Below are 57,671 nucleotides of genomic sequence, written 5' to 3' on the forward strand. Positions count from 1 at the left end.
CAAAGATCTATGCACGTTATTTACTTTCACTCAATTTATTGGATGAGTTAGGTTTTGATACTGCTGATCTTCAGCAAAGTTCACCAGCAAAATCGCATCTTGCGTATTATCTAAAAATACTGGAAACCTTTGGAGTAGATCCTCTTTCACAAAACAGCATTGAACCTGAAGCTCTAGAGCTACAAAATTTTATTCGTGGGCACTATGATAGTTACATAGCATTATTGCTTATTTTGTCAATTACTGAAAAACAAGTTATCGTCTTTAGCGAAGCGTTGCATCTAAATTTGAAAAAATTTGGTGATATTTTTGATCAAGGTTATTACGCGTGTCATGGTTTAGCCAATGATGAGGATAATTTAGCCAATGATGATAATCATGCCAATGATCTCTGGATGCTTTGCATTCAGGCTATTAGCCCTGAAAGTGAAACTATTTTACGTGAAACCACACAAAATTATTTATCACTCTGGCAGGATTTCTGGACAAAAATGTATCAGATAACCTTAAACTCGATATAGATATAAATCGGGAAAGGGGTTTTATTAAGGAATTTTTTCAGCACATATAGAGCTATGCCAAGTTAAATCTGGCCCCCATGTTCGAAAGCCCTTGGTATCAATATGGATTTGTCCAGTACTGTATACGCCTAAACCCATATTATATTTTTGTCCTTCGGTTTGCCAAAATTTACATAATTTAAGCTTACTGTTGGTTATTTCAAGAGCCTCATTCGTATCAGGATTTTCTGAGCCTATCCGAAAATCAATTGCTGCATTTTGCATATGACTGGACGTTTTTGCTCCATTCACGCAGCTATTTAAAACTGGTGAGCGATAACTTGAGGTTAATTCAAAATTTTGCAAGACGTCACTTTTGATTAAAGTCGATAATAAGTTGAGCGTAGGAACAATATTTGCCCAAACGCTTTGTTCTGGCACGTCATATTGCTCATAATTGCAGTCTTGCCAGCCACGCGCTGAACGTAAGAATTCAAAATCAGGAACAACCAATTGTACGCCTTGCTGTTGTAAAAAGTTTTTATAGTTTTTGACTCTTTCAGCATTGTGTGGGTGTGCAATCCAGACAAAATAAGAAACGGGCGTTCTTTTATGAGTTTTTTGAGCTTCTGCTGGAATAGGCAATGGTTTTTTAGGAGATGAAAGTTGTGGAGACTGCTGGGTACAAGCTGTCAATCCAAGTATTAAAACACTAAGCCAAGATAGATATTTAGCAAGAATCATGGATACATCTTAAATTTTAATTAATGTTATAATATAACATTAATTGATTTGATGAAAGGTATAAAAATGATATTCATCATGCGAGCAATTTATAAAGATATCAGGGTAGTACATTGCACTTCCCTGATTAACAATTAGTTTAATTCAAGTACAATTTTACCAATATGATCACTTTGCTCCATCAATGCATGGGCTTTAGCAACATCTTCAAATGCAAATTGTTTATGGATGATAGGCAAACTTTTACCTTGTTCTAATAAAGGCCAGACATTTTGTTTTAACGATTGAGTAATTTCAGCTTTTTCCTGATCAGTTCGGGCGCGCATGGTTGAACCTGTAACCTTTGCGCGTTTTAAAATAAGTTGTTGTAAATCAAATTCTTTTGCTATACGACCGCCCATAAACCCAAGAATAACTAAACGTCCATCTCGTTTTAGTAAATTCATATTTTGAGTAAAGTATTTTGCACCAACAATATCTAAAATGACATCGACACCTTTTTGATTGGTTTTTTCTCGAATAACGCTTTCAAAATCATCTTTTTTATAATTGATTGCGGTGGTCATGCCTTGGAGTTGGTTGACTTTATCATCATTACCAACCGTACAAAAAGTTGGAATGCCCAATGCGTGACAGAGCGATAAAGCTGTCGTTCCTATACCGCTTGCTCCGCCATGAATCAATGCAGTTTCACCTGTTTTTAGCTGACCAATGTCAAATAAATTTGCCCAAACCGTATAATATGTTTCAGGTATAGCTGCTGCCTGAACAAAGTTCAGATTTTCTGGGATAGCAAGTGTTTGGCTTGCAGGGACTACACAGTATTCTGCATACCCACCACCATTGGTGAGGGCACAAACTCTATCGCCAATTTTAAAATTCTGAACATCCTTACCGATTGCTACGACAATACCCGCAACTTCAAGTCCCGGAATAGGGGTAACACCTTTGGGCATAGGATATAAACCTTTACGTTGCAATACGTCAGGTCTATTAATGCCAGCAGCTTTAACCTGAATTAAGATTTCTCTGGATTCGGGTTGAGGAATTTCTGCTTCAGCAATTTTTAAAACCTCTGGTTCGCCTGATTCTGTAATTTCAATATGTCGCATGCGATTAGGCAATGTGGTCATGAAGATTCCTTTACGGTTTAAAAATTGATAAATATTGAATCGTTATAGATTAAGTATATGATTTAAATGCGTTAAGTAGAGATAAAAAATAATCTAGAGCCTTTAAAATAATATATTAAGGTGTCTATGCGAATGATAAGAGAAGTTTTTGTTATTGAATTATTGCTGTTCCTGTTTTATTGCAGATCATTTTATTGAGAAAATGGATTTAAAGAAGAAGAGAAAAAGCTTTTAAATGATAATAATTATCATTACAATTAATTATTGAATAATTTAATGATCAATCACAATTAAAGATAGAGCAGGTAAAAATGAATAATATTAAAGTGTTATTTTTAAGTTATATGTTGCTACAAATGGCATTTATGATGATTCTTCCTGTGATTGGGCCTGTAATCAGAACGCAAGGTTTACAAGAGTGGCATGCGGGTTTGATTGTTAGCCTTTCAGGTTTTTTCTGGATGTTAAGTGCAAAATTTTGGGGGCAGCGGAGTGATGAAATAGGCCGTAAGAAAGTTTTATTGCCGCTCACATTGGGATTTTTTATCTTTTATATGATTTGGGCTGTTTTTATTGGTTACACACTTCAACATCCTCTTAGTATTTTGACCATGTTACTGGTTATGTTGATTTTACGCTGTATTATTGCTTCGTTTTTCTCAGGTATTAATCCAGTGATGGTAGGCTATATTGCAGATCATTATGAGCCAGCAGAACGTGCTTCAAAGATTGCTATGTTGGGTGCAGCAGCAGGTATTGCTATTTTTCTTGGACCTTTTATCGGTGGACTACTTTCTAGTTTTGACTTAAGTTTCGCTTTTTATTTTGCCGCTATCCTCCCTTTATTTGCCCTTATGTTGACTCATTTTAAAGTGCAAGAAAGTGACAAACTTATTTCAAATGTTACTGAAAAAACCAGCTTAAAGATGAGCGATTCGCGAATATGGTTTGAAGTGTTGGTGATGTTTTTAACTATGAACTGTATTTTTACCTTCAATATGTGTATCGGTTTCTTTAGCAAAGACCACTTACATCTGGCAACGCAGCAACAAAGTGCAGCTGTTGCAGGCATGACCTTGAGCGCGGTTGGTTTGACTTTAATTATTGTACAAGTGCTGATTTCTAAATTAAAACCCAATCGACATTTATTTTTATTGGGCATAGGGATGCTATGCATGGCATTGGGCACAATTATGTTCACCCTTACCCATGGATTATTCTTCTTTATTCTCAGTGCTGTGATTATGGGTGTTGGTGGCGGTTTAATTATGCCTATGGTCAATACGATCACTTCGCTAGCGGTCGACGCGCATGAACAGGGAGCTGCATCAGGCTTAATTTCTGCTGCCCAAGGAATGTCGATGCTGGTTTCACCCTTCATTGCAACTCTGCTTTATCACTATAAAAATGAACTACCTTACTGGATTGCAGCAGTTTTACTCTTGTTGTCGCTCATTTTTATCCCTAAACGTATCAATATTCAAACTAAATGGATTGCATCAAATCAATAGAAATCTCTGATTGTTTTCAATAAAAACAAAAGAATTTATCGGATTCTTAGTTTTTATTGAAAAAATTAAGCTGTTTTTAATAATAATGAGAATCATTTTTAAAAATAATATACAATTCCTTACAAGAAGATTGATCCTTTTTCTCTGATTCAAACGTCTTAGTTAATACAAATGCAATTTTCATCCTATTAAGCATGCTTTAAAGGGGAAGCGGGATGAAAATTATTTGATCAATATTGATACCGATTTAAGTGAATGTAATGATAGAACAACCGTTAAATGTTGAAAAAAAATCTCGAACTCTCCCAAAAAATACGAAATGGTTTGTGCTACTCCTTGTGGTTATATTGGCGATCGCATTGGCAGTTTATTGGTGGAAATCCAGTCAGGTTCCTGTACAAGAATACAGTCAATGGAGCAAGCCAGTTCCAGTCAGAGTGATACCTGTACAGCAGACTGACATGCAGCTAGAAATTAAAGCCATAGGCACAGTTGTCCCAACACATTTGGTTAAAGTTCAAAGTCAGGTGTCAGGTGTTCTACAAAAGATCTATTTTAAGGATGGGCAATATGTAACCAAGGGTCAGCTTTTAGCGCAAATTGATCCAGCGCCATTTCAAGTTGCTTTAGCGCAAGCACAAGGCACACAACAGCAAAATCTTGCTCAATTACGTAATGCTGAAAGTGAACTTACGCGTTATCAATTACTATTTAAACAAGATTCTATCGCCAGACAACAAGTTGAACAACAACAAGCCTTGGTCAATCAGCTTAAAGGTCAGATTCAGGCGAATCAGGCGCAAGTTGATGCAGCAAAATTGCAACTCGCCTATACCAGAATTTATGCACCAATTGAGGGGCGAGTGGGCTTTAAACAAAAGGATGCGGGAAACTTAATTCAAGCCAATGAAGAAGCAGGATTGGTGAGTATTACGCAGGTACATCCGATTTATGTACAATTTTCAGTTGCGGAAAATTATTTGGATACTTTACGCGCAAGTATACAAAAAAACCAACACGTTCAAGTAACTGCTTGGGATCGCTCGGAAAAACAACAACTTGCTATTGGTCATGTAGAAGCACTTGATAATCAAATTGATACAAATACAGGCACTTTAAAAATCAAAGCTGTGTTTGAAAATCGTAATGATGCCTTATTCCCAAATCAGTTTGTCAATGTGCGCTTAAATGCGCAGACCATTCAAAATGCAGTCAATATTCCAACAGATGCGATTCAAAACGGTGCTAAAGGTACATATGTCTATATTATTAATCAGGATAATAAAGCTGAAATCCGTATGCTTAAATTAGGCATTACTTCTAATGGACAGACGGAAATTTTAGACGGATTAAAAGGCAATGAACGGGTGGTTTTAGAGGGTATAGATCGTCTTTCTGAAGGAAAAGAAGCTCAAATTGTTCAAGATGGAATGATTTCATCCAAAACAGCAAAAACAGGACGTGGTTAAGTCCAATGAATATTTCCCGTTTCTTTATTCTGCGACCTGTTGCCACCACTTTATTGATGCTGGCCCTTTTGTTTAGCGGCTTGCTTATTTGGCGTTTTTTACCTGTTTCGGCATTACCGCAAGTCGATTATCCTATTATTCAGGTCTATACCTTTCAACCAGGTGCTAATCCAGATACGGTTCAAAGAACGATTACAGCACCACTCGAACGTGAAATGGGCAAAATTGCTGGACTCAAGCAGATGTCCTCAAACAGTTCTGTCGGTGCGTCTGTCATTACTTTACAGTTTGAATTGAGTGCTGAGTTAGGTGTAGTTGAACAAGAAGTTCAGTCGGCATTAAGTACGGCAAGTAGTAAATTGCCCAATGATCTACCGACGCCACCTGTCTACCGAAAAGTAAACCCGGCCGATGTGCCTGTGATTACTTTAGCAATTAGTTCAGACACACTGCCTCTAACTACTGTTTATGACATGGTAGATACCCGAATTGCACAGAAATTGTCGCAGTTGTCAGGGGTAGGCATGGTGAGTCTTGCAGGTGGGCAGCGTCCTGCTATACGTGTTCAAATGAACCCAACAGCATTGGCAGCTTATAAAATGAGTGCTGAAGATGTTCGTTCAGCGATTAATTCTGCTAATGCTAACCAGCCTAAAGGCAGTTTTGATGGTCCATATCGAACTACGATGCTGGATGCAAATGACCAGATTCGATCGATTGCTGACTATGAAAATTTGATTTTGCGCTGGAATAATGGTGCTCCAATCCGCCTCAAAGATGTTGCTCAGATTCAGGAAGGAAGCGAAGACCGTTATATGGCAGCTTGGGCAGATAGCCAGTCTGCTATTTTAGTGAATGTACAACGCCAGCCTAATGCCAATGTGATTCAGGTTGCAGATCAAATCAAGAAAATTTTGCCTGAACTGCAAAAGAATCTACCTGAAAATGTGAAAATTCGAGTTTTGACTGATCGTACTGAAAGCATTCGTAGTTCAATTCGTGATGTGCAAAAAGAGCTGGTTTTTGCAGTGTGTCTCGTGGTGATGGTGACTTTCCTTTTCTTAAGGAATTTGTCAGCTACCATCATTCCAAGTATTGCGGTGCCACTCTCAATTATTGGTACTTTTGTATTGATGTATTTCCTGGGTTTTTCTGTAAACAACTTGACACTGATGGCGCTGACCATTGCTACTGGTTTTGTGGTCGATGATGCGATTGTAATGCTAGAAAATATTACAAGGCATCGGGAAGCAGGTGAGAATTTACTACAAGCAGCACTCAAAGGTTCTAAAGAAATTGGATTTACCCTTATTTCCTTAACCATCTCCTTAATTGCAGTATTGATTCCATTACTATTTATGGGAGATGTTGTTGGACGTTTATTTCATGAGTTTGCAGTCACTTTAGCCGCAGCGATTGCACTTTCTTTAGTGGTGTCTTTAACTCTGACGCCAATGATGTGTGCCTATTTGCTCAAAGAAAATAAACACATTCAAACGAATAGTCGCTGGAGTCTGGATCATATTATTAATCGCTATGCACGCGCTTTAGAATGGGTGTTTAAACATCAGCGCTTGATGCTTGCGGTTATGCTAAGTACGGTGATTTTGGCTGGAGTTTTGTATTGGGTTATTCCCAAAGGTTTTTTCCCTGTACAGGATAGCGGCGTGATTCAAGTGGTCACTGAAGCACCAGATGATATTTCTTTTCAGGCCATGAGTGAACGTCAGCAAAATTTAGCAGCACAGATTTTAAAAGATCCAGCAGTTGCAAGTTTGTCCTCATTTATTGGTATAGATGCCAATAATCCTAAATTGAGTAATGGACGTATTTTAATTAATTTAAAACCTCATGCTGAACGAGATTCAGCACAGCAGGTGATAGATCGCTTACGAAATCAACTTGTACAGGTACATGGGATTCATGGCTGGATGCAACCTGTTCAGGAACTTAGTATTGAAGATAAAATTAGTCGTACACAATATCAACTTAGTCTGAGCGCGGCGAAAACATTAGATCTGCAACAATGGACCCCCATGTTGGTGGAGGCTTTAAGACAGCAACCTGAATTTTCAGATGTGACCAGTGAAGATGGTGGGCAAGCCTTACAAGCATATATTGATATAGATCGAGATACAGCAGCACGTTTAGGACTTTCTGTTGAAGACATTAGTTTGGCATTGCAGAATTTATTTGCACAGCGTCAGATTGCTACTTTATATACGCAATCAAATCAATATCGAATTGTACTTGAACTTAATCCAACGCTCACTCAAGGTCTCGATGCTTTAAACCAGACATATATTCACAATGCCAACGGTGAAGCCATACAACTCAGTGCTATCGCAAGTATTGAACAGAAAAGAGTCGCCAGTGTTTTACAACAACAATCGCAATTTCCTGCAACTACCATTTCTTTTAATTTGGCTCAAGGCGTTTCACTAGGTGCAGCAATACAGGCCATTGATCGGGTGGAACGGGAGTTAAAATTGCCTGCTGAAATTAATCTTAATTTACAAGGCGCTGCTGCGGCTTTTGAAAATTCACTGCAACATACATTGTGGTTGGTGATTGCGGCTATTGTAACGATGTACATTGTACTGGGAATATTGTATGAGAGCTTTATTCACCCCATTACAATTTTGTCCACGCTGCCTTCTGCTGCTATTGGTGCATTATTAGCGCTCTTTATGGTGAATCAGCCCCTCGATATGATTGCGCTAATCGGGATTATTTTACTGATTGGTTTGGTCAAAAAAAATGGCATCATGATGGTGGATTTTGCATTGGCAGCACAACGTAATGAAGGTTTAACTCCTGAACAAGCGATTTATCAGGCTGCCTTAATGCGTTTTAGACCTATTCTGATGACCACGCTGGCAGCTCTTGTCGGTGCAATTCCTTTAATGCTGGCCTCTGGTTCAGGTGCTGAATTACGTCAACCGTTAGGAATAGTTATGGTTGGGGGGCTAATCCTGAGTCAAGTCCTCACTTTATTTACCACACCTGTCGTTTATCTATTCTTTGATCGATTACAACGACTGTATTCGCAGCAGAAAAAAACGATTGAACCGATTGATAAGTCGGGAGCAATCCATTGAATATTTTTGCTTTATTTGTTCATCGTCCGGTTGCGAGTGTACTACTGGCGATTGCGATTAGCTTATTGGGTATATTGGCATATTTTCGTTTACCTGTGGCAGCTTTGCCTCAAGCGGATATTCCAACCATCGTAGTACGTGCAAGTTTACCCGGGGCTAGCCCTGAAAGTATGTCTGCTACAGTCGCGACCCCCTTGGAGCGTGCCATGATGGGGGTGTCTGGAGTCAAAGCAATTAATTCATCGAGTAGTCAAAACTCGACACAGGTGATTCTGCATTTTGATCTGGATACAGATATTAATGAAGCTGCGCGAGAAGTGCAGGCAGCTATTAATGCAGCGATATCTCAGTTGCCATCAGGTATGCCTAGTCCTCCCGAATACTTCAAGATTAACCCGAGTCAAAGTCCAATTTTTTATCTTGCACTTAGTTCCAAGTATTTATCTGCAGGTAAACTTTATGAATTGGCAACTCACCAATTGCAACCCAATCTAGCCCAAGTCAGTGGTGTGGGAGAAGTTGAAATTGATGGTGCTTCATTGCCTGCGGTTCGTGTGGTGTTAAATCCAAATGCTTTGATGTCTCAAGGGATATCTTTGGAACAAGTGCGAGAGGCTGTTGAAAAAAGTAACGTTGTTCAGTCGCTAGGAGTAATTGAGAATAAAAAAAATCGCTGGCAAGTGGCACTTTCAAGCCATTTAAAGGATGCTCAAGATTTTGCAAATTTAATTATCCATCAAACACCGCAAGGTATCGTTAGACTTAAAGATGTCGCCGAAGTGGAGGATTCTGTTGAAAATCGGTATGTCAGCGGTTTTCATAATGGTGAGCCTGCGGTAATTATTAAAATTAGCCGACAACCTAATGCTAATACCATCGCAACGATTGAAAAAATTAAAGCAAGGCTACCCGAATTAAACGCTCTGATACCTGCGGATGCTCAGTTGACAACGGTTATGGACGGTTCAAAAATTATTCATGCAGGGTTAAAAGAAGCGCGTGATACGTTACTTTTTTCCATAATGTTAGTCGTAATCGTAGTCGCACTTATGTTGGGACGATTACAAAGTGCGATTGTGCCGACAATTGCTATGTTAGTTACGTTAATTGGTGCAACAAGCTTAGTTTATCTGGCGGGTTTTTCTCTTAATAATTTATCCATTATGGCAGTCATTGTGGCAATTGGACTCGTAGTAGATGATGCCATCGTGGTACTTGAAAATATTGAACGACACATCGAACAGGGACAAAGTCCATTTAATGCGGCTATACAAGGAGTCCGGGAGGTTGGATTCACGTTAGTCGCCATGAATTTAGCGCTCATTGTTATTTTTATTTCAGTGCTATTTATGGGAGGAGTGATTGAACGGCTATTTCGTGAATTTTCTCTGACACTGGTTTTTATTGTTATTCTTTCTGTTTTTGTTTCTCTGGTTTTGACCCCCAGTTTATCGGCACGCTGTCTGAAACCTTTAAATACACAGAACGATCAAGCGTTCTATCGCTATAGCCAGCAGATGATGCAAAGTTTAACTCATCATTATATCCAATCACTGCAATGGATCATACGTCATGCATATTTGGTGATATTGCTTTGGCTAGGTGCGATAGCAGGCTCTGTTTATTTATATCAGAATTTGCCTAAACGGGTTTTACCTGAACAAGATACAGGGCGTATTGAATCTTTTATCCGGGGGGATGATGGTTTCTCTTTTCAAATTATGCAACCCAAGATTACGACATTTAGCCAAAGTTTATTAGCGGATCCCGCAATAAAAGATGTAATTGGAACCTCTGGGGGCGCGGGTGGAACGACTAACTCTTTCTTTATGGTTAGCTTAAAGCCAAAAGCAGAGCGCGAAGGAAAAACTACACATGAAATTGCTGAACGAATTCGCCAGAATGCTCCGTGGTTAGCAGGCGCTATTTTTTCGGCAAGAGTACAGCAAGACCTAGAGCTGGATGATCCATTTTCTGGAAATAGTGGTCAGGATTATATGCTGTTATTACAATCAGATGATGTTGCATTACTTCGAAAATGGGCACCTAAAGTTGCACAAGCAATGCAAAAATTACCCGAACTTGAAGAAGTGGAAACGCTTGGCGATGAAGGGGCACAACACGTCACGCTAGATATTGATCGTGAAGCAGCACGGCGACTAGGCGTTAATATCGAAAGTATTTCAAGCGTGCTGAACAATTCATTTTCGCAACGACAAATTTCGACTATTTATGATCAGACTAATCAATTTCATGTAGTCATGGAAGTTGATAAACGTTTTACAGAAAACCCTGAGTCACTGGCAAATGTAAAGGTTCCTAATCAAAATGGTGAATATGTTCCGTTGACTAATTTTGCTACATGGTCTTATGGGATCACCAATGATCGCGTATATCGACGCAATCAATATGCTGCAATGGGGATTGGTTATGTACTCAAACATGGCTATACCACTGAGCAAGCTGATACGGCAATTCGTGGTGTATTGCCACAAGTTATGCTTCCGAATCAAATTTTTGTCGCCACAGATAAAGATGTGGAGGCTGAAAGTTTACAAGCGGGTTTAAGTACACCTGTTTTGCTTGTAGCGGTCATTGTGCTGATTTTTATCGTCTTAGGTGTGACCTATGAAAGCCTGATTCATCCATTCACTATATTATCGACTGTTCCAGCTGTGGCTTTAGGGGGGGTATTAACGCTTTGGCTATTTAACTTTGAATTTACCCTGATTGCTTTACTCGGTATGTTTTTGCTGATCGGCATTGTAGTAAAAAATGCCATTTTAATGATCGATTTTACCTTGCAGCAACGTCGTTTGGGGAAAACAGCATTTGAATCAATTTTATCTGCTGCTGCATTACGTTTTCGTCCTATTTTAATGACGAATACCGCAGCTTTACTAGGAGCTATTCCATTGGCACTCAGTGCAAGTGAAGGTTCTGAATTGCGTCAGCCTTTAGGCGTGGTCATTGTTGGTGGTTTGGCCTTAGGTCAGCTATTAACCCTGTATACCACACCTGTGATGTATTTGCTTTTAGAGAGACTGACTCAGATGCTTAAACAATTCAACATTACCAAGGCCTTTGGCTATAAAAATAGATAGGAAAATAGAAACGTGATAATTTCAGTTTTATCTAAACATATAATAATTTTTGGCGGGGCATTGTTATTGATTGGGTGTGGCTCAAATACCGTGACACGTCCACCAGTGTATCATCAACCTCTGATTCAGGCAGATATACATTATAAATATGCAGATCTAGATTGGGTGCAAACTCAAAATTTGGTAATAAACAGATCTCAGTGGTGGCAACTTTATCATGATGCTCAACTGAATAGTTTGATTGAGCAACTGGATGCAGAAAACCTTACATTAAAGCAGGCTGAAGCACGTTATCGCAGTGCGAATGCTTTACTCGATGTACAACGTGCGGCACGGTTACCGACGTTAAGTATAGAAAGTGGAGCAAATCGTAACGGCAGTAAAAACAGTGAAGTGAATAATCAATTTAGCGCTGCTATACAAGCAAGCTGGGTACCGGATTTATGGGGGCGGGTTGCTAAGAGCATTGAAGCGCAACAAGCTAATCTCGACGCTTCACAGGCTGACTTAGCCGCGGTTAAACTCAACCAGCAGCTTTTAGCTGCCCAAAGTTACTGGAATATTCGACTACTGGATTTACAGCTTGATGTACTTAAGCAAACAGAACAAAGCTATGGACGATCTGTTCAGATTTTAAATAATCAATATCAGGCAGGCATGATTGCCCGTGCCGATGTCATTCAGGCAGAAACTCAGCTTAAACAAGTTGAAATTCAACGAATTGAACGACAACGTGAACGCAATTTACAAGAAAATATACTTGCTGTATTACTGGGTCAAACCGTCGCAAAGTTTCAACTCGCCAAGCAACCCTATCAATTTCATGTGCCTAGGATTCCTTTAGAGATACCAAGTCGTTTACTCGTACAACGACCAGATGTGATTCGTAGTGAACGAGAATTGGCTACCATGCATGCACAGCTTGGGCTGGCACAAACAGCATGGCTTCCTGATGTCAGTATTGGTTTAAACGCAAGCGCCAATAGCAATTTATTTTCACAGCTTTTTCAATCACCTAATTATCTTTGGTCGATGGGATTGAGTACCGTAGCGACAGTATTTGAAGGTGGAAAACGAAAAGCTGAAATAGATCAGGCACAGGCCAATTATGACGAAAAGTTAGCAGCTTATAAGCACGCAGTTTTAACAGGGTGGAAAGAGGTTGAGGATAGCTTGTTGCAATCCACAAGTTTAAGTCAACAAGCGATTCAACAAGTCCAATTACTCAATCTAGCCAGTGAAAATGAACGTGTCGTGACTCAGCGTTATAATTCGGGGCTGGTGAGTTATTTAGAAGTTGTCACGGCTCAAAACCTGCGTTTACAAGCTGAACAAGAACGACTTGAATTACAACAGCGGCAGTTAATGAATTCAATGCAATTAATTGCAGCATTAGGAACAGGATGGGACCTCGAATAGTGTAGTAAAAATTAATGTTAATTAAAATTGATAGTAATTCTCATTACTGATACATTAGCCACATTTCTGACGATGTGGCGTTACTCTCATGACGGCAAATCAACAAATTATCACCCACTATATAGCAGAGCTATATAAAGCTCACTATGGCTGGTTATATGGTTGGTTGTATAAAAAACTAGGCTCGGCTGAAAATGCCGAAGATGTCTTGCAGGATACATTTACTAAACTGATCCGTAGTCAGGGATTACTAGAAATTCAACAGCCCAAGGCATATTTAACCACCACGGCAAAACGAATTTTAATTGATCGGGCGCGGCATCAAAAAATAGAACAGGCATATCTGGAATATTTAACTCAGCAAAATTTAACCTACGATATTAGTCCAGAACAAACGATACTCGCGATTGATATACTGAATACACTTGCACAAGTTCTGGATGGGTTGGCTGAACGACAACAACTTGCATTTCTCATGCATTATATTGATGACTTAAGTCTAGTCGATATTGCACATCAATTAAACGTCAGTACTAAAACCGTTCACCATGATTTAGTTAAAGCATTAAGCCATTGTTATGCTGTGTTAAAATCAGATCTATAAATCTATCCTTATAATAAGACGAATTTTCATGTCAAAACTTGACCAACAACTTGTAGATGAAGCAGCAGAATGGTTGATCACATTAAGTTCAGGACATTATTCTCAGGATGATTTGGCCCAATTAGAAAGCTGGAAACAACAAAGTCCTGAACACTTAAAAACCTTTGAAGAGCTACAACAATTTTTAAATCAAATGGATGTACTCAAGGCGCAAAGTGTTCGATCCCAACATCCAATTATTCAAAATAATATTTTAAGAAAAAGAAGCACCAAGAAGAAATCAGCAAGTTTGTTGTGGGGAAGCAGTTTAATCATTGCTGTGATCACTGCTTGGATTGTTTCGCAACTGCCTTATCAGCGCTGGAATGCAGATCATTCTACTCAAGCACAGCAATGGCAGAATAATATTCTGTCTGATCAAAGCTCAATTCAGATGGCAGGACAAACGGCTTATAATCTGCAATACAACCTTGATCAACGAAAGATACATTTGTTTGAAGGTAATATTCTGGTTAATGTTGCCAAAGATCATGCACGGCCTTTCGTGGTTGATTTAGGTGATATTCAAGTACAGGCACTTGGGACAAAATTTATTGTCAACTACGATCATAATCAGGTTCGTGTTAGCATGATTGAATCAAAAACCAAGATTTATTCATTGCATCATCACTTTGAACCTATTGTGCTTGAAACTGGTCAAAGATTTAATTTCAATGGTGAGCAAATTCAAATAGAAAGCATTCATCCAGATGTTTTACAAAAATCTTGGCAAAGTAAAAAATTAGTTGTGAATGATATGGCGCTAGATCAGGTATTAGACATGCTGGAAAGCTACCAATCTAGTAAATACATTTATAGTCGCAAAATATTAAGCCAATACCGAGTTAATGCGGTATTACCTCTGGATGATCCTGATTCAGCCATGCAATTATTGAAAGATCAACTTCGTCTAGATACTTATGCTGTTGGTGGTTTATTCACTGTAATTAAAAAAAATTAAAAACAATATCAAATTTTTTTCCTGTTTTAATTTCTGAAACGTCTTAGTTAATAGGCAAATATAAATGATGTAAGGAAATTAAAATGGGGTCTATTCGTCGTCCATTTCTCAATCCAAAACCTTTGGTTTTAGCGATTCATATAGCGACTTTCTCAATTGCTGCATTGCCACTGCTTGCTCATGCAGCTCCAACACAGGTCAATATACCCGCTGGAAATCTGGCGCAGGTACTTAACCTTTATGCGTTGGAACAAGGGGTTAATATTATTTTTGACAGTACCTTGCTGTCTGGTATTAAAAGTCAGGGAATACAAGGTAGTTATGAAATTAATGACGGTTTTACAGAGTTATTAAAGAATACCAATTATCAAATAAAACAAACATCAAACGGTTATCGTTTAGAAAAAAGGGCAGTGAATGCCAAAAAAGAAGAAGTTGTTAAATTAACTCCATTACAGTCCGAGGCAAATCAGCTTAAACGCACTGGCTTGGCGGGAACTTCAGGGTCTGTATTACCCACGATTACTTTAGAGGCCGAAAATCAGGATGCGCCATTAAAGCGTATCAATACCGTTGGGGTATTAGGCAATAAAAGTGTAATTGATACACCCTACTCAATTACCACGAAGACAGCAGAAGAGATTGAAACCAGACAAACAAACTCTTTAGGTAAAATTTTTGTAGGTGATCCAAGTATTGTCACAGAAGTTAATTCATATAGCAGTGGATGGAGCACACCAGTTTCAATTCGTGGTTTAAAGCTTGATGAAACGAATGGTTATAAAGTGAATGGTTATTCGGTCAGTGCATGGGGAGGAGAATTCCCTGTTGAGCTTGCCCAGAATGTAATGGCTTTAAAAGGTTTATCAGGCTTAATGTATGGTTTTGCAACACCTGGTGGGATTATCAATTATCAAACGAAACAACCTACTGAAGAAAACCTTCTAAGTACAAAAATAGGTTATCGAAGCGCTGGTATCTTATCTGCGAGTTTGGATGCAGGTGGCCGAGTCGGAGAGGATAAACAATTTGGCTATCGGTTCAATATCGTTAAGGAAAAAGGTGAGACTTATAATGGTTCAGATGCTGACAATTTAGCAACGGCATTAGCACTTGATTATCGTATTTTGCCAAATTTAGTGTGGAAAGGGGAGATTCTTTATCAAGATCGACATTTAGATAATGAAGCCTCAATGTTTTCATGGTGGGGGTTTGAAGGTAATAAGCTTCCAAAACCTATTGATGGTAGTGATAAACATATCGTAAAAGGTGCATTTTATACGATTCATTCTGCACTTGCACAGACGGGATTGTATTGGCAAATTAATGATGACTGGAAAGCTGAAATTACTCAGGCAAGAACTAGAAATCGTAATTTTGTGAATAAGACTTTTGCCTATATTTTGAATGAACAAGGTGATTATTCAATAAACATGTACCAATTAGGCGGGGAAAGCGTTCGTGATACCAGTCAATTAATGATAAGTGGTTTATTTAATACAGGTTTTATCAAGCATGATTTAGTTTTTGGTGGATCTTTTGAAAAAAAAGAAATGCGTGATGGAAACTATAACTGGGACGCGAATGTTGCTACAGGCAATATTTATCAACCACAAACCACTTACTATGATAAACCGATGGACTTTACTCAAACAGATTCGGGAAATATTTATCAAAAACAAGTTTTTGCAAGTGATACGTTAAGTCTTAATGACCATTGGCAAGCAATTATCGCTGGACGTTATATCAACTATAATAATCAGGCGAATACCTATCAAAAAGAAGTCGTTACACCAACCTATGCTTTAATTTATAAACCAATTGAAGATTGGTCATTTTATGCAAGTTATTCAGAAGCATTGGAAGAAGGTAAAAAAGTCACAAGTGGTTCTGGTCAGCAATATGCAAATGAAGGTCAATATTTAGATCCAACCATTAGTAAACAGTATGAAATTGGAACGAAATATCAACAAGATCGATGGCATGCATCCGCTGCTTTATACCGGTTAGAACGTATGGCGACAATCGATGAAACGGTAAATGGTCAGCTTTACCTTACTCAAAATGGTGAAACTGTTTATCAAGGGTTTGAATTGATGGGGGGATATAAATTTACCCCAGATTTAACTATAAATGCGGGGATCAACTTAAATGATCCTAGTATTGAAAAAGTAAGTGAGGCCAATGCAGCCATTAAAGGTAAACGCCCATCAGGAGCTTCAAAGATCCAAGCCGTAGTTCAGGCTGATTGGAACATCCCTTATATGGAAGGCTTAAGTGTACATGGCGATGTACGTCATTATGGTGATACTTGGTATGATGATGAAAATACCATTAAATTTGATGATTACACCTTGGTTAATATTGGTGGTGGCTACCAGACCCGTATTTCAAATAAACCAGTAACTTTCAGAGCTGATATTAATAATTTACTTAATAAAAAATACTGGATGAACTCAGGGGCAGGTGAACCTATTACTTTTGTTTTAAGTGCTAAAGTGGACTGGTAAATGAACATATTGTGGATTAATTTACTATTATTGGCTCATTGGCTTTAAAATTAACGTGGTAAATTAATCTTAGGTAAAAACGAAGGAGCTTTACTAGCTCCTTTGTTTTTTATATTTATCAATTTAAGCTGCGTCTTTTGGCTTAACCATATTATCAATCGCTAATATCTCAGCAATCACTTCATCCGATAAAAGTTGTTCTTCACGAATTAAACTAAGAACACTTAAACCCGATTCGTTGGCAGTTTTGGCGATGCGAGTGGTGGTTTCATAACCTAAATAAGGGTTTAATGCAGTCACGATCCCAATCGAGTTTTCAACTTGTTCTTTGCAGTGTTCAGCATTAGCAGTCACAGTATCAATACATTTGGTTTTAAACATAACCAATGCACGCGATAAGAGCTCAATTGATTCAAACAATTTAAACGCAATTAAAGGTTCCATTGCGTTCAACTGTAACTGGCCAGCTTCAGCAGCCAACGTGACCGCTAGATCATTGGCAATGATCTGGAAACAGACTAAGTTCATTGCTTCAGGAATGACTGGATTGACTTTACCTGGCATAATTGAACTACCTGGTTGGCGTGGTTCCAGATTAATTTCATTAATGCCAGTGCGTGGACCACTGGACAATAAACGTAAGTCATTTGCAATCTTGGAAAGTTTGGTAGCAGTACGTTTAAGTAAACCAGATAAAAGTACAAAATCGCCCATATCTGAGGTAGCTTCAATCAAATCAGGTGCAGATTTAATATCTTTTTGACTAATTTCAGACAACGCCTGAATTGCAAGTTGGGTATAACGATATTCAGTATTAATGCCTGTACCAATCGCTGTACCACCTAAATTCATATAGTTTAGTGTGTCTGGGGCAATACTATTAATCTTGGCTAAATCTTTTTCAAGGGTTGCAGCAAAGGCATGGAATTCCTGACCTAATGTCATGGGTACTGCATCCTGAAGTTGGGTACGTCCCATTTTCAAAATATGAGAAAACTCCTGACCTTTAGCACGTAAACTTACAATAATATCTTCAAATGGTTTATTTAGATCATCTAAACTAAAAAGTAATCCTAAACGAATTGCAGTAGGGTAGACATCATTCGTTGATTGCGACATATTTACATCGTTATTTGGATGCAAATATTGATATTCACCCTTTTTATGATTTAAAGATTCCAGTCCTATATTTGCAATTACTTCATTGGCATTCATATTGGTTGAAGTACCTGCACCACCTTGAATCATATCAATAGGGAATTGCTCGTGAAATGACCCATTTATAAGACGTTCACAAGCATATTTAATAGCTTCAAGTTTTGTATTATCTAATTTACCCAATTGATTATTTGCCTGCGCACAAGCGAATTTAACCATTGCTAAAGATTTAATTAAATGAGGGAACTGTTCGATTTTATTTGAACTTAAGTTAAAGTTTTCTATGGCTCTTAAAGTTTGAATTCCAAAATAACATTGAGTGGGTACTTCACGAAAACCTAAAAGATCTTTTTCTGTACGTGTTAAAATTTCGGCGTTCATTTTTTGGTCTATCTAAAGGAGATAATTCATCATAAAATTGGTAAGAAATAATTTCTAATGCATAGATTAAATTTACTATGCAAATTTTGCATACTGTGATTATAATCTTGCGATCTTACATTAAGACCATACAAATGAGCCTAGAAATTCGTTGGATTGAAGATCTATTAACCCTTGAACAAGAGCGCTCCATTTCTAAAGCAGCAGAACGTCGATTTGTTAGTCAATCTGCATTTACGAGAAGAATTCAACAGCTCGAACAAGCTTTAGGGTTTCCTATTTTAGATAGAGATAGCAGACATCTTGAGTTCACCGATGCTGGCCAAATCTTGCTCGCGACCGCTAAAAGTATTGAAGATCAATTACAAGCAACATTAGCTTTATTAAATAATTTAAACAAAACAAAAGAAGTTACTGTTCGTTTTGCTGTGGTTCACTCTCTTAGTTCTACTTTTTTTTCAAATTTTATTCAGATTTTCCCAGAACATCTTCAGGGATTTAAAATTGAATTAATTGCGGCAAATGTTGGCGAGGGATTTAAACTATTAAAAGAAGGTGCATGTGATTTTCTCATTGGATATAATGACCATAATAAACTTAGCCAAATAAATAGAGATATTATTGATTATTTAAAGCTGGGGCAAACTGATATTATTCCTGTATCTATAATAAATAAAGATGGTGAAGCCAAGTTTGATATAAATAAAAATTTCCCCTTACTTTCTTATAGTAAAAATGCTTATCTTAGAAATTTAGTGGATCAGGTGATTATTAATCAATTGGAATATCGAATATTATATGAAACCGATCATGCAAATAATTTAAAAGATTTTGTTATGCAGGGCGCTGGAATCGCATGGTTACCTAGAATTACGATAGAAGATGAGTTGTCAATGAATAAGGTCAAAATTCTTGCAGATAATAAATTCAGTATCCAGCAAGAAATTTTTATTTTAAGGAATAAATTAAATAAAGATGCATCCTTGCAGCAAATCTGGGCTTTTTTAAAAAATGTTCAACTGTAATTGAAAAATAAATTTTTCCAATTTAATTGTTTAGAGGTATTTAAAACCATTTGGTTATAATAACTAAGTCTAGAAGATCATAGACTTATTTTTACTGAATGGTTGATTTTATAAATGCATTAAAAAAAACGTCTAAATTACGACTAAAATTATGACAGTAGCATATTGATTTTAAAAAAATAAGTATTCTAGAATGCAGATAGTTTTATCGCTGGTCTGAGCTTTTATTTCTTTTATTGCATAGTTGATGGTTGAATACATACTTTATGTCAAACAAATATTCCAAGTTTTTTCCAAATCATGATGAATTTAGTCTAGATAATTTTCCCTATTATTGGATTACGCAAGTCTATGGTCTGTATGTTGCCAAAATGGATAACTCTTTAAAAAAATATGGTTTGGATAATTCCAGACGACGTATTTTATTGGCAGCCCATCTTCATCCTCATGCAAGCGTTTCGGATCTTTCGGAAACCACGTTGATAAAAATATCAACTACAACCAAAATTCTCATCCGCTTACGTGAGGAATGTTTAATTGAGACGATGTTATGTCCCAATGACAATCGAGTTACTCGTGTCAAATTAACGTCTAAAGGGGAAGAAATGGTCAATAAAATCAATGAAATGACGGTTGTATTATTTGATGATAGTTTTAAAGGATTAAAACCTTCAGATATTGAACGTTTAAATGATTCGTTGAAAATAATAAAGACAAATCTGGAATAGTTTGAAGGTTTTATTGTTCATAATGACTTATTCTTAGAACTGGATCATTATGAACATCATTGGCATGATATGAAGCCATCCAATAACTAATAAAATTAATGATAATTAGATTATTTAGAAGGCTTCATAATCAATATATTTATATTAGGAATGTTTGCAGAATTTATGATAGTTGAAGCTCTTAATAAAGTCACAAAAGTTGAAATATAAAAGTATTAACAATCAAATCCGGGTCTTACTCGCTGAATGTGCTGACAATGCACAAGAAGTAGAGATTCAGTTTGTAGAAAGCCAAACCAAGTTTGGTGCACAGATGCAAGTGTTTAGCGTTAAACCGTTGCCAAAAAAGAATCCTGACGGATCACAGCAACCTAAAAAATATTAATAATCAAAGGCTTAAAATACATAACTTCGTATAATGAATATTATGTTAAATAGGATGTCTAAAGACTGTAGCCTACACAACAATGTTGTGTAGGCTACAGCTCAGCAACACGAATCTCTACGATCATAATTCACATTGCTTTAAACAATTCCACCATTCACCCGAAGTACTTGCGCATTGATCCAATTACTTTCTTCATTAACAGCAAAGGCTAAAACAACTGCAATATCTTCTACTGTACCTAGACGTTCTAAAGGCGCCGCTTTAGCAAGCTGTTCAATCAATTCATCACTTTTTCCCTTTAGAAAAAGTTCTGTTGCAGTTGGTCCAGGCGCAATTGCATTCACCGTAATATTTTTACCTCTAAGTTCTTTAGCTAATATAGCAGTTAAAGATTCAATTGCCGCTTTTGAAGCAGCATAAACTCCATATCCTTCAGGTCGCAATCCCACCACACTGCTTGATAAATTAATAATTTTACCGCCATATGTCAGTCGTTTTGCTGCTTCACGCATGGTATATACTGCGCCTTTTAGATTGATTGCTAAAATCTGATCAATACTTTGGTCATCCACGTCTTCAATTTTATCTAAATACATGATTCCTGCATTATTAATGAGAACATCCAATCTACCATAGGTCTCAAAGGCATACTCAAATAGCTGAATCACCTCATTTGAATGGCCAATATTTGCCTCAAATGCAGTGGCTATCCCTCCGTTCATTTGAATTTTTTTTACAATATGTTCAGCTTCTTGATCATTATTTGCATAGTTAATAATGATCTTATGACCTTGTTTGGCCAATAAAATTGCAGTACAGGCACCAATGCCTCTGGAAGCACCTGTAATTAAAATAACTTTTTCCTGTTTTACAGATATTGTACTCATTCTGGCCTCATTAAACGAAATTTACCATCTATAAGTTTTATGATACTGTTCAGTTATCACTGAATAATCCTGTAAATTCAGACATCTTTATCCGAATATAACGAACAAATGAGTTAAGAATGATGGATAAGTTAAATGCAATGTCCGCTTTTGTTCAGGTTGTGGAACAACAAAGCTTTACTAAGGCTGCACAAATTTTGGACTTACCACGTTCTACATTGACAGATGCCATTAAACAATTAGAAATTCAATTAAATACACGTTTATTATTTCGTACAACTCGTCAGGTTAGAACCACTGATGAAGGTCAGATCTATTATGAAAGATGTAAATATATTTTGGCTTATATCAGTGAATCGGATCACGATTTTCTAAATGCTAAACCACAGGGAATTTTAAAAATTGAAGTTCATGGCGGTTTTGCTGCGCAATTTATTATGCCTAAATTGCATCAGTTTATTAATGAGTTTCCACAAATTCAATTACAACTGACTGAAAGTGATCGTTATGTTGATGTGATTAAAGAAGGTATTGATTGTGTTATTCGTATTGGTCAACTGAGAGATAGTGATTTAATTGTCAGGCATCTGGGAGATATTCGACAAATTACTTTAGCGAGCCCACTTTACTTGGAAAAATATGGTATTCCTAAAAATCTTGGGGAACTCAAAGATCATTTTATGGTTGGGTTTTATTCAACCGCTCGACAAAAAGTTAATCCGTTAGAATTTATACATCAGCAGAAAATAGAATTGTATAATTTACCTAGCATGATTCAGGTGAATGGAGCAATTAGCTATGCCGCTGCAGCAAAACAACATTTTGGTATCATTCAGGTTCCACACTACGGCTATTTGACTGAATTGGAACAAGGAAAACTTTGCCAGATTTTATCAAGTTATGCAGTACCCTCCCTACCCGTTTCTTTACTTTATCCTTCAAAGACGCTGCTTTCACCTAGACAAAAAGTATTTATCGATTGGATTGTTCAATTATTTAAAAATTATCCTTTAATCTAGTAATTAAAAATAACTGAATAATTAACACTCAATGATTTAAAAATGAGAAAGACATACTTTAATATCTTTCCCATGTTCTATTTATTTAACTTGCTTGTTTAAGCTCATCAAATGACTTAATTTCATATGGTAGACCCACATAGTTTTCAGCCAAAGTTGTTTGACCAGCAATTGAGCCTAATATATAGCTTAATTCTGCCTGTTTAATTTTATGATCAAATTCACTTTCATTTTCAAATCGATGCAATAAATGTGTCATCCACCATGAAAAACGTTCTGCTTTCCACACACGTTTTAGACATTTTTCAGAATATTCATCGATTCCTTGTTCAGAACCATTTTGGTAATATTCAATGAGTGCACTGGATAAATACGCAATATCTGAAGCAGCTAAATTTAAACCTTTTGCACCTGTTGGAGGCACGATATGTGCGGCATCTCCTGCTAAAAATAATTTGCCAAAGCGCATCGGTTCAGTCACAAAACTTCTTAATGGTGCGATACTTTTTTCAATAGAAGGTCCAGTCACTAGGTGTTCTCGGCTTTCAGGATCGAGGCGCTTTTTTAATTCGTCCCAAAACTTTTCATCTGACCAATTTTCCACTTTGTCCGTCAAGGGTACTTGTAAATAATAACGACTACGGGTTTCTGAACGCATACTGCATAAAGCAAAACCTCGTTCAGATTGTACATAGATTAATTCATCTGCAACTGGTGGGACGTCTGCCAAAACCCCAAGCCACCCAAATGGATAAACTTTTTCAAAAGTTTTAATTTTATCTTCAGGAACACTGGCCCGACAAACTCCATGATATCCATCACATCCTGCAATAAAATCACATTCGATTTGATAGATTTTACCTTGAGATTCAAATGTAACTTTTGGGTTTTCATAAAAATCATGAATTTGTACGTTGTTTGATTCATAAAATGATTTCAGTTCAGCTTGATCCCGTGCATGCATTAAATCTTTGGTGACTTCAGTTTGGCCATATACAGTGACTTGTTTACCCTTAGTTAAAGCGGATAAATCAACACGATGTTTTTGCCCATTGGTCAAAATTTCTATGCCTGAATGCGGCAACCCTTTTTCATTCAGATTATCATCAACACCGGCTTGTTTCAGTAAATCTACTGAAACTTGTTCCAAAATACCAGCACGAATCCGTGATGCTACATATTCTGCACTACGTTGTTCAATGATGATGTGATCAATTCCAGCTTTATAGAGTAATTGGCCTAACAATAATCCTGCTGGGCCAGAACCAATAATCGCGACCTTGGTTTTAATGATTTCCATGACTTCATCCTTGCAATTTCCTCTCATTAAATTACGTGCTTAAGTTTTTTATCTCTATATATGAATATCGATAAAATCCGTATACCATTATTACTGTCCGCTATGCGGACAAAACCAATGATTAGGCTAGGAATTTTGCTATGGATAGACAAAGTGAATTAGTTCTGCATCCTTCGTCAAATGAACAAATCAGAACTGAAGATTACATTGCAGGGCTAGCAAAAGGTTTAGCCTTACTCGAAGCTTTTGGAATAGATCGTCAGCGCTTAAATGTTACTCAGGTTGCAGAACGCACAGGCATAAGTCGTACCGCAGCTCGGCGTTATCTAAAAACTTTAAAATTTTTGGGCTATTTAGACACTGATGACCATTCTTTTTGGTTAACTCATCGTGTATTGCGTTTTTCTAGTTCCTATTTAAGTTCTGCACATTTGCCCAAAGTAGCCCAATCTTTTCTAAATCTACTATGTGCTCAAACTACCCTTACCTTTTCTATTGTGGTGCTGGATGATCATGAAGTTGTTCCAATCGCGCGTAGTTACTTACCTCAGCAAGATAATATGCGTGTAAGCCCTTATGGTATGCATTTGGGGAATCGCCTACCTGCACATGCCACTTCTACGGGTAAGGTTTTATTGTCTGCTTTATCTGTAGAAGCTCAAAAGCAATGGATTCAAAGGTATGGATTAAAACGATTAACCCCCTTAACAATTACCGATGAGCATGTTTTTTTAGAAACATTAAAGCAGGTTGCATTGTCTGATTATTGTTTATCGAAGGAAGAACATGAACTAGGAGTGATTGCGATTGCTGTTCCTGTTATGGATGCTCAAGGCAAGGCAATTGCTGCGCTTAATTGTATGTCACAAACAAATCGAGTCCAAGAAAGTTATTTAATTGATCAAGTATTACCTTTACTTAGAAATACTGCAAACGAGTTGAGAAACATTATTTAGCATAAAAAAGGGATTCCGAAGAATCCCTTTGATCATTCACTTTTAGCTTATTTCTCTAACGCATATGCTACAACGTAGTCACCATGATCTGGAGATTGACGCGCACCACCCGCAGAAATAACCACATACTGTTTTCCAGTTTTAGGGGATACATAGCTCATTGGGGTACCTTGGCTACCTACCGGTAGACGACCTTTCCAGAGTTCATTACCATTTGATGAGTCAAATGCACGTAAATAGTAATCTTGTGTAGCCGCGAAGAAAACCAGACCGCCTTGAGTCGCCATTGGTCCTCCAATAGTTGGCATACCAATTGGTGCTTTTAAGCCCATTTTGATACCCATCGGACCTGTATCCTGTATTGTACCTAATGGAACTTGCCATGCGACTTGACGCGTTTTCATGTCAATTGCAGTCATGGTACCAAATGGTGGTTTTTGACATGGAATCCCCAATGCAGACATAAAGCGGTTTTTATTTACTTTATAAGGTGTGCCTGCCATAGGTACGGCCCCCATGCCTGTATTAACTTTTTCACCGCCGCTGGCCTGAATTTTAACATCCTCAGGAGTCTGTTTAATCAATTGAATCCACAGACCTAAACGCATGTCGTTGACAAACATATAACGGTGTGACGGATCAAATGCAATTGAACCCCAGTTCATACCACCCAGTGAACCTGGAAAGCTCAATGAAATATCTGTACCCGGAGCCGTATATAAACCATCGTAGCGCATAGATTTGAAGCTAATACGGCACATCAACTGGTCAAATGGTGTAGCACCCCACATATCAGATTCAGTTAAAGTTTGATTGCCAATTTGCGGCATTTCAACTGAACGTGGCTGTACCTTGCTGTATTGTTCTCCTGGGATATCAGCAACTTTAACTGCCTGATTTTCAACTTTGGTTAGAGGTTGACCTGTAACCCGATCAAGTACATAGAATTGACCAGACTTCGTACCAATCACCACAGCAGGTTTAGTTGCACCATCTTTCATTGGGAAATCAACCAGACTTGGTTGCATTGGTAAGTCAAAATCCCAAAGATCATTATGAACGGTTTGATATACCCATTTTTCTTTACCTGTTGACGCATCAAGGGCTAAAACAGAAGTATTGTACTTGTGATCTGGTGCAATACGATTACCTCCCCATACGTCTACCGATGAGCTACCCATTGGTAGAAATACCGTATTCATTTGCGGATCATAAGACATTGCTGCCCAAGAGTTTGCAGAACTACGTTTATAAATTTCACCTGGTTTGAGTACATAGTTTGGATCTGGATTACGTGCATCGAATGCCCAACGTAATTGCCCTGTAATGACATCATATGCACGAATAACACCGCCAGGCATATCCGCTGCTACGTTATCTGCAACACGACTACCAATAACAAGAACTGAACCCGCTACTGTGGGTGCAGAGGTAACTTCAAATCTAGGTGCTTTAGTTCCATCTCCCAAACCTTGCAGTAAATCGACTGTACCATTTACACCAAAGTCTTTACAACGCTCACCTGTATCGGCATTGACTGCAATTAAACGGCCATCAGGGGTATTGGTATACACACGACGTGGACATTCAGTGTTTGCTGCGACTGTTGCAACTGCTGTTGCTCCTGCTAAGATCGGTTGTACTAATGGTTTTGTAGAGTCAAAATAAGCTACCCCACGGCAACGTTCCCACGCATCGGCTTTAGAATTGACTTCTGCTTTCCAGAGTTGTTTACCTGTGTCGGCATCAAGTGCAAAAATATTATTATGTGGAGTACATAGAAATACTTTATCACCAACCTGTAAGGGTGTCATTTGGTCTTCAGCACCATTACCAGTCCCTGTAGTAAAGTCACCCGTACGAAAACGCCAGACTTCTTTTAGGTTGGATACATTATTTCGATTGATCTGGTCTAATGCTACAAAACGGCTACCGCCCGCATCATTACCATAATGATCCCAATTGACCTGTTTTTTAGCTGGATCAACAGGAATTAAAGGTAATTCTCCTGATGCCTTAACAGTTGGATGAGGAATAAACATTCCATATAAGCCACCGATCATACCTAAAATCGTCACGCCAGCCACAATGTATGCTGGAGTTGATAGCGGAGTTTGATACTGATATTTGCGAATAGAGGGTAATGTCAATAATAAGGCTGCAAACAGGCCCGCTGGAAACATGAGGCGTGAATGCAGTGGCCAGAACTCCCATCCAGCATCAATTACTGCCCAGATAATAGTTCCGATAAACACCAAAGCGAATATCCAAACGCCTAATGTTTTTTTCTTGAAAATATAAAATGCAGAAACGGTGGTAAGTAAACCTGCAATCAGGAAGTACCAAGAGCCGCCTAGGCTAACCAGTTTACCGCCGCCGATAATATAAAATAAGCCCGTAATTAATAAAGCTAGCCCAAGTATAAAACACCATATTTTGAGTATGATGTGAGATTTTGCTTGAGGGTCAGACATACATCTTTCTCCACTTATCATAGTCATTAAAATTTGGAAACAACCAAACTAAAACGATTATGTATAAACACATTCAGCTAAAGTAGTTTTCACCACTTTAGCTGTTCGAATAATGCTTAAATTCAACAATATCTTTGCTTATATTTTAATCAATATTTTTATTAAAATCACGATATCGTTAGAAATTTAAACGCATACTTAAACCTGCTACCCATGCATCATCCACCTCTTTTACACCAGCAGGTTGATGAATATATTGAATGTTAGGTCGCAGCATCACAGCCGGTGACCATTGATAGGTGTAATTCAGCTCAATATTGAGTTCATCGCGCTGAATAGGAATATAATCAGCAGCAAATGCGTCATATTCATAATAACCACGGCTTTCATTTGTGGCGATCTGACGATCTTTTGCTCGATCATTAACCAAATAATTTGCTAGACCAAGACCAATAGAATCGTTTGGACGACTATCAAAAGCACCTTTGTACCAGAGTGCAACTTGTTGGGTGCTTTGAACCGTTGTTGTGGCTTTATCATTGACAACACCATTAAAGCTAATGAACAAACCGCGCTTTGTATCGTCATGGTGTTGGGTCAGCTGTTGTTGGGTATTGATCCAGAAACTATGTTTACTATTATGAACTTTGACTGCTGTACCTACATCATTGGCATCTGCTGTAGAATATAAAGCGCCTATTTTGTATTCGCCTGGCAAACCATTAAAGGTTGCAAGTTTTGGTTTCCATGCAAGTTCAACAGGAATAGTTGCACCTTTGACGTTATTCATATCAAGGTTAAAACCATCACTATTTGATTGAGTTTTGGTATTGTCAGGGTTGACTTCATAAACACCCAGTCCTAGTGTCCATTCAGGTGCAAATTGATATTTGACATTTGCGCCCCATAAACCCACTGGCCAGTTGTACCAGATCGAACCAATGGATTTACCTAGCTGTCCACCACAAAGCAGTAAATTTTGAAATTCACATTGTGAACTATTAAAGTCATCTGACATGCCCATGCGGCCAATTTTGACTTGTAAGGTATTGTCATTAAATCCTTTTTTAATCCATGCCTGAGTCAAGCGCCAGATTTTTCCACGTCCGTAAATTTCCTGACTATTCCCTAGGGTACCTGAACGCGGATCTTTAATTCGTTCTAGAGTAAGTGCATTACCATCACGTTTAGTGATCATGATGGCTGCTGTGGTATCTTCCCAGCCTGCAATTTTATTCAAATCAAAATTTGCACCTAAAGTCAGTTGCCCTGCATTTTCAAGGGTATTGCTATCATTATAGCCTCCATCGAGATTGGTTGCTGCCTGACTCATGATTGAAGCTGTAAACTTATAACCTTTATTTTCAAGTTGCTGACGCTCACCACTCCAGTCACCCAGTAACCATTGGCGGTCCTGAGACCAGAATTCATTGGCCAATGTCATTTGACTTGTGAAAACCGCCGTTGAAATCAAACCCAGTTTAAAAAAATGACGCATAATATTTCCTTTATCATGTAGATGCCTCCAAAAAGAAGGCATCTTTTTATTATTAATCTTGTTATTTAATTTGTATTGCAGGACTTAATTCAGACGTTGCACCTAAATGATCCGTTACACTAGCTGTAATAGACGGCATGACCACTTTTGGTGTCCAGCTTGCTTTTGCAATACCCTGTTCATTGGTCATCATTACCAATGAACCTAGATATTGCTCTGCTTCTTTTGAATTAACATTGCGGTTGCCAAAGAATTCAACGTTATAACGTTGATTTGGTGTTCCTTTGACCTCAATAGTTATTTGCTTTTTATTTGCACTTAACTTAGGGGCCTGAATGCCCTGATTAGGTATTGCATTACAGTTTTGTTCATTTGCTTGGCTACAGGTTTTTTGAAGTTTTGCTGGTTCAATTACTACACCACCACCACGAGACCCTACAAAACCTTCATGTTCAAGGGCTGGCACACCAAATACAATTGCACCTAAACGCTGATTTGGAACACATGAACCACCAGCTTCACAGCGTTTGATATCTTTAGCATTGTCCCAGATTAGGTTTTTGGTGAGGGTAATACGTGCATTGACATCTTTTTCAGACCGAATGGCGATACCGATACGGTTACCGTGAACCTTATTACCATCAAAAATATTGCCATCCCCTGTTAGGTTGAAACCTAACGAGTTGTTGGTCAATTCGTTATAAGCGATATAGTTACGCTTGCCCCAATTAATTTGCAAACCATCTGAATAGTTCTCAAACTTATTTCCGACAACTGCATTGTCATTACCCCACAGGATTTCAATACCTTGTGATGGTTCTGGATTGGCTTGGGTTGAGGTAAAGAGGTTATTCGCGACAAGGTTAAATGCCGCACCGCGTGTTAACTCTAATCCATCACCATTATCGATAAAGAGATTGTCCAAGACTTTGTTGTTATTGGTGGTGGTCGCCGTTGGATTGCCCTTTCCGTCATCCCCCGTAATCATAACGCCTGCACCACCGTAATTGTTACTAATACGGTTATGTTGAATCAAGTTGTTGCTTGAACGGTTAACGAGTACGCCAATACAGAAACGGTGAACATCCAGACCTTTTAATGTTACGCCATTCACATCCTGTAGAACGAGACCAGGAAGTGTCATGGTACGAACATTGGTTCCATATTGTTCAGGGTTTGCACCAGGACAAGCCTTCGCACCTTCACCTTTAATATAATTAGAACCGTCGATTGCAATAAATTCACCTGTTTTATCCCATTCAGTTCCTATAATTTTTACAGAAGACTTGATGGGTGGTAATGGTTTATCGACTTTAATCACATAAGGAGCCTTGCCAATAGCTTGAATCAGGATTTGATTTTCCTGTGCTGCATTAGCGTTGGATTGTTCAATCGCCCAACGTAAAGATCCTTTTTGATTATCGTCCTGATAACGATCTACCACGTAGGTTTTTGCTACTGCAAAACCTGAAGTTACTAAGCCCAATGTCAAAGCTGACAAGCGTAAAAAAGTTAATTTCATGACATGTTCCCTGTCTTGCTTAAGGTGTAGGTTGAACGGTTTTAAGGAATTGTTTAAGTTGGGTGACATCAATTTGTCCCGGCGCTGAAGCTTCACCAATCATGCCAAAGCTTAAACTACCGCCCATATTGGCAGTCGCAATGCGGGAAATAGTCCCTAAACGTCCCATTGACATGGTAAGCAAAGGTTTTTTGCTTTGTTCACTTACTGTTAAAGTAGCATTCATCAAAGTAAATACATCTTGCTTGGATTTCGGCATGACTGCGATTTTTAAAATATCAGCGCCCATTTGATCCTGTTTCAGCAAGCGACTGACAATTTCCTGCTCACTTGGTGTTTTATCGAAATCGTGGTTTGACATGACCACCAACACATTTTTCTGATGTGCTAATTTAGTTAATTTTGAAACTGCTGTCTGATCACGGAACATTTCAATATCAAGTAATTGCATAAATGGTTTTTTAAGGTATTCGCTATAAATTTTTTCATATTCTTGATCGCTTACCTTTAATTTACCGCCTTCATTTGCAGTACGAATGGTCGCGAGCAATGGTTTATTTTTTAGAATTTGGTTGAGCTCTTGTCCTAAAGCAATCACTTGTTTGCTATCACTGGCAAACTCAAGTAAATCAATGCGAAATTCTGCAATATCTGCATCTTTGTTTTCGGCAATTACTTTGGCTTGCGCAATCGCCTGTTCTTTAGTTTTTGCGGTAATCGGTACAATGGTTTTAACGGGTAATTCACCAATCGTAAGATTTTTTACAACATAAGATGATTGAGCGGCTGCTACAGTTGTTTCTGCGGCATAAGTCGCTGCAAAAGGGAATGATATAAACAATGCGCCACTTACGCAAAGTTGTTTGACGAGTTTATTGGTATTAAACATTTACGTTTCCTTGTAAAACAGGAGAACTGCACGCCAGAGGCGCACAGTGAATTCCATCATTAAATATCAAAGAAAACCGTTTCATCTTCACCCTGAATACGGATGTCAAAACGGTATACAATTTCACCATCGCGTTCTTCACGTTTAGCAATCAACGTTTGACGACGAGTAGCCCATTCAATACTGTTCAGTACTGGATCTTTGGCATTGGCTTCTGATTCATCATCAAAATAAACACGAGTGTTTAGACCGATGTTGACACCACGTGCAAAAATAATCAGTGCGATATGCGGTGCTTGAGTTGAACCCTTACGACCCGGAACAGCGCCCGGTTTAATCGTATTAAAGCTCCAAAAACCAGTATTAAAATCTGCACCTGTACGCCCCCAACCTAAAAAGTTTGGATCAGCTTGTTTGTCTTGAGAATCAGCTTGACTTGGGTAAACGCCGTTAGCATCTGCCTGCCAGATTTCAATTAAAACATCGCGTAGCGGTAAGCCTAAACCATCAAATACCTGACCTTCCAAGCGAATACGTTCACCTTGCGTATTTTCTTGCACAAGATTGTTATCTAGATTATGTTCAAACACTTCGATATTGGCTTGTTTAGGTAAAAGACCAATATGTACATATGGCCCACCTGTTTGAGATGGGGTTTCTTTTAATTCCTGAAAATTCCAACCATTCATGTTATTTACTCCATCCATTAAGTTAAGTCATTTTCGAAGTAAGTCGCACGACGACCACGCAAAGTGATGTCAAAGCGGTAACAACGGCTATCAGCTTCGATAAAATTGCTCTTGTCTTCTAAAGCGATCAATGCACGACGTTGCTGTTCAGAAGGAATGGTTTTCAGGATTGGACAAGAATCAATTAACGTATCGCCTTCAAAATAGAACTGCGAAATGAGACGCTGTGCCCAACCATCTGCGATTAATGAGAAATGAATGTGCGCAGGACGCCATTCATTAATACGGTTACGCCAAGGATATGGACCAGGTTTAATCGTACGGAATACGTAATAACCATTATTGTCAGTCAACATACGTCCACAGCCACCAAAATTAGGGTCCATAGCACCAATGTATTGATCATTTGGGTGACGATAACGACCAGAAGCGTTAGCTTGCCAGACTTCTACGAGTGCATTTTTTACAGGACGACCAAACTGGTCACGTACATAACCATGAACAATGACACGTTCACCAATTGGTAAACCATCTTTGGCATAGTTCAAAATCAAATCATTGTCTTTAGGACCAAATTTATCAGCACTAAAATGTGGTGCAGTGACTTCAGTCAATGTTTCCGCAATTGAAATGAGCGCATTCTTAGGCGAGCGTAACACACTGGTTTTATAGCCGGGTGTGTATGCTGGCGGATGGTCATCTGTATTACGCTGAGCGTAAGCTCCCCAAATAATTTGAGACATGCTATCTCTCCTTTAAAAAGTAAAAATCCTTGAACCGTTACTGTTGACCGTCTTGGTCTGAGCCAATCCCTAACTCCACAAAAACTTCTTCTGCCATGTGCATGGCTGCATTTGCTGCTGGTAAGCCTGCGTACAGTGATGAATGAAGAAATAATTCCTTGAGTTCATCTTTGGTTACGCCATTGTTAAAACAAGCACGAATATGCATGCGTAGTTCCGCTTCACGTCCTAACGCAAGTAAAATCCCAATAGTGACTAAACTACGTGTGTGACGCGGTAAGCCCGGACGAGACCACACCTCACCCCATGCATAACGGCTAATAAAATTTTGAAAATCCGAGTTAAAATCATTCAGGTTCTCAAGTGAACGGTTGACGTGCTTTTCACCTAGAACTTCAGTGCGGACTTCTAGTCCTTGTTTATAACGTTGTTCATCATTCATTAGAGAAACCTCACTTTATGTTGCATCAGTGTGTGCAACAACGGATTTAACAAAGATTGCAACAGCAGCAGCGGCAGCAGGAATAAATAACATGCTCAAGATCATGGTAAATGACCAATTATTTCCTAATAAAACCGCACCAATCCATGCACCAAATACGGCACCAAACCGACCAATACCGGACATCCACGCCACACCTGTCGCACGACATTGAGTCGGATAGAAACGTGCGCTGAGGACTGGCATAGAGGATTGCGCACCATTGACTGCAATTCCTGCACAGAGAATGAAAACGGCAAGTAAAGTAGGATTAGATAAACTTTGACCTACAATCACAGCAAAAATACCAGCAGCTAAATAAAAGCCTGCAATGATGCGGTTTGGGTTAAATCGATCCATTGCCCAGCCAATAAACAGAGCACTGAGTACACCACCAAACTGGAACAAACCACCGATAAATGCAGCACGTTCGAGGGATGCGCCAGTTTCACGCATTAGGGTTGGTAACCAGCTGGTCAATAAATAAATAACAACCAATCCCATGAAATAAGTGAGCCAAAGTAAAACAGTACCTTTGACATATTTAGGCGAGAACAACATGCCAAATACGCCCTTTTTATCACCGTCATTGACCTTTTCTTCAGGTACATGAAATTCGCTTATACCTTGAACATGCTGTGGAGCAATACGCGTCAAAATCTGACGTACTTTCTCGTTGTTACCGCCTTTTACGATTAGAAAACGATATGACTCAGGCAGGCAAAAGATAACCAAAAGCATTAAAATTAGTGGAGCCCAGCCGCCCAATAAGAACAGGCTATGCCAACCATAAGCAGGAATAAGCCAGCTACTAATAAAGCCACCCATTGCCATGCCGAGGTTATACCCACAAAACATACAGGTCACTAAAAGTGAGCGAATACGGGCTGGACAATATTCAGAAAATAATGTGGTTGCATTAGGCATTGCAGCGCCAAGACCGATACCTGTCAAAAAGCGAAAAATTACTAAGCTATCCAGATTGGTTGAATAAGCACAAGCCAGCGTAAAACCACCAAAAATCAACATGGATACAGATAAAACAATTTTACGTCCAAAACGGTCAGCCGTCGGGCCCGAAACCAAGGCACCAATGATCATTCCGCCCAAAGCAGCACTCATAACGGGCCCCAGTTGTGAGCGATCAACGCCCCAATCCTGTGCCAGTGCAGGTGCAATAAAACCCATTGCAGCAGTATCTATACCGTCTACAAAAACAATGAGAAAACAAACAATTGCAATTAACCATTGATACTTACTTAAAGGAGCATCATTGATCAGTGCTTGTGCATCTAAACTCGTTTTTGAAGTAGCGTAATCCTGAGACGCCATATTTGCCTCCTTAAGGCCTAAAGTCCTTTTAAATATCTAAACTACTGAATAGATTCAATAAATTGACTGAAGACTTGTGTAAAGGCTTCAGGTTGTTCAATATTGGAAAGATGAGAAGCTTCAATGATATAAAGTTGACTTCCCTTGATATGCCGCTGCATGAACTCACCATCTACGACAGTCGTTACAGGATCAGCCGCCCCAGCAACAATTAAAGTTGGAAGGGCGATAGATTCGATTTGTTGGCGCACATCCGCTGTTGCTAAAGCACGACAAGAATTGGCATAACCTAAAGCAGGTGTATGTGCCAAACTTTGAATAGTCTGTTGCGCTAAAGCATTTTTTTGATAATCAAATTTTTCACTAAACCAGCGTGTATGGGTCGATGCAACCAAATCAGCCAGACCATTTTCCTCAACTGCATTTGCACGAGCATTCCAGCCATCCTCCGTCCAGATTTTGGCAGCAGAATTTGCCACAGTAATGCTATTGAAACGTTGAGATTGATAAATACCTAACCAAAGTCCAGTCATACCGCCCATTGAAATACCGCAAAAATGTGCTTTTTCAATATTTAGGGCATCTAAAATATCGATGACATCTTCGCCCAGATTTTGTAATGACGTATTTTCTATCACATCACTTTGACCGTGACCACGTGTGTCATAAGTGACTACTTTATATTGGCTTTTTAAAGCTTCAACCTGTGGTTGCCACATGCCTTTATCTGTACCTAATGAGTTTGAAAATACGATTGCAGGCGCATTTTCAGCCCCGTTTACCTGTACAGATAATTGTTTGCCTTGACGATTGGTAATCATGATGCCGATTTCTTTGCTCACTTTGCCACTCCTTTTGCGTCCTGCAAGACTGCATCGATCTGGTTTTGGATATTGCCCAAATACGATTCAGGTTTAAAAATCTCATCAAGTTGTGAAGCATTAAAATATTGCTTCACTTCATTAACGTTTGAAATTACATCTTTTAAATGGATGTGTTCTGCTACTGCTTTTTTACATGCTGCTTCAACCACATGATGTGCATTAAGACGGCCTATATGAGGTGCCAGAGCCATCATCACAGCTTCTGCCATAATCAGTCCATTGGTACATTCAATATTGCGATGCATGTTGTCAGCATTAACTTCCATGCCTTGCAATACATCTAAAGTACGTTCCAATGCACCAGCAGTAAGTTGAAAAATTTCTGGTAAAGATAGCCACTCTGCATGCCAGCCGCCCAAACTACGTTCGTGTTCTTGCACCATACTTTGATAAATACTCGACATTAACGCGGGTACCCGATTCGCTGCTGCCAATACTGATGCTGCGGCAACTGGATTACGCTTATGAGGCATGGTCGATGAACCACCACGACCTTTAGCAGCAGGCTCAAATAGCTCTGCGATTTCAGTCTGCATCATGAGTGACCAGTCACGCGCCATTTTTCCAGTATTGCCAGTAATTATGCCGAGCGAACTAGCAATTTCAACAATACGATCACGCTCGCCATGCCAAGTACATGCCGCAGCACAGAGCTTTAGTTGTTTGGCATAAGCTTCAACAACAGCACTCCCTTGATCCTGTAAAGATGCTAGAGAACCGACTGCACCACCAAGCTGAGCAACTAGAACACGAGTTCGCATTGCTTCAATACGATCTAAATCACGCTTAAATGCAGATGCCCAACGTGCCAATTTATGTCCTAGCGTAATTGGTAAAGCCTGCTGTAACCATGTGCGCCCTATCATGACCTGATGGCGATAAGTTCGAGCTTGAGACAAAGCTATGTCATAGCACTGTTGAACTTGGTTTTGTACAATGTCCAAAGCATCACGACATTGCAAAATACAGGCTGTATCTAAAATATCCTGACTAGTTGCACCCCAATGAACATAACGTGCAGCATCTTCATCAGTTTCTTTAACGATAGCAGTGAGCTGTTTAACAAAAGGAATTGCAATATTCCCTGCCAAACCCGTAGCAGTTGCCAAAATTTCAAAATCAATCTTTTCCAATGCTGTTTTTGCAGCATGTTCAATCACAGTTGCAGCAGATTGAGGAATTACCCCAACCTCTGCCTGTGCTTGCGCCAGCGCCACTTCAGCCTCGACCATATATGACACTAAAGCATGATCACTAAAAATTTCAGTCACATCTTTTTGGTAAAATAAGCTGGCATATAACTGGCTCATGACGATCTTCCTTTAAGCAACCCGCTCAATAATCAAGGCAATACCCTGACCCACCCCAATACACATTGAACACAAGGCATATTTGCCCCCTGTTTGTTCAAGCTGATTTAACGCAGTGGTCACCAAACGTGCTCCTGATGCGCCCAATGGATGACCCAGTGCAATCGCCCCGCCATTTGGATTCACTCGTGCATCCTCATCGGTTAGACCGAGATCACGGGTACACGCCAGAGCTTGCGCTGCAAATGCTTCATTCAGCTCAATCACATCCATCTGCTCTAACGTCATATTGGCTTGTTTCAGCAGTTTTTTAATCGCAGGTGCAGGTGCAAAACCCATAATTCTTGGTTCGATTCCCACCGTCGTCGCGGCAATGATTTTGGCACGGGGTTTTAATTGGTAGTGTGCAATCGCTTCATCAGATGCTATCAATACTGCCGCTGCACCATCATTAATACCTGATGCATTGCCCGCCGTTACTGTACCGTCTGCTTTCACCACACCTTTGAGTTTGGTTAAACCTTCAAGTGTGGTCGATGCACGTGGATGCTCATCTGTCGTGATCACTACAGGATCACCTTTGCGCTGTGGAATCGTCACAGGTACGATTTCTTTAGCAAAGTAGCCTTTGGCTTGTGCTACCGCAGTACGCTGCTGACTGTTATAGGCGAACTGGTCTTGATCTTCACGATTGATGTTGAACTGTTCTGCCACGTTTTCAGCCGTTTGTGGCATGGTGTCTACACCATACATGGCTTTGAGTTTTGGATTGATAAAACGCCAGCCCATGGTGGTGTCTTCAATCTTTTGGCTACGACCAAAGGCACCTTCGGATTTGCCCATGACGTAAGGCGCACGGCTCATGCTTTCAACACCACCCGCAATAATCAAATGGGCTTCACCGGCTTTGATGGCACGTGCTGCCATCGCAATGGCATCCAGTGATGATCCACATAAACGGTTAACTGTGGTGGCAGGCACTTGAACCGGTAAGCCTGCAAGCAGTGCTGACATGCGTCCAACGTTACGGTTGTCTTCGCCAGCCTGATTGGCGCACCCATAGATCACGTCATCGACCTGTTGCCAGTTAACAGTGGGATTACGTTCGATCAATGCGGCAATTGGGACTGCCCCCAAGTCATCCGCACGTACAGGGGCCAGGCCACCTGCATAGCGACCAAAGGGAGTTCGGATGGCATCAATGATATATGCGTTTTTCATGGGTATCTGTCCTCTCCTTAAGTTGCATCAATCAAGGTTGCGCCCGTTAAGCGTTGCAATTCTTCAAAGCTTAAACCTGCAACTTTTTCAGTCACTTTAAGGCCTTCAGGGGTAACATCGATCACGCACAGGTCGGTGTAGATCCGATCAACGCATTTTTGTCCTGTGGCTGGATAAGTCAGTTCCGCTACGATCTTCGGTTCGCCTTTTTTGGTCACGTGATCGGTGGTGACAAAGACTTTTTTAGCGCCTACGGCCAAGTCCATCGCGCCACCAACCGATGGAATCGCATCAGCTGCGCCGGTATGCCAATTGGCAAGGTCGCCATTGGCAGCAATCTGGAAGGCACCGAGTACGCAAATGTCGAGATGTCCACCACGCATCATGGCAAAGGAGTCGCCATGATGAAAGAAACAACCGCCTTTAAGCATGGTTACGTATTCTTTCCCGGCATTGATCAGCTCTGAATCTTCTTCACCTTTTGCAGGAGGCGGGCCAAAGGCCAATAAACCATTTTCTGAATGGAGGAAGACGTCTTTGTCAGCCGGCAGGTAGCTGGCAATTTTAGTGGGTAAACCAATACCTAAATTGACATATGCGCCTTCTGGAATATCCTGTGCCACACGCTGTGCAATCTGGTCACGGCTTAGTTTTTGATAACTCATGTCGATTTCCTTATGCGGCAGTGGGTGCTGGTGCAGGTTGTACCTGTACCACGTGTTGGACAAAAATCCCTGGCGTTACGATCACTTCGGGATCAAGTTCACCCAGTTCGACCACTTCACTGACTTGAGCAATGGTCACATCTGCGGCCATGGCCATAATGGGGCCAAAGTTACGTGCAGATTTACGATAGACCAGATTGCCCCAGCGATCGCCTTTGTGGGCTTTAATCAGGGCAAAGTCAGCTTTGATTGGATTTTCCAGAACGTAGTCTTTGCCTTCGTAGCTTAAAGTAGGTTTTCCGGTTGCCAGTAAGGTGCCAAAACCGGTGGGGGTATAGATCGGTCCAAGTCCCATGCCTGCGGCTTGCATACGGCACGCCAGATTGCCCTGTGGCACAATTTCCAGTTCGATTTTACCCGCACGATACAGTTCGTCGAAGACATAAGAGTCGGCTTGACGTGGGAAAGAACAGATGATTTTTTTGACTGCGCCCGTTTTAAGTAATTTGGCAAGACCATAGTCAGCATTGCCGGCATTGTTGCTGACAATGGTGAGATCTTTAAGTCCGAGTTCAATTAAACCGTCAATTAGTTCAGCGGGTTGGCCTGCTGTGCCAAAACCACCAATTAAAATGGTGGCACCGTCTTTAATCTGGGAAAGCGCTTCCGGTAGGGTCGCTGCACTTTTATCTATCATTTAGATAACTCCATTGTGCATCAAGCAAAATTAGAAAGGTGGAAAACTAGGATATGGCTAAGGAAGAACATTTCATGCAAATTCAAATACTATTCCTTAGTCATTCAGTAGGATTCCCTTGTCTGATCATTTTTTATAATTTTTTGTTTGAGTTCCAGAGTAGTTTGGTAGGTTTTGTTCGATGTATGAATAATTTGTTCGATGATCGAACAAAACATAGTTCGGTTATTCTAATTTAGCGTTATAGTATTGCTGTCAATATGACAAACGTATGAAGCAATGGAAATGTTAGCAAATATGGATCATAAAACAGTCAAAGAAGAAAAGATTCTTCACAATGCCAGTAACAAAAAAACGATTCGCCATGAAGATTTTGTTGCTGGTATTGGTAAAGGCATGGCGATTTTAGATAGTTTTGGTACAGATCGTCATCGTCTAAATATTACCATGGCCGCCGAAAAAACAGGAATGACTCGGGCGGCTGCACGCCGCCATTTATTAACTTTAGAATATCTTGGTTACCTCGAATCAGATGGCCATTATTTTTATCTTACTCCAAAAATATTAAAATTCTCAGGATCTTATCTTGGTGGTGCTCATCTTCCCAAAATTTCCCAACCATTACTTAATTTGTTGACAACACAAACCTCTCTTATTTATTCAGTCATGGTGCTAGACGGCTACGAAGCGATTACTATTGCCAGAAGTGCAGCACATCAGCAAACAGACCGTGTAAATCCTTATGGGCTTCATTTGGGAAACCGTTTACCAGCCCATGCGACATCCGCAGGTAAAATCCTTTTGGCCTATCTGGATGACCATGAGCAAGAAGAGTGGTTATCGCAACATCCCTTGCAACGCCTGACTAAATACACTTATACAAATAATGCTGATTTTTTAAAACTTTTAGCAGAAATTAAAGAACAAGGCTGGTGTTATTCAAGTGAGGAACATGAGCTTGGTGTACATGCCTTGGCAGTGCCTATTTACGGACAACAATCTCGTGTTGTAGCTGCACTTAATATTGTGTCTCCCACCATGCGAACGACAAAGGAATATTTAATTCAGCATATCTTGCCCTTGCTACAGGAAACAGCCAGAGAGTTACGCAATATTTTATAATTTAAATTTTAAACTTCCTGTTCGATCATCGAACCTTTGTATTTTTCAAAAAATACGAAATAGGCTCTATTGGTGAGAAAATAGCCACAAATTTATTAAATAAATTCAGTACTGCGTTAATATGCATCATTCTTTAAAATTCAAACACTGAATAGTATTTAGATAGTTTATGTGAATCTTCATTTTATATGACGATTTAGTCTTGAATGAAGATTCAATATTGATTCATATATTTGAATTTTATTGTAAGAAATGCTCTCTAGACTCGTTCAAATATTCAGGACTAAAAAAGTTATCCCATGTTGATAAACCCAGAAGAATAATCATGCTTATCATCAATATCATAAGGATACGTAAAACCCCAAAAACATAATGCATTAACCTTCCCCTCTTAACCCATTCAAATGTGATTTTTGAATCGTGTAAAAACACAAGCTACAAGCCAAAGCAACCACCATAATAACGGCACCAAGGAAAAATAAATGTGTGTAATAACTGCCATGAGTATGTAAAAAACTCATGACAACGCCACCCAAAAGTTGTGCTGTTGCAAAGGCAGCAGTGGCTATACTCCAGGCATATTGATGATTTTGAGTACCTAATATTGTTAATAAAGCACTTGAACTCAGTGAAACCACAGCTGGATTTAACAAACCCGTTAAAAAAGAGGAAACAGCCAGACTATAAAAAGTATGAAAATAGACTGGGATAAAAATTGCCAGACTATAAAGTAAATAACAACGCCATAACGCCCCTGTAAGTTGCCAATATTTAACACAATAAAAAGCAAACACAGCTCCTAACATGGATCCTATTCCATAAAAGGCCCATTGTTGATTGGCAAATTGAACACTTTGATGTAATTCATGTTGTATAAAATCAATCCAAAAAAGGCTATGTGGAATATAAGCAATCGCACTTAGAGCATATGCAACAGTAATAAAAGTGGCTGCTAGAATTCGTTTGTCTGATTTAATAATAATGGATTCATAAGCATGTGCTGTTTCAATTAGCTCAGGTTGATGGCGTAATCCAATTAAAATTACGACACTACAGAAAAGGCTTAAAATTCCTAGAAATAACCAACCTAACCCGACATTAATATGTGCTGCATAAGGGACAATAAATGTTGAAATTACAACCCCTGCGCCTATTCCACTAAAAGCGATCATACTCAGCTTGGGACGTAATTCGATTACCACTCGTTTCAATGCATAACTAGGTGCAAGTACCATCAAAGTACTACCTGCGATTCCTGAGAACACCCGAAAGATAATGTATAAAGCATCAGGCAAGCCCTGTATTGCACACAATATAAGACTAAAAGCACCTAAAAATGCGCTAACAATAATCAATATTCTAGGCTGAATATATCTGGAAACAGGATGTGCCAATAGGGCGCCCAGCAGATAACCCAATAAATTTGCACTGCTTAAATAACTTGCAAATGTTGCAGTAAACCATTTTTGTTCAACCAAAAGCGGCATTAAAGAAGTATAGGAAAATCTAAATAACCCGATTCCCAGACAGGTTGACAAAAAGGCCACCCAAAATAATCTGGAAGTATTTTGCATACGTTGAATCCTGTTTAAACTTAATTGATTAAATCGTGTTATTTGTATCTGGTAAAATGATTTATACTGATAGTTGGTATCTTATTTTGAGATGGGCCTACTTTTTGAGACCACAGCAATGCAGTTAAAATCCTTGGAAATTTTTTTAAAAGTACTGGAATGTGGCAGTTTTTCTCATGCAGCGATTCAGATGCATACCGTCCAATCCAATATTACTAATCATATAAAAAAGCTCGAAGATGAATTAAATTGTGAATTGCTGTCACGTCAATCTCCCATTCGCCCGACCAGTGCAGGCCAGCAATTATATTATTATGCAGAACAAATGGTTGCGCTGCATCAACAAGCTAAATTTCACTTTTCAAATCAAGTTTTATGCCATGACATTCCATTAAAAATTGGCAGCATGGAAACCACCGCAGCAACGCGTCTGCCCCAATTATTTAAATCGATCGTTTTGCAATTACCTAAATTACGATTGCATCTAAATACTGGCACAACACGTGAGCTGATTGACCGCGTTTATGCGGGTGAGCTCGATTGTGCTTTTATTGCCAGTTCACAAGCATTGCCTGACTTTTATAATGTGCATGTTTGGACGGAACATTTGGTGTTAATTTGCCCCACGGAAATAAATAAATTTCCAGACAAGAGAGTATTGTTAAATACTCCATTCCTTGCAATTCGTCAGGGCTGTTTTTATCGAAAATGTATTGAATCTTTTTTACAACGCTATGACTTGCCGCCTTCACAACTGACTGAGATGGGAAATCTGGATGCAATCTTAAGCTGTGTGCATTTGGGCATGGGTTATGCAATATTGCCACGTTCTTATATTGAAAAATCATCTTATAAAGATGAACTACAATTTTTTGAGATTGATGATCAAATTGGTAAAATTAATACGTATCTAATCGCCAACAAACCACAAAGTTGGAGTGGTAATCTCAGACACTTTATTGAACAAGTAACGGATGTTTTAGAGCAGCCTAAAACCTTAGACGTTGTTTAATATTTTTAAATAGTCGTTTTAAATAAAAGATGAAAGTTGAATGCAACCTTCATCTTTCCTTCGATTCAAAGCAAATCTTAATACCCTTTTACGACATTGACTTGATTGACCAATGACCGCCCTTGCTGCACACGATTGTCATTTTCAATGATTTGTCCAATAACTGCCGACCACGGTGCATGTGAAGCGACGTGGGGCGTAACCAAAACTTTAGAATGCTGCCAGAAAGGATGATCCTGAGCTAACGGTTCTTTTGTAAACACATCTAAAATAGCACCTCGTAGTTGTTCAGAATTGAGTGCTTCTAGTAAATCCTGTTCATTTAAATGTTGTCCACGGCCACAATTTATAATACAAGCAGCGCGAGGAAGTTGTTGAAATAATTCAGCATTTAATATGCCAAAATTATCTTCAGTCAAAGGTAATAGATTAATCAAAATTTCACTGTTTGCAAGAAAATCCTTTTTTTGTTCATTACCCGCGTAGCAAGTTACGCCTTGTATCTGCTTTAAGCTTCTTGACCAACCTGAAACCTGATATCCCAGTTGGGCAAATTTTTCAGCCATAAAGCCGCCCATTTGTCCTAAACCCATAATTCCGATTTTGACCTCTGAACTGGATTTTTGCGGAGGTTGCTTCCAGCGTTGCTGCTGTTGTTGCGCGATCAAGACATCAAAAAAACGTTGATAATACAAGACACACCATTGCAAATAATCGTACATACCTTTTTGATGATGTTCATCTACAACACGACAAACCGCATAACGCTCACCAATGCGTTTTAAATTTAAGTGTTCAACGCCAGCCGCCATTGAATGGATCAGTTTAAGATTGGGTAAAGTTTCAAGATAATCCAGATCTGGAAACCATGAAATAGCTGTAGTTGCCTGCTGGGCTTGTTCACTATGCGCTAAACAATAAGCATCTTGTGGTGCGTATTCGGCCAATGCATCTTCAAGCCATTTTTGTACTTTAGGGACAGTCGTTGCGATGATGATCATGAGCAATATTCCTCTTTTTGTCCCTCAATCAAGGACAACGCTGCATTCCACGCATTTGAGATAATACGTTCAATGGCTTTGGACTCAAATTGTGCAGTTGTATGTTCACAGACTCGTTGGCTTGGAATATTTAATTCACAGCCACCGGCAAGTGCTTTAATTTGTGCCTGACAGGCACGTTCCAAGAAGTAAATTTCATGAAAAGCCCGTTGAACATTATCTCCAGCAGCCAACAAACCATGATTGCGTAAAATCATTACCCGATTTTGTCCAAAATCCTGTATTAAACGTTCACGTTCTTCTGTCAATAAAGCAACCCCTTCATAATCGTGATAACTGATTTTGTTATAAAATTTCAATGCATGTTGCGAGATAGGCAACAATCCCTGTTTTTGAGCTGACACGGCAATTCCATCAGCTGTGTGTGTATGAATTACACAATGTAAATCCTGTCGTGCTGAATGAATAGCAGAATGAATCACAAACCCTGCTACATTGACCATTTTTCCCTGATCATGAGTAGCAACAATATTGCCGTCATAATCAATCTTGACCAAATGAGATGCCGTCATTTTTTCAAAAGGAATGCCATATTGATTAATTAAAAAATGACCATCTTCGTCAGGAACACGTAAGCTAATATGCGTGTCAATTAAGTCTGTCATACGATAATAAGCAATCAACCGATATAACGCCGCCAATTGACATCTGGCAGCCCATTCAGTTGCTGAAACCTGTTGTTGTAAACTTGACATCACAGCATCCTTTTTCTGTATTTATCATGAATAAAATCGTGATTATCTAATCAAAATTGGCTGAACGTTTTTGCATAAACGCTTGAACACCTTCTCGATAATTTGTCGATTTTCCCGCTTCTTTTTGCAAGTCTCGCTCAAGATTTAGTTGTTGTTCAAGCGAGTTTTGTCCTGACAGATTCAATGCTTTTTTAATTAGTCTGACCGATGAAGATGGCTGTAAGGCCAAAGTTTCAGCCAAGGCATTTACTTGATTCTGGAATTCATCATCTGGATACACCTCCCAAATCATGCCCCATTGTAATGCCTTATCAGCGGGTAATTTATTTCCAAGAAAAGTCAGCGCTTTTGCTCTGGCATGACCAACTAAACGAGGTAATATCCATGTTCCACCTGCATCAGGAATTAAACCCACTTTAGAAAATGACTGAATAAATGAAGCAGATTGTTTGGCCACCACGACATCGCATGCCAATGCAATATTGGCTCCAGCACCAGCTGCTACGCCATTCACCGCAGCAATCACGACTTTAGGCATCTGAGCAATTTTTAAAATAAGCGGATTATAGTATTTCTCAAGAGAAGCGCCAGCATCGTAGTCTGGATGTTCAATCATTTCAGGTTTTCGCGCTGATAAATCCTGCCCCGCACAAAAACCTTTCCCCATACCGGTGATAACGATCACTTTAATTTGCTCAGATTGTTGCCAGTGATCCAGAATAAAAGCAACTTCCTGATGCATTTGTTCATTAAAACTATTTAAGACTTCAGGTCGATTCAATGTTAAATATGCAATTCTGCGTTCAACATGCGTCAATATATATTGAAAATCCATATCAAATCCTTACAGTTTAAAAGATGGTTTTTCACCCTCTCTATATCCCTTTATCTTTAAAAAGCAAAATCTTCTGCATCTAGCGCCATGACAGATTCGGCCCCTGATTTAATGGAGGCTGCATGCTGTTGAGTCCGATTTAATAACTTGTCATAAAAAAACTGGGCTGTTCTGAGTTTAGCCTGGTAAAACTTATGTTCGGTTGTGCCATCCTCTAATTTTTGTTGCGCAATTTTTGCCATACGTGCCCACAAATAAGCGAAAACGATATAGCTTGAGTAATAAAGATAGTCGACAGATGCTGCGCCAATTTCGTCTGGATGATTGTTTGCTTTTTCTGCAATGTGCTGAGTGAGATCCAACCATTCAGTTTTTAACTGAGATAACTGATCCACATATGATTTTAAAACTGAATTTGTCTGATTTTCACTGATAAATTTTTCAATTAAATCAATCATATTTTTTAGCAATTTATTTTCAGACTTTAGTACTTTACGCGCGAGCAAATCTAAGGATTGAATTTCAGTCGTTCCTTCATATAAGCTCGAGATACGAGCATCACGGACAATCTGTTCCATGCCATGCTCCACAATAAAACCGTGCCCACCAAAAATTTGCACACCATGTTTGGCGGACTCATTGCCTGTTTCGGTCAAGAATGCTTTGGCAATTGGGGTAAGAAACGCAAGAAGCTCATCAGAAAATTGTTTAGCTTGAGAGTCGTATGAATGCTCAATGATATCGGCATGTTGGGCTAAAAAATACACCAGTGCACGACCACCTTCTGCAAACGCTTTTTGTGTCATTAACATGCTACGAACCGCAGGATGCACAATAATCGGATCGGCATTTTTCTCTGGAAATTTTGCACTACCCAGAGCACGCATGGCCAAACGGTCTTTAGCATAGTTTAATGCGCCCTGAAACGCCATTTGTGAGGCAGCTACCCCTTGTACGGCTGTACCAATACGTGCTGTATTCATAAAGGTAAACATACAATTTAAACCGCGGTTTTCAGGGCCAATCAAATAACCTTTGGCTGCATCAAAATTCATTACACAGGTGGCATTGCCATGAATCCCCATTTTATGTTCAATCGCGCTACAGACCACTTGATTGCGATCCTGAATATTGCCAGATTCATCGACATTAAACTTTGGCACAATAAACAAGGAAATCCCTTTTGTTCCTGCGGGTGCTTGGGGTAAACGTGCCAATACGATATGCACAATGTTTTCGGCCAGATCATGCTCCCCAGCTGAAATAAAGATTTTTTCGCCAGTAATCGCATAACTTCCATCGGCCTGTGGTTCCGCTTTAGTTCGGATTAAACCTAAATCAGAACCCGCATGGGATTCAGTTAAACACATGGTTCCCATCCATGTTCCCGCAATCAACTTCGGTAAGAACTGCTGTTTTTGCTGGTCAGTTCCATGATGTTCCAGTGTACGCATTGCTCCGTGAGACAGCCCCTGATACATCGACCATGCCCAGTTTGAGCCGTATAACATTTCAGATAATGCAATGCGTAAAGAAGTAGGTAAACCCTGTCCACCGTATGCTGAATCTGCGGTTAACGATGTAAAACCTAGTTCAGCATATTTTTGATGTGCTTGTTTAAAGCCTTTAGGCGTGGTAACGACGCCTTGGTTTAGATGACAACCTTCTTGGTCACCTGACTGATTTAGTGGCGCCAATTCATTTTCACAAAAATCTGCTGTCGCCTCTAAATATTGATCAAGTACATCGCGCGTCAGTTGATCCGCATATTCTGGAAATCCTTGATAATTTTGTTCCGCATCAAATACTTCATGCATAACAAATTGTATATCGCGTATGGGAGCTTTATATGCAGGCATATCCTATTTCCTTAATTCTCTGTTTAACTTAAAAGCATGTTTTAAGTTTCTTGAAATTCATTTCCTCATTTACTAAAAATATCTAAAAAAATTTCATATTGCAAAATTTATTTCTGCAAAATTTAATTTTTATTACCGTTATAAATTAATATGATTTTTTATAAAAATAAATTTATTAAAATTAATGTATAAAATACAATTAATTATATATAAAATCTGCAAAACCACCTGCTTTTACTATTTATGGTTCAATTTTTGTTATGCAAAATAATATTCCGAAAATATGATTTTTATAGTAAGGTATTTTCCATGTTTTATAGCAAGGATGAACCATGCAAGCACCTCAAACAGGCTTAGAATTCTTAAATTCTCTTAAAAATGGCGAAGTTTCTTCGTCACCCATGGCCCAAACTCTGCCTATGCAGCTTATTGAAGCCTCAGAAGGCAAAGTAACTTATAAAGTAACACCTAATAAAACCCACTTAAATGTGCAAGGGGGCGTACATGGCGGTTTTTGTGCCACTGCATTAGATACAGCAACAGGGGGTGCTGCACATTCGGTACTGCATGCAAATGTGGGTTACGGTACGATTGATTTAAATGTCAAAATGATTCGCCCGATGCAGATAGATACTGCTTACTATGCACATGGCGAACTGATTAATGCTGGTCGTAATATCATTACCACCGAAGGCAAAATTGTCGATGATAATGGGAAAATTTATGCTTTTGCCTCAGCAACATTCATGATTATTCGTCGTTAATCAATCACCGGATTAAGCTTGATTGCTTAATCCACTTTTATGAGGCTGGCGCATTTTATAAAAATCATAACGATCAATCATAAAGCTAATCATCGCCATACATAAACCAATACAGGCACATGCGATCCACCCATAATGCTTCCATGTATAAACCGCAATAAATGATCCTAAAGCGGCTCCACCAAAATAAAACGTCATATAAATAGAATTAATACGCGAACGCGCTTGAGCCGAAATCCGATAGACTAGATTTTGATTGAGTACATGCAGTGCCGACAATCCGAAATAAGCTAAAATCACGCCAAAGGCATATAACACTAAAAACTTTTGGGCAAAAAACAAGGGAAACCAAGCCAAAACTAAAAGAGTCAGGCTAATGAGCGCGGTGATATTTTCTTGCTGATGTGCAATTTTTTTACCAGCCCAAGGTGTTGCAAATACGCCTGCTAAGCCCACAATACCAAATAATCCAATCTGGAAATCATTAAAATGATAGGGAGCATTGGCGAGTAAAAAAGTCATCGTGGTAAAGATGAGTGCTAATATTCCAAAGCCAATCCCCCCAACTAGACCACGACGAATTAAATGAGGTTGTTCTACAGCCAAAGTAAATAAAGAAGCATAAATTTGCCAGACTTTTAAAGGGGCTGTTTTTTTAGCAATGGGTAACTTAAACCAGACAATACAGGCAAAAGTCAGAATAATAAAACCACTCAATACATAAACGGCATGCCAAGACCAAATAGTTGATAAAAGTCCAGCGATGGATCGTGCCAACAAAATTCCCATAAACAGTCCACTCATGAGTGAACCTACGACTTGCGGACTTTTTTGTGGGGTAACTAATCCAGCCGCAAAGGGAACTAAAACCTGAGTTGAAACTGAAAAAAACGTGGAAAGAAAAGTTAAACTATAAAGTGCGCTCAGATTTGGGCTAAAGGAAAGACCTATCTGAGCCAAACCTGTACAGGACATTAGTAAAACAATATAAGAACGTTTTTCAAATAAATCGCCTAAAGGAACTAATATAAATAAACCTATTGCATAGGAAAGCTGCCCAATCACAATCACCAGTGCAGCTTGATCAGGATTGACACCCAATGCCTGCGCAATCGAATAAATCAACGGTTGATTATAATAATTCGACCCAGCACAAATACCGCAAGTCATTGCCAGTATAAACACCAGACCTTTAGACATATCCATATGTTCTGTACTGGATGGAATTATTTTAGACATTTTTTCTCAAATACTGATATTAGAACTTATACATTGAAACGAAGTTGATACGTGAAATATCTGCTTCTTTATCATCAAAACTTTCACGTTTACCATGATGATATTCAAGACCTAAATCTACATTGTTAGTAGGGGTATAAAAGGCATTGATAACATAATCAGTTAAACGTTTATTTGCCGTTGGATTGGCTTTGGCATAGGCATTATCATCATCATAATTAAAAATAGATGCGGCAATACTGCTACGCCAAGATTCATTAAATCGATGTGAATACCCCAATGTGAATGTATCATACTCGCTTAACAGTAAAGATGATTGATCCGTATTTACTGAATAATCGCCGCCCCATGCACTGCCATCAGAAGTTGAACCTTGGGTGCTATAAGGCACAAATTTCTGGTCACCTTTGATATGGAAATAATTGGCTTGTACACTTTGCTTAGGATTAAAACGATATTTAAATCCTGCTCCAACGCCCCAACTGGTCTTTTTCAGTTGATCATTATCAATTTCAGCCTCTTTTTCATTCACGAAACCTTGGGCCAAAGCTAATAGTCCGTCTTGTTTATAAAGATACTTGGCGGTTAATGATGGCAATGCCGAAGTACGATCACTGGTATATTCTGCGGCAACATCCAAGGTATGCTGCGGATTAAATTTCCATTCATAACGAATTTGCGGCAAACGAGTGTAGGAAATACCTAACAACTGAGTGAAGTCAACCGATTCAGTAGCAGTTTCCATATTTGACATAAGTGACCATGTCTGACCAAATAACCAATTGTCAAAAGTCACGTAGGCATGACGGACACGGAATGCACCCTCGCCCTTACCTCCATTGGCCCAGAAATCACCCTCAAGTTTGGCTTGAACTTTGTCATTTCCTCCCAAATTTTTGATATTGACACCAAACCGAGTTGCAGCAATAGATACATCTGAGCGTGTGTGGTTGTTTGCGTCATATGGCGCGGCGTTAATTTTACCTGAAGTACGTCCACGTGCTGTCGGTGCAGATTTAAAATCAACTGCGGCATCCATACGTAAAATGCCATAAAAATCGACGTTATCTGTCCAGGTAGAGGTTTTTAATTTTTCGGTATTTTCTTCAATTTTTTGCTGTTTGACTTGTAAATCTTGTTGCGTATTTTTTTGCGCATTCAATTCTGCTTTTAATCGCTGCAATTCATTTTCCAGCGCATTAATACGTTGTTCAGTCGTATCGGTAGAATTTGCAAAAAGCGCCCCTGAAGCCGTAGCGCAGGCTACAGCCAACATAAGTTTTTTCATCTTTATTCCTTAAAGATATCTGTTAGATAGATTCACCTGTATATGCCCCTGTTAAATCCGATTGCCATATACAGGTTAAATTAAAAAAGAAATTAAAATTTAAATACGAGCATCGATCAGTGGGCATGCGGTGACTGCCTGAAGTTCATCAAAATTCAGACCGTCCACCATTTCAATGACATGCGCTTGACCATTTTTAAGCTCAATAATGCACAAATCGGTATAGATACGATCCACGCATTGCTCACCTGTAATAGGATAGGTCAGTTGATTGACAATTTTGGCCTCACCCTTTTTGGTGGTATGTTCCATATAAACAAAGATACGTTTTGCACCAACCGCAAGGTCCATTGCACCTCCTACCGCAGGAACGTCATCTTCCTTACCTGTATGCCAATTCGCCAAATCACCATTTACAGCAACCTGAAATGCACCGAGAACACAAATATCCAAATGTCCACCACGCATGATGTCAAAGGAATCTCCATGATGCATAAAGCAACCACCAGGTAATAAAGTCACCAGCTCTTTGCCTGCATTAACCAAATCAGGATCTTCTTCACCTGCTACGGGTGGTGGGCCGAAAGCCAATACGCCATTTTCAGAGTGTAAAAAGATTTCCTTGTCCTTTGGTAAATATTTGGCCACATTGGTTGGTAAACCAATGCCTAAATTGACATATGAACCATCAGGAATATCTTGAGCAATTACAGCGGCAATTTCTTCGCGACTTCTCTTTTGAATGGTCATCAGATATCTCCCACTTTCACAACATGTTGCACAAATATTCCTGGTGTAATAATGCATTCAGGATCAAGACTTCCCAACTCAACCACATCATGTACCTGTACTATGCTGGTTTTAGCAGCTTTCGCCATAATAGGGCCAAAGTTTCGTGCTGCTTTTCGATAGGTTAAATTGCCCCATCGATCGGCTTTATCGGCATAAATCAAGGCAAAATCAGCTTCAAGCGGATATTCGAGTACATAATTCTTGCCATTAATATTACGGGTTTCTTTTCCTTCAGCGATTTTGGTGCCGTAGCCTGTTGGGGTAAAAATTGCCCCTAAACCTGCACCCGCAGCTTGAATACGACAGGCAAGGTTGCCTTGAGGTACCAGTTCTAATTCAATTTTTCCAGCACGATATAAATCCTGAAAAATGGTAGAACCTGCTGACTTTGGAAAGGAACAGATCATTTTTTTTACCAGACCAGAAAGTAACAGTTTGGTTAAACCATGATCGCCCGAAGCAGCATTGTTATTAATGACTGTAAGTTCTTTTGGCCCACAATCAATCATGGCTTCAATAAGTTCAGCAGGCTGCCCTGTGACACCAAAACCACTGACCATGATGGTTGAACCATCTGGAATACTGCGCAGAACTGACTCGATATTAGTCGTGATTTTATTTACCATGCGATTTATACCTTTGTCCTTAAAATATATCGTTACTTAATGAGCTTTTAATCGGCTTTTTGCGGGTTAAACAGTCGGTCTTTAATAAATAACAGAGGAATCACACCGCAAATAAAATAAGCACCTGCCATAACCAACAGACCTAAGCCAATCGAACCGTTTTGTGATAAATAACCAATAGTAAGTGGAGAGAAAATAGACAGAACTTTACCGACATTGTATGCACCACCAACTGCCGAACCACGAATAGAGGTTGGAAAGCTTTCTGTCATATATGTGGCATTGATAGCGTAAGGAATACCGTAAAGGAAACCAAAAAACAGCATTAGCCAAAGAATATTCACAGGTGTATTCAGATACACGATTACTGGAATAAACAACGCGGTACCAATCGTTCCGAAGGCAAATACAGCACGACGACCCAAGCGATCAGCAATCATCCCTGCAATAATTTTGGCAAAGATCATAATGATGAAGGTACCCACCATATACATTGCCATTTCTTTAAATTTAATGCCGAGCTCAGACTCTAGATAAGCTGGTAACCAGTTACTTACACCATAATAGCCAAACTGTAATGCGCCGGTACTGATAACCCAAAGCAAAAACATAATTCCATGTTTCTTTTCTTTAAAGATTTCACGGTACGGATTTTCACGTTTTACTGCTTTCATACCGCCATCCGTTTGAGCAGCTCGAATTTGGCGAGATTTTTTCCATGATTCTGGTTCAGGCACCATGAAATACATAAAGAAAGACAATACAATTGGAGTGATAGATAACCAGTATAGATAGCGCCAACCATGATCTGGAATAATATGACCAGCCAAAAGCGTCGCCAATAATGAACCCAGTGTATAACCCGTCATTAAAGCAGCGAGCACTGTAGTACGATGTTTAGTTGGTACCATTTCAGACATGAGTACATTACAGGCAATATAGAGAGCCCCTAAACCCATAGAGCCAAACACACGTACAATGGCAAACTGTTCAAAAGAATGAGTAAAACCCAAGGCACAAGTCAAAATCGAAGAATAGGCAATAAAAAAAACAATAATACGCACACGACCAAAACGGTCGCAGGCCCATCCACCAAATAAACCACCAATGGCTGAACCAAATAAGGTTAAACTACCTAATGTTCCCGCTTGTACCCCAGTAAGATGAAATTCTGTTTTAAGACTGGTTAAACTCAGAGCCAAAAAGCCCAAATCTGCACCATCACAGAGTAAAGCAAGGAAAGCAAATATAAAGGCGGTAATCCAGATTTTCCTAGGCGTTTGAATCGCCTGTATTGTACTACTTGATGTAATTGTATCTGTTGTCATGTCTCTTTCCTCAGACAAAAATACATGAGGCATCCAATTGCCTCATGTTTACTTCACTAAAAAGTTAAGCAGTCACTTCCTTAATCATATTTTTCGCAATAATGATTTGTTGAATCTGAGTTGTACCTTCATAAAGACGGAATAAACGTACATCACGATAAAAACGTTCAATTGAGTATTCGCTGATATAACCCGCGCCCCCATGAATTTGCACACAACGATCTGCAACACGACCACACATTTCAGTCGCAAACATTTTGGCGCATGATGCTTCGGTACTTATATTCTGACCTGCATCACGACGACGTGCTGCATCTAAAACCATACATTTGGCAGCATAAATTTCCGCTTTAGAATCTGCGAGCATGGCTTGAATAAGTTGGAAATTTGCAATCGGCTGACCAAATTGCTTACGCTCAACTGCATAAAGTAATGCATCATCCAACATACGTTCTGCAACACCAACACTATATGCGCCAATATGTAGACGACCTTTATCCAAGACTTTCATCGCTGTTTTAAAGCCAACACCCTCAACACCACCAATTAAAGCAGAGGCAGGAATACGGCAATTTTCAAAAATGACGTCACAGGTATGGGAACCTTTTTGCCCCATTTTTTTATCGATTTTGCCCAGTGAAATCCCGGGTGTATTGGCTTCAACCAAAAATGCAGAAATACCGCCTGCCCCTTTAATTTCTGGGTTAGTACGTGCCATAACGGTAAAAGTTGAAGCTCGTGGGGCGTTGGTAATAAAACGTTTTGTACCATTTAAGATATAGAAATCACCATCTTTTACTGCGTTGGTTTTTAATGAACCGGCATCTGAACCCGCTTCTGGTTCGGTCAAACAAAATGAACCGATAATTTCACCGCTGGCATAACGTGGTAAATATTTTTGTTTTTGCTCTTCAGTCCCATCAATAATCAAACCGCTTGAGCCAATTCCGTTATTTGTACCAATTAACGATCGAAATGCTGGAGAAGTATGTCCCAACTCAAAAGCGACATTGACCTCTTCTTCCATGGTGAGACCCATACCACCGTATTCTTCGGGAATAGTTAATCCAAATAGACCCAACTCACGCATTTTTTCAATAACATCTTGTGGAATATCATTGAGTTCATCAACTTCATGTTCTCTTGGAACTAGTTCATTCTTTACAAAATCTCGAATAGTCGAGAGTAATTGTTGCAACATTCCTTCATCGCGGATCATAAGCGATCTCCCATTTCATATGTTTCGCTGTTTCCACTGACTGTTTCGCAAATTAGCCAGTTCACAAGGTTTCACAAAATTTAGTTCTGCGTTTGATTGGTTTCATACTACGAGAATTAAAACCAACATTTCAATACTTTTTAAAAATAAATTTCGTTTAACGAAATTAATAACCATATGGTGCTTATATTTCAAGCAGTTATTATTTATCCTTGCAATACAATAAGAATATGTAAGAAAAAGCACTTGAAAATTTTTACTATTTAAGCATTATATGAGGAATACAGTTTTGATGTGCGAAACAATGGATGCAAAAATGACAGAAATTAAAAAGGATAATTTTGTTGAAATAGACTATTCCATAGAGAACATTGCAATTGTCAAAATTCATCGTCCAGAATCAAAAAATGCATTAAATACGGAAGTACGTAAACAACTTGCACAAGCATTTACTGAACTCAGTTTTAATGAACACATCAATGCGATCGTTTTGACAGGCGGCGAAGAAGTTTTTGCAGCTGGTGCTGATCTTAAAGAAATGGCAACTGCGACTTCAACAGAAATGATGTTGCGCCATACCGAACGTTACTGGAATGCTATCGCACAATGTCCAAAACCTGTAATTGCGGCTGTAAATGGTTATGCATTAGGTGGCGGGTGTGAACTTGCTATGCACAGTGACATCATCATTGCAGGTAAGGGTGCGATTTTCGGACAGCCTGAAATTAAAGTTGGTTTAATGCCTGGTGCAGGCGGTACACAACGTTTATTCCGCGCCGTTGGAAAATTCCATGCCATGCGTATGATTATGACGGGTGCAATGGTTCCAGCAGAAGAAGCCTATGTGATTGGTCTGGTTTCTCAAGTTACTGAAGATGATCAAACGATTCCAACTGCAATCAAAATGGCACAAAGTCTAGCAAAAATGCCACCGATTGCTTTACAGCAAATCAAAGAAGTTGCCTTAATGAGCGAAGATGTGCCATTGAATGCAGGTTTAACTTTAGAGCGCAAATCGTTCCAATTACTGTTCTCGACTGAAGATAAAAATGAAGGTATCAGTGCGTTTATTGAAAAACGCAAACCATCTTATCAAGGTAAATAAATCTTCATAGACGAATATTTAGGGAATGAAATAATGGCACGTAAAGTTCTTATTAGTGCGGGTGGCTCAGGAATCGGCCGCTGTATTGCTGAAGCTTTTTTAAAACAAGATGATGAGGTTTTCGTTTGCGATATCAATGAAGATAGTTTAAAGCTGTTTAAACAGGACTATCCACAATTGCATATCGCCTACTGTGATCTTGGCCAAATGGATGCTATTCCTTCAATGTTTGAAAGTGCCTTACGCCAATTGGGTGGATTGGACATTTTAGTCAATAACACTGGAGTTTCTGGCCCAACCGTTGCAGCAGAAGAACTGAGTTTTGAAGACTGGACGCAGGTTTTAAATCTGAATTTGAACAGTACTTTTATGATGACCAAATTGGCTATTCCTTATTTAAAGCAATCACCATCTGGTGTGGTCATCAATCTTTCTTCCATTGCTGGACGTATGGGCTATCCCTTTAGATTGGCCTATTCAACTTCAAAATGGGGAATAATTGGTTTTACCAAAACCCTTTCGATGGAATTAGGTGCCTTTGATATTCGCGTAAATGCAGTACTTCCGGGTGCAGTTGATGGCGAACGTGTACAACGGGTATTACAAGCACGTGCAGATGCCATGAATATTTCGCTGGATGAAGCGACGCAGAATGCTTTAGCCAATCAATCGCTAAAACATTTTGTCAATCCAAAACACATTGCAGATCTTTGTGTTTTTCTGGCATCAGACAGTGCGAGTTCCATTTCAGGGCAGATATTACCTATTGATGGCGACAAACAGCGGCTTACTTAAATTTTCATATCCTTATTTTTCAAATGATTACAGCATCTTAGGACAGTCATCATGACACAACAGATTAATAAAATTGCCATTATCGGCGTAGGTGTAATGGGTAGCGGTATTGCTCAGATTGCAGCTCAGTCAGGCCATACTACTTATTTGTATGACGCCAAAACAGGCGCAGCACAACAGGCAAAGGAAAAATTGGGAGCGACATTTCAAAAGTTACTTGATAAAAATAAGATTACGACTGAACAAGCCGATTCAGCCAATGCTAATCTTTTAATTGCCAATGAACTTACCGATTTAAAAGACTGTGATCTCATCGTTGAAGCCATTATTGAACGTCTGGATATCAAACAATCGCTCATGGATCAACTTGAAGCAATTGTTCCAGAAACCACTATTTTGGCATCTAATACATCATCACTTTCAATTACAGCGATCGCGGCAAATTGTAAACATCCTGAACGTGTAATTGGCTACCATTTTTTTAATCCTGTACCACTCATGAAAGTGGTGGAAGTCATTCAAGGTCTAAAAACGGATCCTAAGCATGTTGACACGCTAAATCAACTATCCCGTGTTTTTGGTCATCGTCCAGTTGTTGCAAAAGACACCCCAGGATTTATCATTAACCATGCGGGTCGTGCGTATGGCACCGAAGCACTTAAAATTCTGAATGAAAATGTCGCAGATATTAGCGAAATTGACCGCATTCTCCGGGATGGCGTTGGTTTTAGAATGGGGCCATTTGAGTTAATGGATTTAACAGGTTTGGATGTTTCTCATCCTGTGATGGAATCGATCTATCATCAATATTATGAAGAAGCTCGCTATCGTCCGAACTCATTAACCAAACAAATGCTGGAAGCAAAACAGTTGGGCCGTAAAGTAGGTCAAGGGTTTTATGACTACCGCACTGGAAGCAAAACGGGTGAAACACCTGTCAAAATGGTTGAGCGTTTAGATCGTTATCCTGCTGTCTGGATTGCGGCTGATTTTGCAGATGATAAAAAAGTGCTTG

General features: G+C 39.2%; 49 protein-coding genes (2 of these 49 cut by a window edge). 20 read left to right on the forward strand and 29 right to left on the reverse strand.

Features of this window, described 5'->3' with window-relative positions:
- Nucleotides 1-521, forward strand: the 3' portion of a protein-coding gene (locus IAE20_RS07800) for a hypothetical protein (protein WP_200481869.1). The gene continues 331 nt to the left of window position 1, outside the view; only the last 521 of its 852 coding nucleotides appear in the window; its start codon lies off the left edge, out of view; its stop codon occupies nt 519-521.
- 24 nt (nt 522-545) lie between these two features.
- On the opposite strand, the gene IAE20_RS07805 is transcribed toward IAE20_RS07800, so the two are convergent.
- Nucleotides 546-1,244 (reverse strand): YcbK family protein, encoded by a 699-nt coding sequence (locus IAE20_RS07805; protein ID WP_200460255.1) that lies wholly within the window; start codon nt 1,242-1,244, stop codon nt 546-548.
- A gap of 134 nt (nt 1,245-1,378) precedes the next feature.
- Entirely contained in the window at nt 1,379-2,377 is a 999-nt protein-coding gene (locus IAE20_RS07810) for an NAD(P)H-quinone oxidoreductase (protein WP_200481868.1), read from the reverse strand.
- Between the two features lie 311 nt (nt 2,378-2,688).
- Between IAE20_RS07810 and IAE20_RS07815 the strand changes: the two genes are divergently transcribed.
- The 8 genes from IAE20_RS07815 (at nt 2,689) to IAE20_RS07850 (ending at nt 17,095) form a co-directional block, all read left to right on the forward strand.
- Nucleotides 2,689-3,888, forward strand: coding sequence for an MFS transporter (locus IAE20_RS07815; protein ID WP_200481867.1), 1,200 nt, complete (start codon nt 2,689-2,691; stop codon nt 3,886-3,888).
- A gap of 260 nt (nt 3,889-4,148) precedes the next feature.
- Complete coding sequence (locus IAE20_RS07820; RefSeq protein ID WP_200481866.1) at nt 4,149-5,357, forward strand: efflux RND transporter periplasmic adaptor subunit; 1,209 nt, start codon at nt 4,149-4,151, stop codon at nt 5,355-5,357.
- Nucleotides 5,358-5,362: 5 nt separating this feature from the next.
- The gene (locus tag IAE20_RS07825; RefSeq protein ID WP_200460259.1) at nt 5,363-8,458 is read left to right on the forward strand and encodes a multidrug efflux RND transporter permease subunit; all 3,096 of its coding nucleotides are present in this window, start codon (nt 5,363-5,365) and stop codon (nt 8,456-8,458) included.
- Nucleotides 8,455-11,562, forward strand: a complete 3,108-nt coding sequence (locus tag IAE20_RS07830; protein ID WP_200481865.1) for an efflux RND transporter permease subunit — start codon at nt 8,455-8,457, stop codon at nt 11,560-11,562. The genes IAE20_RS07825 and IAE20_RS07830 overlap by 4 nt, the downstream gene beginning before the upstream one ends.
- Nucleotides 11,563-11,574: 12 nt before the next feature.
- Nucleotides 11,575-12,981, forward strand: a complete 1,407-nt coding sequence (locus IAE20_RS07835; protein ID WP_320159390.1) for an efflux transporter outer membrane subunit — start codon at nt 11,575-11,577, stop codon at nt 12,979-12,981.
- 88 nt (nt 12,982-13,069) lie between these two features.
- A complete protein-coding gene (locus IAE20_RS07840) occupies nt 13,070-13,585 on the forward strand; it encodes an RNA polymerase sigma factor (RefSeq protein ID WP_200460261.1) in 516 nt (171 codons plus the stop codon).
- Nucleotides 13,586-13,613: 28 nt separating this feature from the next.
- Entirely contained in the window at nt 13,614-14,585 is a 972-nt protein-coding gene (locus IAE20_RS07845) for a FecR family protein (RefSeq protein ID WP_200460262.1), read from the forward strand.
- An 83-nt stretch (nt 14,586-14,668) separates the two neighbouring features.
- The gene (locus tag IAE20_RS07850; RefSeq protein ID WP_200481864.1) at nt 14,669-17,095 is read left to right on the forward strand and encodes a TonB-dependent siderophore receptor; all 2,427 of its coding nucleotides are present in this window, start codon (nt 14,669-14,671) and stop codon (nt 17,093-17,095) included.
- A 123-nt stretch (nt 17,096-17,218) separates the two neighbouring features.
- Here IAE20_RS07850 and IAE20_RS07855 read toward each other — a convergent pair whose 3' ends face one another.
- A complete protein-coding gene (locus tag IAE20_RS07855; RefSeq protein WP_200460264.1) occupies nt 17,219-18,634 on the reverse strand; it encodes an aspartate ammonia-lyase in 1,416 nt (471 codons plus the stop codon).
- Between the two features lie 134 nt (nt 18,635-18,768).
- Between IAE20_RS07855 and IAE20_RS07860 the strand changes: the two genes are divergently transcribed.
- The 3 genes from IAE20_RS07860 to IAE20_RS07870 all read left to right on the forward strand — a co-directional run bounded on the left by IAE20_RS07860 (nt 18,769) and on the right by IAE20_RS07870 (nt 20,772).
- Nucleotides 18,769-19,659: a LysR substrate-binding domain-containing protein gene (locus tag IAE20_RS07860; protein WP_200481863.1), complete on the forward strand. Its 891-nt coding sequence runs from the start codon at nt 18,769-18,771 to the stop codon at nt 19,657-19,659.
- A 266-nt stretch (nt 19,660-19,925) separates the two neighbouring features.
- Nucleotides 19,926-20,387 carry a MarR family winged helix-turn-helix transcriptional regulator gene (locus IAE20_RS07865; RefSeq protein WP_200481862.1) on the forward strand — a complete coding sequence of 154 codons (462 nt, stop codon included), beginning with the start codon at nt 19,926-19,928 and terminating at the stop codon, nt 20,385-20,387.
- A 199-nt stretch (nt 20,388-20,586) separates the two neighbouring features.
- Nucleotides 20,587-20,772 carry a hypothetical protein gene (locus tag IAE20_RS07870; protein WP_200481951.1) on the forward strand — a complete coding sequence of 62 codons (186 nt, stop codon included), beginning with the start codon at nt 20,587-20,589 and terminating at the stop codon, nt 20,770-20,772.
- A gap of 140 nt (nt 20,773-20,912) precedes the next feature.
- On the opposite strand, the gene IAE20_RS07875 is transcribed toward IAE20_RS07870, so the two are convergent.
- Nucleotides 20,913-21,662: an SDR family oxidoreductase gene (locus IAE20_RS07875; RefSeq protein ID WP_200481861.1), complete on the reverse strand. Its 750-nt coding sequence runs from the start codon at nt 21,660-21,662 to the stop codon at nt 20,913-20,915.
- A 122-nt stretch (nt 21,663-21,784) separates the two neighbouring features.
- Here IAE20_RS07875 and IAE20_RS07880 point away from each other — a divergent pair, with 122 nt between their 5' ends.
- Nucleotides 21,785-22,681, forward strand: a complete 897-nt coding sequence (locus IAE20_RS07880) for a LysR family transcriptional regulator (RefSeq protein WP_200481947.1) — start codon at nt 21,785-21,787, stop codon at nt 22,679-22,681.
- 85 nt (nt 22,682-22,766) lie between these two features.
- Here the strand turns inward: IAE20_RS07880 and pobA are convergent, their stop codons facing one another.
- On the reverse strand, nt 22,767-23,981 hold the full coding sequence (gene pobA / locus IAE20_RS07885; RefSeq protein WP_200481860.1) for a 4-hydroxybenzoate 3-monooxygenase: 1,215 nt from the start codon (nt 23,979-23,981) through the stop codon (nt 22,767-22,769).
- A 140-nt stretch (nt 23,982-24,121) separates the two neighbouring features.
- On the opposite strand from pobA, the gene pobR reads away from it, so the two are divergent.
- Nucleotides 24,122-24,937, forward strand: coding sequence for an IclR family transcriptional regulator PobR (gene pobR, locus IAE20_RS07890; RefSeq protein ID WP_200481859.1), 816 nt, complete (start codon nt 24,122-24,124; stop codon nt 24,935-24,937).
- Nucleotides 24,938-24,984: 47 nt separating this feature from the next.
- Here the strand turns inward: pobR and IAE20_RS07895 are convergent, their stop codons facing one another.
- The 13 genes from IAE20_RS07895 to IAE20_RS07955 all read right to left on the reverse strand — a co-directional run bounded on the left by IAE20_RS07895 (nt 24,985) and on the right by IAE20_RS07955 (nt 39,342).
- The gene (locus IAE20_RS07895) at nt 24,985-27,411 is read right to left on the reverse strand and encodes a glucose/quinate/shikimate family membrane-bound PQQ-dependent dehydrogenase (protein ID WP_200481858.1); all 2,427 of its coding nucleotides are present in this window, start codon (nt 27,409-27,411) and stop codon (nt 24,985-24,987) included.
- A gap of 178 nt (nt 27,412-27,589) precedes the next feature.
- Nucleotides 27,590-28,909: a carbohydrate porin gene (locus IAE20_RS07900; protein WP_200481857.1), complete on the reverse strand. Its 1,320-nt coding sequence runs from the start codon at nt 28,907-28,909 to the stop codon at nt 27,590-27,592.
- 61 nt (nt 28,910-28,970) lie between these two features.
- Nucleotides 28,971-30,431: a NosD domain-containing protein gene (locus tag IAE20_RS07905; RefSeq protein WP_200481856.1), complete on the reverse strand. Its 1,461-nt coding sequence runs from the start codon at nt 30,429-30,431 to the stop codon at nt 28,971-28,973.
- 19 nt (nt 30,432-30,450) lie between these two features.
- A complete protein-coding gene (aroD, locus tag IAE20_RS07910; protein WP_200481855.1) occupies nt 30,451-31,320 on the reverse strand; it encodes a type I 3-dehydroquinate dehydratase in 870 nt (289 codons plus the stop codon).
- A gap of 59 nt (nt 31,321-31,379) precedes the next feature.
- A complete protein-coding gene (gene pcaG, locus IAE20_RS07915) occupies nt 31,380-32,009 on the reverse strand; it encodes a protocatechuate 3,4-dioxygenase subunit alpha (RefSeq protein ID WP_200461913.1) in 630 nt (209 codons plus the stop codon).
- A gap of 17 nt (nt 32,010-32,026) precedes the next feature.
- Nucleotides 32,027-32,752 carry a protocatechuate 3,4-dioxygenase subunit beta gene (gene pcaH / locus IAE20_RS07920; RefSeq protein ID WP_200461914.1) on the reverse strand — a complete coding sequence of 242 codons (726 nt, stop codon included), beginning with the start codon at nt 32,750-32,752 and terminating at the stop codon, nt 32,027-32,029.
- Nucleotides 32,753-32,789: 37 nt separating this feature from the next.
- Entirely contained in the window at nt 32,790-33,194 is a 405-nt protein-coding gene (gene pcaC, locus IAE20_RS07925; protein ID WP_151982486.1) for a 4-carboxymuconolactone decarboxylase, read from the reverse strand.
- A 15-nt stretch (nt 33,195-33,209) separates the two neighbouring features.
- The gene (locus IAE20_RS07930; RefSeq protein ID WP_200481854.1) at nt 33,210-34,565 is read right to left on the reverse strand and encodes an MFS transporter; all 1,356 of its coding nucleotides are present in this window, start codon (nt 34,563-34,565) and stop codon (nt 33,210-33,212) included.
- A gap of 41 nt (nt 34,566-34,606) precedes the next feature.
- Nucleotides 34,607-35,386: a 3-oxoadipate enol-lactonase gene (gene pcaD / locus IAE20_RS07935; RefSeq protein WP_227610911.1), complete on the reverse strand. Its 780-nt coding sequence runs from the start codon at nt 35,384-35,386 to the stop codon at nt 34,607-34,609.
- 17 nt (nt 35,387-35,403) lie between these two features.
- Nucleotides 35,404-36,759 (reverse strand): 3-carboxy-cis,cis-muconate cycloisomerase, encoded by a 1,356-nt coding sequence (pcaB, locus tag IAE20_RS07940; RefSeq protein WP_200481852.1) that lies wholly within the window; start codon nt 36,757-36,759, stop codon nt 35,404-35,406.
- Between the two features lie 12 nt (nt 36,760-36,771).
- Nucleotides 36,772-37,980 carry a 3-oxoadipyl-CoA thiolase gene (pcaF, locus tag IAE20_RS07945; protein ID WP_200481851.1) on the reverse strand — a complete coding sequence of 403 codons (1,209 nt, stop codon included), beginning with the start codon at nt 37,978-37,980 and terminating at the stop codon, nt 36,772-36,774.
- Between the two features lie 17 nt (nt 37,981-37,997).
- Nucleotides 37,998-38,645 carry a 3-oxoadipate CoA-transferase subunit B CatJ gene (catJ, locus tag IAE20_RS07950; protein ID WP_200481850.1) on the reverse strand — a complete coding sequence of 216 codons (648 nt, stop codon included), beginning with the start codon at nt 38,643-38,645 and terminating at the stop codon, nt 37,998-38,000.
- 10 nt (nt 38,646-38,655) lie between these two features.
- Nucleotides 38,656-39,342: a 3-oxoacid CoA-transferase subunit A gene (locus IAE20_RS07955; RefSeq protein WP_200461973.1), complete on the reverse strand. Its 687-nt coding sequence runs from the start codon at nt 39,340-39,342 to the stop codon at nt 38,656-38,658.
- Nucleotides 39,343-39,639: 297 nt separating this feature from the next.
- On the opposite strand from IAE20_RS07955, the gene pcaU reads away from it, so the two are divergent.
- On the forward strand, nt 39,640-40,464 hold the full coding sequence (pcaU, locus tag IAE20_RS07960) for an IclR family transcriptional regulator PcaU (RefSeq protein WP_200461617.1): 825 nt from the start codon (nt 39,640-39,642) through the stop codon (nt 40,462-40,464).
- Nucleotides 40,465-40,841: 377 nt separating this feature from the next.
- On the opposite strand, the gene IAE20_RS07965 is transcribed toward pcaU, so the two are convergent.
- A complete protein-coding gene (locus tag IAE20_RS07965) occupies nt 40,842-42,038 on the reverse strand; it encodes a YbfB/YjiJ family MFS transporter (protein WP_200461618.1) in 1,197 nt (398 codons plus the stop codon).
- Nucleotides 42,039-42,156: 118 nt separating this feature from the next.
- On the opposite strand from IAE20_RS07965, the gene IAE20_RS07970 reads away from it, so the two are divergent.
- Nucleotides 42,157-43,050, forward strand: a complete 894-nt coding sequence (locus tag IAE20_RS07970; RefSeq protein WP_200481849.1) for a LysR family transcriptional regulator — start codon at nt 42,157-42,159, stop codon at nt 43,048-43,050.
- Nucleotides 43,051-43,127: 77 nt separating this feature from the next.
- Here IAE20_RS07970 and IAE20_RS07975 read toward each other — a convergent pair whose 3' ends face one another.
- From IAE20_RS07975 to IAE20_RS07990, 4 genes are read right to left on the reverse strand one after another with little or no spacing between them, the layout of a single operon-like run.
- Nucleotides 43,128-44,051: a 2-hydroxyacid dehydrogenase gene (locus IAE20_RS07975; RefSeq protein ID WP_200461620.1), complete on the reverse strand. Its 924-nt coding sequence runs from the start codon at nt 44,049-44,051 to the stop codon at nt 43,128-43,130.
- Nucleotides 44,048-44,806: a class II aldolase/adducin family protein gene (locus IAE20_RS07980; RefSeq protein WP_200461621.1), complete on the reverse strand. Its 759-nt coding sequence runs from the start codon at nt 44,804-44,806 to the stop codon at nt 44,048-44,050. The genes IAE20_RS07975 and IAE20_RS07980 overlap by 4 nt, the downstream gene beginning before the upstream one ends.
- Nucleotides 44,807-44,852: 46 nt before the next feature.
- On the reverse strand, nt 44,853-45,641 hold the full coding sequence (gene paaG, locus IAE20_RS07985) for a 2-(1,2-epoxy-1,2-dihydrophenyl)acetyl-CoA isomerase PaaG (protein WP_200461622.1): 789 nt from the start codon (nt 45,639-45,641) through the stop codon (nt 44,853-44,855).
- A 56-nt stretch (nt 45,642-45,697) separates the two neighbouring features.
- Entirely contained in the window at nt 45,698-47,500 is a 1,803-nt protein-coding gene (locus tag IAE20_RS07990) for an acyl-CoA dehydrogenase C-terminal domain-containing protein (protein ID WP_200461623.1), read from the reverse strand.
- A 332-nt stretch (nt 47,501-47,832) separates the two neighbouring features.
- On the opposite strand from IAE20_RS07990, the gene IAE20_RS07995 reads away from it, so the two are divergent.
- Nucleotides 47,833-48,264, forward strand: a complete 432-nt coding sequence (locus IAE20_RS07995; protein ID WP_200461624.1) for a PaaI family thioesterase — start codon at nt 47,833-47,835, stop codon at nt 48,262-48,264.
- Nucleotides 48,265-48,276: 12 nt separating this feature from the next.
- Here IAE20_RS07995 and IAE20_RS08000 read toward each other — a convergent pair whose 3' ends face one another.
- The 6 genes from IAE20_RS08000 to IAE20_RS08025 all read right to left on the reverse strand — a co-directional run bounded on the left by IAE20_RS08000 (nt 48,277) and on the right by IAE20_RS08025 (nt 54,756).
- A complete protein-coding gene (locus tag IAE20_RS08000) occupies nt 48,277-49,503 on the reverse strand; it encodes an MFS transporter (RefSeq protein WP_200481848.1) in 1,227 nt (408 codons plus the stop codon).
- A 19-nt stretch (nt 49,504-49,522) separates the two neighbouring features.
- Nucleotides 49,523-50,791: a DcaP family trimeric outer membrane transporter gene (locus tag IAE20_RS08005; protein ID WP_200481847.1), complete on the reverse strand. Its 1,269-nt coding sequence runs from the start codon at nt 50,789-50,791 to the stop codon at nt 49,523-49,525.
- Between the two features lie 99 nt (nt 50,792-50,890).
- Nucleotides 50,891-51,541, reverse strand: coding sequence for a 3-oxoacid CoA-transferase subunit B (locus IAE20_RS08010; RefSeq protein WP_200481846.1), 651 nt, complete (start codon nt 51,539-51,541; stop codon nt 50,891-50,893).
- Nucleotides 51,541-52,209 carry a 3-oxoacid CoA-transferase subunit A gene (locus IAE20_RS08015; protein ID WP_200461628.1) on the reverse strand — a complete coding sequence of 223 codons (669 nt, stop codon included), beginning with the start codon at nt 52,207-52,209 and terminating at the stop codon, nt 51,541-51,543. The genes IAE20_RS08010 and IAE20_RS08015 overlap by 1 nt, the downstream gene beginning before the upstream one ends.
- A gap of 47 nt (nt 52,210-52,256) precedes the next feature.
- Nucleotides 52,257-53,537: an MFS transporter gene (locus tag IAE20_RS08020; RefSeq protein ID WP_200461629.1), complete on the reverse strand. Its 1,281-nt coding sequence runs from the start codon at nt 53,535-53,537 to the stop codon at nt 52,257-52,259.
- Between the two features lie 64 nt (nt 53,538-53,601).
- Nucleotides 53,602-54,756, reverse strand: a complete 1,155-nt coding sequence (locus IAE20_RS08025; RefSeq protein WP_200461630.1) for an acyl-CoA dehydrogenase family protein — start codon at nt 54,754-54,756, stop codon at nt 53,602-53,604.
- A gap of 316 nt (nt 54,757-55,072) precedes the next feature.
- On the opposite strand from IAE20_RS08025, the gene IAE20_RS08030 reads away from it, so the two are divergent.
- The 3 genes in view from IAE20_RS08030 to IAE20_RS08040 are tightly spaced (at most 51 nt apart) and all read left to right on the forward strand, a layout consistent with a single transcriptional unit that may run on beyond the window.
- Nucleotides 55,073-55,861: an enoyl-CoA hydratase gene (locus IAE20_RS08030; RefSeq protein WP_200481845.1), complete on the forward strand. Its 789-nt coding sequence runs from the start codon at nt 55,073-55,075 to the stop codon at nt 55,859-55,861.
- Between the two features lie 33 nt (nt 55,862-55,894).
- Nucleotides 55,895-56,656: an SDR family oxidoreductase gene (locus tag IAE20_RS08035; protein ID WP_200481844.1), complete on the forward strand. Its 762-nt coding sequence runs from the start codon at nt 55,895-55,897 to the stop codon at nt 56,654-56,656.
- Between the two features lie 51 nt (nt 56,657-56,707).
- On the forward strand, nt 56,708-57,671 hold the 5' portion of the coding sequence (locus IAE20_RS08040) for a 3-hydroxyacyl-CoA dehydrogenase (protein ID WP_200481843.1). The gene runs 554 nt beyond the window's last position; 964 of the gene's 1,518 nt are visible here — the first part of the coding sequence; the start codon lies at nt 56,708-56,710; its stop codon lies beyond the right edge, outside the window.

The organism is Acinetobacter sp. S54, from assembly GCF_016624945.1.
In the GTDB taxonomy this organism is placed as follows: domain Bacteria; phylum Pseudomonadota; class Gammaproteobacteria; order Pseudomonadales; family Moraxellaceae; genus Acinetobacter.

What these genes read in the sequence shown, in the direction of transcription:
- pcaH (WP_200461914.1), bottom strand. Translation starts at nt 32,752, where the DNA reads ATGTCTCAAATTATTTGGGGAGCTTACGCTCAGCGTAATACAGATGAC.
- IAE20_RS07970 (WP_200481849.1), top strand. Translation starts at nt 42,157, where the DNA reads ATGCAGTTAAAATCCTTGGAAATTTTTTTAAAAGTACTGGAATGTGGC.
- IAE20_RS07875 (WP_200481861.1), bottom strand. Translation starts at nt 21,662, where the DNA reads ATGAGTACAATATCTGTAAAACAGGAAAAAGTTATTTTAATTACAGGT.
- pcaC (WP_151982486.1), bottom strand. Translation starts at nt 33,194, where the DNA reads ATGAATGATGAACAACGTTATAAACAAGGACTAGAAGTCCGCACTGAA.
- pcaU (WP_200461617.1), top strand. Translation starts at nt 39,640, where the DNA reads ATGGATCATAAAACAGTCAAAGAAGAAAAGATTCTTCACAATGCCAGT.
- IAE20_RS08010 (WP_200481846.1), bottom strand. Translation starts at nt 51,541, where the DNA reads ATGACCATTCAAAAGAGAAGTCGCGAAGAAATTGCCGCTGTAATTGCT.
- pcaB (WP_200481852.1), bottom strand. Translation starts at nt 36,759, where the DNA reads ATGAGCCAGTTATATGCCAGCTTATTTTACCAAAAAGATGTGACTGAA.
- pobA (WP_200481860.1), bottom strand. Translation starts at nt 23,981, where the DNA reads ATGGAAATCATTAAAACCAAGGTCGCGATTATTGGTTCTGGCCCAGCA.
- IAE20_RS08005 (WP_200481847.1), bottom strand. Translation starts at nt 50,791, where the DNA reads ATGAAAAAACTTATGTTGGCTGTAGCCTGCGCTACGGCTTCAGGGGCG.
- IAE20_RS07845 (WP_200460262.1), top strand. Translation starts at nt 13,614, where the DNA reads ATGTCAAAACTTGACCAACAACTTGTAGATGAAGCAGCAGAATGGTTG.
- IAE20_RS07820 (WP_200481866.1), top strand. Translation starts at nt 4,149, where the DNA reads ATGATAGAACAACCGTTAAATGTTGAAAAAAAATCTCGAACTCTCCCA.
- IAE20_RS07805 (WP_200460255.1), bottom strand. Translation starts at nt 1,244, where the DNA reads ATGATTCTTGCTAAATATCTATCTTGGCTTAGTGTTTTAATACTTGGA.
- pcaF (WP_200481851.1), bottom strand. Translation starts at nt 37,980, where the DNA reads ATGAAAAACGCATATATCATTGATGCCATCCGAACTCCCTTTGGTCGC.
- IAE20_RS07860 (WP_200481863.1), top strand. Translation starts at nt 18,769, where the DNA reads ATGAGCCTAGAAATTCGTTGGATTGAAGATCTATTAACCCTTGAACAA.
- IAE20_RS07810 (WP_200481868.1), bottom strand. Translation starts at nt 2,377, where the DNA reads ATGACCACATTGCCTAATCGCATGCGACATATTGAAATTACAGAATCA.
- IAE20_RS07815 (WP_200481867.1), top strand. Translation starts at nt 2,689, where the DNA reads ATGAATAATATTAAAGTGTTATTTTTAAGTTATATGTTGCTACAAATG.
- IAE20_RS07980 (WP_200461621.1), bottom strand. Translation starts at nt 44,806, where the DNA reads ATGTCAAGTTTACAACAACAGGTTTCAGCAACTGAATGGGCTGCCAGA.
- pcaD (WP_227610911.1), bottom strand. Translation starts at nt 35,386, where the DNA reads ATGATTACCAATCGTCAAGGCAAACAATTATCTGTACAGGTAAACGGG.
- pobR (WP_200481859.1), top strand. Translation starts at nt 24,122, where the DNA reads ATGGATAGACAAAGTGAATTAGTTCTGCATCCTTCGTCAAATGAACAA.
- catJ (WP_200481850.1), bottom strand. Translation starts at nt 38,645, where the DNA reads ATGAGTTATCAAAAACTAAGCCGTGACCAGATTGCACAGCGTGTGGCA.
- pcaG (WP_200461913.1), bottom strand. Translation starts at nt 32,009, where the DNA reads ATGAATGGTTGGAATTTTCAGGAATTAAAAGAAACCCCATCTCAAACA.
- IAE20_RS07965 (WP_200461618.1), bottom strand. Translation starts at nt 42,038, where the DNA reads ATGCAAAATACTTCCAGATTATTTTGGGTGGCCTTTTTGTCAACCTGT.
- IAE20_RS08000 (WP_200481848.1), bottom strand. Translation starts at nt 49,503, where the DNA reads ATGTCTAAAATAATTCCATCCAGTACAGAACATATGGATATGTCTAAA.
- IAE20_RS07895 (WP_200481858.1), bottom strand. Translation starts at nt 27,411, where the DNA reads ATGTCTGACCCTCAAGCAAAATCTCACATCATACTCAAAATATGGTGT.
- IAE20_RS08015 (WP_200461628.1), bottom strand. Translation starts at nt 52,209, where the DNA reads ATGGTAAATAAAATCACGACTAATATCGAGTCAGTTCTGCGCAGTATT.
- IAE20_RS08035 (WP_200481844.1), top strand. Translation starts at nt 55,895, where the DNA reads ATGGCACGTAAAGTTCTTATTAGTGCGGGTGGCTCAGGAATCGGCCGC.
- IAE20_RS07990 (WP_200461623.1), bottom strand. Translation starts at nt 47,500, where the DNA reads ATGCCTGCATATAAAGCTCCCATACGCGATATACAATTTGTTATGCAT.
- IAE20_RS08030 (WP_200481845.1), top strand. Translation starts at nt 55,073, where the DNA reads ATGACAGAAATTAAAAAGGATAATTTTGTTGAAATAGACTATTCCATA.
- IAE20_RS07995 (WP_200461624.1), top strand. Translation starts at nt 47,833, where the DNA reads ATGCAAGCACCTCAAACAGGCTTAGAATTCTTAAATTCTCTTAAAAAT.
- IAE20_RS07905 (WP_200481856.1), bottom strand. Translation starts at nt 30,431, where the DNA reads ATGAAATTAACTTTTTTACGCTTGTCAGCTTTGACATTGGGCTTAGTA.
- IAE20_RS07900 (WP_200481857.1), bottom strand. Translation starts at nt 28,909, where the DNA reads ATGCGTCATTTTTTTAAACTGGGTTTGATTTCAACGGCGGTTTTCACA.
- IAE20_RS07975 (WP_200461620.1), bottom strand. Translation starts at nt 44,051, where the DNA reads ATGATCATCATCGCAACGACTGTCCCTAAAGTACAAAAATGGCTTGAA.
- IAE20_RS07855 (WP_200460264.1), bottom strand. Translation starts at nt 18,634, where the DNA reads ATGAACGCCGAAATTTTAACACGTACAGAAAAAGATCTTTTAGGTTTT.
- IAE20_RS07930 (WP_200481854.1), bottom strand. Translation starts at nt 34,565, where the DNA reads ATGGCGTCTCAGGATTACGCTACTTCAAAAACGAGTTTAGATGCACAA.
- IAE20_RS07850 (WP_200481864.1), top strand. Translation starts at nt 14,669, where the DNA reads ATGGGGTCTATTCGTCGTCCATTTCTCAATCCAAAACCTTTGGTTTTA.
- IAE20_RS07840 (WP_200460261.1), top strand. Translation starts at nt 13,070, where the DNA reads ATGACGGCAAATCAACAAATTATCACCCACTATATAGCAGAGCTATAT.
- IAE20_RS07825 (WP_200460259.1), top strand. Translation starts at nt 5,363, where the DNA reads ATGAATATTTCCCGTTTCTTTATTCTGCGACCTGTTGCCACCACTTTA.
- IAE20_RS07880 (WP_200481947.1), top strand. Translation starts at nt 21,785, where the DNA reads ATGGATAAGTTAAATGCAATGTCCGCTTTTGTTCAGGTTGTGGAACAA.
- aroD (WP_200481855.1), bottom strand. Translation starts at nt 31,320, where the DNA reads ATGTTTAATACCAATAAACTCGTCAAACAACTTTGCGTAAGTGGCGCA.
- paaG (WP_200461622.1), bottom strand. Translation starts at nt 45,641, where the DNA reads ATGGATTTTCAATATATATTGACGCATGTTGAACGCAGAATTGCATAT.
- IAE20_RS07865 (WP_200481862.1), top strand. Translation starts at nt 19,926, where the DNA reads ATGTCAAACAAATATTCCAAGTTTTTTCCAAATCATGATGAATTTAGT.
- IAE20_RS08025 (WP_200461630.1), bottom strand. Translation starts at nt 54,756, where the DNA reads ATGATCCGCGATGAAGGAATGTTGCAACAATTACTCTCGACTATTCGA.
- IAE20_RS07955 (WP_200461973.1), bottom strand. Translation starts at nt 39,342, where the DNA reads ATGATAGATAAAAGTGCAGCGACCCTACCGGAAGCGCTTTCCCAGATT.
- IAE20_RS08020 (WP_200461629.1), bottom strand. Translation starts at nt 53,537, where the DNA reads ATGACAACAGATACAATTACATCAAGTAGTACAATACAGGCGATTCAA.